The 57,671-nt window shown below is 59.7% G+C and carries 51 protein-coding genes (2 of these 51 only partly in view); 26 read left to right on the top strand and 25 right to left on the bottom strand.

Annotation, left to right across the window (positions count from 1 at the left end; genetic code table 11):
* Together ACWJ62_RS17810 and ACWJ62_RS17805 are read right to left on the bottom strand one after the other, a co-directional pair.
* Positions 1–671, bottom strand: partial view of an SMP-30/gluconolactonase/LRE family protein gene (locus tag ACWJ62_RS17810; protein WP_449287401.1) — the 5' portion only. Its footprint begins 415 nt before the window's first position; 671 of the gene's 1,086 nt are visible here — the first part of the coding sequence; its start codon is at positions 669–671; its stop codon lies off the left edge, out of view.
* A gap of 100 nt (positions 672–771) precedes the next feature.
* Entirely contained in the window at positions 772–1,569 is a 798-nt protein-coding gene (locus ACWJ62_RS17805; RefSeq protein ID WP_449287400.1) for an alpha/beta fold hydrolase, read from the bottom strand.
* A 389-nt stretch (positions 1,570–1,958) separates the two neighbouring features.
* On the opposite strand from ACWJ62_RS17805, the gene ACWJ62_RS17800 reads away from it, so the two are divergent.
* From ACWJ62_RS17800 to ACWJ62_RS17790, 3 genes are all read left to right on the top strand, one after another.
* Positions 1,959–3,035, top strand: a complete 1,077-nt coding sequence (locus tag ACWJ62_RS17800) for an AraC family transcriptional regulator (RefSeq protein ID WP_449287399.1) — start codon at positions 1,959–1,961, stop codon at positions 3,033–3,035.
* Positions 3,035–4,465 carry a cardiolipin synthase gene (cls, locus tag ACWJ62_RS17795; protein WP_449287398.1) on the top strand — a complete coding sequence of 477 codons (1,431 nt, stop codon included), beginning with the start codon at positions 3,035–3,037 and terminating at the stop codon, positions 4,463–4,465. The genes ACWJ62_RS17800 and cls overlap by 1 nt, the downstream gene beginning before the upstream one ends.
* Before the next feature lie 83 nt (positions 4,466–4,548).
* Entirely contained in the window at positions 4,549–5,226 is a 678-nt protein-coding gene (locus ACWJ62_RS17790; protein WP_449287397.1) for a GntR family transcriptional regulator, read from the top strand.
* Between the two features lie 6 nt (positions 5,227–5,232).
* Here ACWJ62_RS17790 and ACWJ62_RS17785 read toward each other — a convergent pair whose 3' ends face one another.
* Together ACWJ62_RS17785 and ACWJ62_RS17780 are read right to left on the bottom strand one after the other, a co-directional pair.
* Positions 5,233–7,449 (bottom strand): patatin-like phospholipase family protein, encoded by a 2,217-nt coding sequence (locus tag ACWJ62_RS17785; RefSeq protein WP_449287396.1) that lies wholly within the window; start codon positions 7,447–7,449, stop codon positions 5,233–5,235.
* 7 nt (positions 7,450–7,456) lie between these two features.
* Entirely contained in the window at positions 7,457–8,062 is a 606-nt protein-coding gene (locus ACWJ62_RS17780; RefSeq protein ID WP_449287395.1) for a hypothetical protein, read from the bottom strand.
* 218 nt (positions 8,063–8,280) lie between these two features.
* Here ACWJ62_RS17780 and ACWJ62_RS17775 point away from each other — a divergent pair, with 218 nt between their 5' ends.
* Entirely contained in the window at positions 8,281–8,646 is a 366-nt protein-coding gene (locus ACWJ62_RS17775) for a hypothetical protein (protein ID WP_449287394.1), read from the top strand.
* A 12-nt stretch (positions 8,647–8,658) separates the two neighbouring features.
* Here the strand turns inward: ACWJ62_RS17775 and ACWJ62_RS17770 are convergent, their stop codons facing one another.
* Entirely contained in the window at positions 8,659–11,460 is a 2,802-nt protein-coding gene (locus ACWJ62_RS17770) for an ATP-binding protein (RefSeq protein WP_449287393.1), read from the bottom strand.
* 96 nt (positions 11,461–11,556) lie between these two features.
* Here ACWJ62_RS17770 and ACWJ62_RS17765 point away from each other — a divergent pair, with 96 nt between their 5' ends.
* Entirely contained in the window at positions 11,557–11,790 is a 234-nt protein-coding gene (locus ACWJ62_RS17765; protein ID WP_069184830.1) for a DUF2789 domain-containing protein, read from the top strand.
* On the opposite strand, the gene ACWJ62_RS17760 is transcribed toward ACWJ62_RS17765, so the two are convergent.
* The 7 genes from ACWJ62_RS17760 to ACWJ62_RS17730 all read right to left on the bottom strand — a co-directional run bounded on the left by ACWJ62_RS17760 (position 11,784) and on the right by ACWJ62_RS17730 (position 20,383).
* Positions 11,784–13,283 (bottom strand): diguanylate cyclase, encoded by a 1,500-nt coding sequence (locus ACWJ62_RS17760; protein ID WP_449287392.1) that lies wholly within the window; start codon positions 13,281–13,283, stop codon positions 11,784–11,786. The two genes, ACWJ62_RS17765 and ACWJ62_RS17760, sit on opposite strands and share 7 nt — an antisense overlap.
* Before the next feature lie 68 nt (positions 13,284–13,351).
* Complete coding sequence (gene xerC, locus ACWJ62_RS17755) at positions 13,352–14,284, bottom strand: tyrosine recombinase XerC (protein ID WP_449287476.1); 933 nt, start codon at positions 14,282–14,284, stop codon at positions 13,352–13,354.
* Between the two features lie 28 nt (positions 14,285–14,312).
* Positions 14,313–15,059: a DUF484 family protein gene (locus ACWJ62_RS17750; protein ID WP_449287391.1), complete on the bottom strand. Its 747-nt coding sequence runs from the start codon at positions 15,057–15,059 to the stop codon at positions 14,313–14,315.
* Between the two features lie 16 nt (positions 15,060–15,075).
* Entirely contained in the window at positions 15,076–15,990 is a 915-nt protein-coding gene (gene dapF / locus ACWJ62_RS17745) for a diaminopimelate epimerase (protein ID WP_449287390.1), read from the bottom strand.
* Positions 15,991–16,004: 14 nt separating this feature from the next.
* Entirely contained in the window at positions 16,005–17,255 is a 1,251-nt protein-coding gene (lysA, locus tag ACWJ62_RS17740; RefSeq protein ID WP_449287389.1) for a diaminopimelate decarboxylase, read from the bottom strand.
* A 41-nt stretch (positions 17,256–17,296) separates the two neighbouring features.
* Positions 17,297–17,458, bottom strand: a complete 162-nt coding sequence (gene lptM / locus ACWJ62_RS17735) for an LPS translocon maturation chaperone LptM (RefSeq protein WP_449287388.1) — start codon at positions 17,456–17,458, stop codon at positions 17,297–17,299.
* Positions 17,459–17,524: 66 nt separating this feature from the next.
* On the bottom strand, positions 17,525–20,383 hold the full coding sequence (locus tag ACWJ62_RS17730) for a class I adenylate cyclase (protein ID WP_449287387.1): 2,859 nt from the start codon (positions 20,381–20,383) through the stop codon (positions 17,525–17,527).
* Positions 20,384–20,492: 109 nt separating this feature from the next.
* On the opposite strand from ACWJ62_RS17730, the gene ACWJ62_RS17725 reads away from it, so the two are divergent.
* Positions 20,493–22,937, top strand: coding sequence for an EAL domain-containing protein (locus ACWJ62_RS17725; protein ID WP_449287386.1), 2,445 nt, complete (start codon positions 20,493–20,495; stop codon positions 22,935–22,937).
* Positions 22,938–22,964: 27 nt separating this feature from the next.
* Here ACWJ62_RS17725 and argH read toward each other — a convergent pair whose 3' ends face one another.
* Entirely contained in the window at positions 22,965–24,374 is a 1,410-nt protein-coding gene (argH, locus tag ACWJ62_RS17720) for an argininosuccinate lyase (RefSeq protein WP_449287385.1), read from the bottom strand.
* A 119-nt stretch (positions 24,375–24,493) separates the two neighbouring features.
* Between argH and ACWJ62_RS17715 the strand changes: the two genes are divergently transcribed.
* The 6 genes from ACWJ62_RS17715 to ACWJ62_RS17690 all read left to right on the top strand — a co-directional run bounded on the left by ACWJ62_RS17715 (position 24,494) and on the right by ACWJ62_RS17690 (position 30,508).
* A complete protein-coding gene (locus ACWJ62_RS17715) occupies positions 24,494–25,534 on the top strand; it encodes a sensor histidine kinase (protein ID WP_449287384.1) in 1,041 nt (346 codons plus the stop codon).
* A 29-nt stretch (positions 25,535–25,563) separates the two neighbouring features.
* Positions 25,564–26,313: a LytR/AlgR family response regulator transcription factor gene (locus tag ACWJ62_RS17710; RefSeq protein ID WP_449287383.1), complete on the top strand. Its 750-nt coding sequence runs from the start codon at positions 25,564–25,566 to the stop codon at positions 26,311–26,313.
* Positions 26,314–26,405: 92 nt separating this feature from the next.
* A complete protein-coding gene (gene hemC / locus ACWJ62_RS17705) occupies positions 26,406–27,347 on the top strand; it encodes a hydroxymethylbilane synthase (RefSeq protein WP_449287382.1) in 942 nt (313 codons plus the stop codon).
* Entirely contained in the window at positions 27,328–28,137 is an 810-nt protein-coding gene (locus ACWJ62_RS17700; protein ID WP_449287381.1) for a uroporphyrinogen-III synthase, read from the top strand. The genes hemC and ACWJ62_RS17700 overlap by 20 nt, the downstream gene beginning before the upstream one ends.
* A gap of 8 nt (positions 28,138–28,145) precedes the next feature.
* Positions 28,146–29,270, top strand: a complete 1,125-nt coding sequence (locus tag ACWJ62_RS17695; RefSeq protein WP_449287380.1) for a uroporphyrinogen-III C-methyltransferase — start codon at positions 28,146–28,148, stop codon at positions 29,268–29,270.
* Positions 29,267–30,508, top strand: a complete 1,242-nt coding sequence (locus tag ACWJ62_RS17690; RefSeq protein WP_449287379.1) for a heme biosynthesis HemY N-terminal domain-containing protein — start codon at positions 29,267–29,269, stop codon at positions 30,506–30,508. Before ACWJ62_RS17695 ends, ACWJ62_RS17690 begins: the two co-directional genes overlap by 4 nt.
* A 73-nt stretch (positions 30,509–30,581) precedes the next feature.
* Here the strand turns inward: ACWJ62_RS17690 and ACWJ62_RS17685 are convergent, their stop codons facing one another.
* From ACWJ62_RS17685 to rho, 3 genes are all read right to left on the bottom strand, one after another.
* Positions 30,582–31,586 carry a 2Fe-2S iron-sulfur cluster-binding protein gene (locus ACWJ62_RS17685; RefSeq protein WP_449287378.1) on the bottom strand — a complete coding sequence of 335 codons (1,005 nt, stop codon included), beginning with the start codon at positions 31,584–31,586 and terminating at the stop codon, positions 30,582–30,584.
* A gap of 1 nt (position 31,587) precedes the next feature.
* A complete protein-coding gene (gene ubiD / locus ACWJ62_RS17680; protein ID WP_449287377.1) occupies positions 31,588–33,075 on the bottom strand; it encodes a 4-hydroxy-3-polyprenylbenzoate decarboxylase in 1,488 nt (495 codons plus the stop codon).
* Positions 33,076–33,321: 246 nt separating this feature from the next.
* Positions 33,322–34,584 carry a transcription termination factor Rho gene (rho, locus tag ACWJ62_RS17675; protein WP_008169890.1) on the bottom strand — a complete coding sequence of 421 codons (1,263 nt, stop codon included), beginning with the start codon at positions 34,582–34,584 and terminating at the stop codon, positions 33,322–33,324.
* A 363-nt stretch (positions 34,585–34,947) separates the two neighbouring features.
* On the opposite strand from rho, the gene moaB reads away from it, so the two are divergent.
* Genes moaB through ACWJ62_RS17655 form a run of 4 tightly spaced genes read left to right on the top strand, consistent with a single transcriptional unit; the run spans position 34,948 to position 37,479 of the window.
* Complete coding sequence (moaB, locus tag ACWJ62_RS17670; protein WP_449287376.1) at positions 34,948–35,520, top strand: molybdenum cofactor biosynthesis protein B; 573 nt, start codon at positions 34,948–34,950, stop codon at positions 35,518–35,520.
* A gap of 33 nt (positions 35,521–35,553) precedes the next feature.
* The gene (locus tag ACWJ62_RS17665) at positions 35,554–36,768 is read left to right on the top strand and encodes a molybdopterin molybdotransferase MoeA (protein WP_449287375.1); all 1,215 of its coding nucleotides are present in this window, start codon (positions 35,554–35,556) and stop codon (positions 36,766–36,768) included.
* A gap of 2 nt (positions 36,769–36,770) precedes the next feature.
* Positions 36,771–37,031 carry a MoaD/ThiS family protein gene (locus ACWJ62_RS17660; RefSeq protein WP_449287374.1) on the top strand — a complete coding sequence of 87 codons (261 nt, stop codon included), beginning with the start codon at positions 36,771–36,773 and terminating at the stop codon, positions 37,029–37,031.
* 1 nt (position 37,032) lies between these two features.
* On the top strand, positions 37,033–37,479 hold the full coding sequence (locus ACWJ62_RS17655; RefSeq protein ID WP_449287373.1) for a molybdenum cofactor biosynthesis protein MoaE: 447 nt from the start codon (positions 37,033–37,035) through the stop codon (positions 37,477–37,479).
* 64 nt (positions 37,480–37,543) lie between these two features.
* On the opposite strand, the gene trxA is transcribed toward ACWJ62_RS17655, so the two are convergent.
* Positions 37,544–37,870: a thioredoxin TrxA gene (gene trxA, locus ACWJ62_RS17650; protein WP_008169901.1), complete on the bottom strand. Its 327-nt coding sequence runs from the start codon at positions 37,868–37,870 to the stop codon at positions 37,544–37,546.
* Positions 37,871–38,163: 293 nt separating this feature from the next.
* On the opposite strand from trxA, the gene ppx reads away from it, so the two are divergent.
* A complete protein-coding gene (gene ppx, locus ACWJ62_RS17645) occupies positions 38,164–39,690 on the top strand; it encodes an exopolyphosphatase (RefSeq protein WP_449287372.1) in 1,527 nt (508 codons plus the stop codon).
* Between the two features lie 6 nt (positions 39,691–39,696).
* On the opposite strand, the gene ACWJ62_RS17640 is transcribed toward ppx, so the two are convergent.
* Positions 39,697–41,640, bottom strand: coding sequence for an ATP-binding cassette domain-containing protein (locus ACWJ62_RS17640; protein WP_449287371.1), 1,944 nt, complete (start codon positions 41,638–41,640; stop codon positions 39,697–39,699).
* 46 nt (positions 41,641–41,686) lie between these two features.
* Between ACWJ62_RS17640 and ACWJ62_RS17635 the strand changes: the two genes are divergently transcribed.
* The 3 genes from ACWJ62_RS17635 to ACWJ62_RS17625 all read left to right on the top strand — a co-directional run bounded on the left by ACWJ62_RS17635 (position 41,687) and on the right by ACWJ62_RS17625 (position 43,468).
* On the top strand, positions 41,687–42,244 hold the full coding sequence (locus ACWJ62_RS17635; RefSeq protein WP_449287370.1) for a TIGR02444 family protein: 558 nt from the start codon (positions 41,687–41,689) through the stop codon (positions 42,242–42,244).
* Positions 42,241–42,627 (top strand): DUF4124 domain-containing protein, encoded by a 387-nt coding sequence (locus ACWJ62_RS17630; RefSeq protein ID WP_449287369.1) that lies wholly within the window; start codon positions 42,241–42,243, stop codon positions 42,625–42,627. Before ACWJ62_RS17635 ends, ACWJ62_RS17630 begins: the two co-directional genes overlap by 4 nt.
* A 124-nt stretch (positions 42,628–42,751) precedes the next feature.
* Positions 42,752–43,468 carry an FKBP-type peptidyl-prolyl cis-trans isomerase gene (locus tag ACWJ62_RS17625; protein ID WP_449287368.1) on the top strand — a complete coding sequence of 239 codons (717 nt, stop codon included), beginning with the start codon at positions 42,752–42,754 and terminating at the stop codon, positions 43,466–43,468.
* 91 nt (positions 43,469–43,559) lie between these two features.
* On the opposite strand, the gene rsd is transcribed toward ACWJ62_RS17625, so the two are convergent.
* The gene (gene rsd / locus ACWJ62_RS17620; RefSeq protein WP_449287367.1) at positions 43,560–44,039 is read right to left on the bottom strand and encodes a sigma D regulator; all 480 of its coding nucleotides are present in this window, start codon (positions 44,037–44,039) and stop codon (positions 43,560–43,562) included.
* Between the two features lie 100 nt (positions 44,040–44,139).
* Positions 44,140–44,646, bottom strand: a complete 507-nt coding sequence (locus ACWJ62_RS17615; RefSeq protein WP_449287366.1) for a disulfide bond formation protein B — start codon at positions 44,644–44,646, stop codon at positions 44,140–44,142.
* 93 nt (positions 44,647–44,739) lie between these two features.
* Between ACWJ62_RS17615 and ACWJ62_RS17610 the strand changes: the two genes are divergently transcribed.
* Entirely contained in the window at positions 44,740–45,189 is a 450-nt protein-coding gene (locus tag ACWJ62_RS17610; RefSeq protein ID WP_449287365.1) for a flagellar basal body-associated FliL family protein, read from the top strand.
* A gap of 20 nt (positions 45,190–45,209) precedes the next feature.
* Here the strand turns inward: ACWJ62_RS17610 and rmf are convergent, their stop codons facing one another.
* The 4 genes from rmf to ACWJ62_RS17590 all read right to left on the bottom strand — a co-directional run bounded on the left by rmf (position 45,210) and on the right by ACWJ62_RS17590 (position 51,293).
* Complete coding sequence (gene rmf, locus ACWJ62_RS17605) at positions 45,210–45,425, bottom strand: ribosome modulation factor (RefSeq protein ID WP_449287364.1); 216 nt, start codon at positions 45,423–45,425, stop codon at positions 45,210–45,212.
* Between the two features lie 122 nt (positions 45,426–45,547).
* Positions 45,548–47,101, bottom strand: a complete 1,554-nt coding sequence (gene gshA / locus ACWJ62_RS17600) for a glutamate--cysteine ligase (protein ID WP_449287363.1) — start codon at positions 47,099–47,101, stop codon at positions 45,548–45,550.
* Between the two features lie 66 nt (positions 47,102–47,167).
* Entirely contained in the window at positions 47,168–49,507 is a 2,340-nt protein-coding gene (locus tag ACWJ62_RS17595; RefSeq protein ID WP_449287362.1) for a Tex family protein, read from the bottom strand.
* A 49-nt stretch (positions 49,508–49,556) separates the two neighbouring features.
* Complete coding sequence (locus ACWJ62_RS17590) at positions 49,557–51,293, bottom strand: EAL domain-containing protein (protein WP_449287361.1); 1,737 nt, start codon at positions 51,291–51,293, stop codon at positions 49,557–49,559.
* 143 nt (positions 51,294–51,436) lie between these two features.
* On the opposite strand from ACWJ62_RS17590, the gene rep reads away from it, so the two are divergent.
* The 3 genes from rep (at position 51,437) to ACWJ62_RS17575 (ending at position 56,380) form a co-directional block, all read left to right on the top strand.
* Complete coding sequence (rep, locus tag ACWJ62_RS17585) at positions 51,437–53,455, top strand: DNA helicase Rep (RefSeq protein WP_449287360.1); 2,019 nt, start codon at positions 51,437–51,439, stop codon at positions 53,453–53,455.
* A 105-nt stretch (positions 53,456–53,560) separates the two neighbouring features.
* Complete coding sequence (locus ACWJ62_RS17580; RefSeq protein WP_449287359.1) at positions 53,561–55,813, top strand: galactose oxidase-like domain-containing protein; 2,253 nt, start codon at positions 53,561–53,563, stop codon at positions 55,811–55,813.
* Positions 55,814–55,834: 21 nt separating this feature from the next.
* On the top strand, positions 55,835–56,380 hold the full coding sequence (locus ACWJ62_RS17575; RefSeq protein WP_449287358.1) for a hypothetical protein: 546 nt from the start codon (positions 55,835–55,837) through the stop codon (positions 56,378–56,380).
* A gap of 79 nt (positions 56,381–56,459) precedes the next feature.
* Here ACWJ62_RS17575 and ACWJ62_RS17570 read toward each other — a convergent pair whose 3' ends face one another.
* Positions 56,460–56,873 carry a c-type cytochrome gene (locus ACWJ62_RS17570; RefSeq protein WP_449287357.1) on the bottom strand — a complete coding sequence of 138 codons (414 nt, stop codon included), beginning with the start codon at positions 56,871–56,873 and terminating at the stop codon, positions 56,460–56,462.
* Positions 56,874–57,075: 202 nt separating this feature from the next.
* Between ACWJ62_RS17570 and ACWJ62_RS17565 the strand changes: the two genes are divergently transcribed.
* Positions 57,076–57,414, top strand: a complete 339-nt coding sequence (locus ACWJ62_RS17565) for a hypothetical protein (RefSeq protein ID WP_014575826.1) — start codon at positions 57,076–57,078, stop codon at positions 57,412–57,414.
* Between the two features lie 11 nt (positions 57,415–57,425).
* Positions 57,426–57,671 carry the start of a phospholipase A gene (locus ACWJ62_RS17560; RefSeq protein ID WP_449287356.1) on the top strand. Its footprint extends 882 nt past the window's final position, so the window shows 246 of its 1,128 coding nt (coding positions 1–246); its start codon is at positions 57,426–57,428; its stop codon lies beyond the right edge, outside the window.

Raw genomic sequence — 57,671 nt, 5'->3', positions numbered from 1 at the left:
CGGTATTTCCACGTTTCGTTAACCAGCACATAGTTGCCCTCCGGAGATACCGCAACGCCATTGGCAAAATGCAGGTTGGCCAGGAGAACTTCGGCCTTGCCGGTTTTTGGAGAGTAGCGGAGCAAGCGGCCGTGGGGACGCATTTCCAGAAGATCCAGCATGTATTCCGGCTGGTGGAACTTGGAACTGGCGTCGGTGAAATAAATGCGCCCGTCATCAGCAATGTCGACATCATCGGTGAAGCGGAACAGCGTACCCTCCGCCTCGCGGGCCAATACGGTAATCTCTCCCTCGGGACTGATAGACAGCAATCCCCGCCAGGAATCTGCAACGATCAGATTACCCTGTTTGTCAAACACCATGCCCAGGGGCCGACCATCGGTGGACAACCAGTTTTCAACCCGGCCATCCGGGAACACCCGCACGATATAGCCATCCTGGGTGCCGGTATAAAGCACACCGTCCTCGCTCACGGCTGTGTCCTCGGGGCCGTACACCTGCCCGCGAGCAATCAGGTCCGCAAGTCTCAAACGCTCATTCGGGGCAACCTGCCCGGTCAGCGGGGGTGGCGACGGCGGGTTCCAGGCTTTGCTGTCGACGGGCGAGGGAGTCAGCAGGAAACTGCCAAGCAGCAGGAATACAACCAGCAAACCCACCATCAGCCATTTCATACACTCTGCCCGCCTGTTGTTGTGTCCATTCCGTATGTCAGCGATTGACTTACCTTAGCAGACGGGCCGGTGAGCAGGAAAATGCCCTACACGGTCCCCGTCATTCATCGGCGCTGAGGAAACGGCGGCACAGGGCAGCAAAGGAGTCGGCTTTTTCAGCGTGCAGCCAGTGGCCGGTACCCTCGATGATGCGCAGCTGTGCCTGTGGGAACAGCCGCTGGATATCATCCCGGTGTTTTTCCTGGATGTAGGCCGAATCCGCGCCCTTCAGAAACAGCACAGGACCATCAAACGGTCCATCGCCCTCCGGCGCCCTGGCCAGATGTTCATAGCAGGCATCGATAACCGGCAAATTAAGCCGCCAGCGAAACATTGGCCCGCCCTCGTGCTGGTCTTCGCGGGGAATCCGTTCCAGGTTTTTCAGCAGGAACTGGCGAACACCTGGCTCTTCGACAAAATCTGCCATCAACTTGTCTGCGTCCTGACGGGAACGCACACCGGTCAGATCCATGCTGGTCAACCCTTCCAGAATAGCATCGTGCCGGGGTTTGTAGTTTACCGGGGCAATGTCGGCCACGATCAGTTTTTCCACACGCTCCGGCGCCTGCAGCGCAACCTGCATCGCCACCTTGCCACCCATGGAATGACCCAGCAGGCTCACCTTGTCCAGGGCATGGGCGTCCATGTAGGCAATGACGTCCGCAGCCATGGCCGGATAATCCATGGTATCCGTGTGGGGCGAGCTGCCATGGTTGCGCTCATCCAGTGCGTGAATCTGCCACTGGTCTTCCAGACGGCGGGCGATACCTCCCAGGTTATCGAGGGAGCCGAACAGCCCGTGCAGCAGTATCAGGGGCGGGCCTTCGCCGGTAATGCGGTGGTTCAGCGCAACAGTCATGGGCAGTCAGTCTCCGGATTGGTCTGTGTTCTCAGACCGGATACATTACCACTGCCAGTCTTGCGAGCAAGTGCCGGTATTAGCGGTCATTTTCCGTGGACGAAAAAAAGCCGGGCAAAGCCCGGCTGGAAGGTCATAGACGTGACATCTGAAGGATCAGCAGTAGTAGATGCTGTTCAGATACTCAGCAAGCTCAATCACGTTTTTACGCTCAAGCTCGGTATGAGGTACGAAGATTTCCTGTTCCATAAAACACCTCCTGATTGCTTTTCCATTGCTTCAACCTGATATCTTGATGCTATCGTTAAAGCCACGGGTAACCCTTGACAGGCGGTTGCACACACTTGACATTTTGTATCAGTCATCATGACAGGTCGTTAACTATCAACGTGACATCTGCCCAATCAGACTCCACCAGCGCTCCCCTGGTCGCTGCCTCCAGCACGCTGGCGCTGGTTCACTATCTGGAACGCCAGGGCGTTCTCAATGCGCCACGGGTAGAACAGCTGACCGGGCTTGCCATGTCGGAACTCACCGACCCTGACCGGCGCGTGCCCGCCGATGCCCATTACCGGCTGTGGGAACACGCCGAGCTGGTAACGGGCGATCCGGCTGTCGGGCTGCACGCCGGAAAAGTGGTGGATCCCGAGCGGATGGGACTGGTCGGGCATGTGTTTTTCAACTGTGACACCCTGGGTGAAGCCGTTACCCAGTATGTGCGCCTGCATCGGCTGATCAACGAGTCGGTATTCCTGAGCTTCGAGCAGACCGCCGACCAGACCATTCTCTGCTGGCAACCGGACATGGCCGAACATTACTGCCGGCAGGATATGGACCGGACCCTCGCTGCTGCCATCACCCGCACCCGCCACTTCATACACCCGGGCATCCGGGCGGAATGGGTGGAGATCGCCCATCCGGCGCCGGTTTACGCCGACGAGTACGAAAAGCTTCTCGGTGGTCCGGTGCGGTTTGACTGCGGTATCACCCGGCTGGCGTTCAATAGCCGGCATCTGGGGCACCCGATACCGCGCCGCAATCCCTACGTGTATTCGGCAGTACTGAAGCAGGTCAATACGCTGCTGGCGAGGCTTCAGAGCCGCCGCTCGTTCGGCCGCAAGATTCGCCGGCTGATCTCGAAGCAGATGGCGACTGAGAGAATCGATGCCGACAGTCTGGCCCGGCAATGCCATATGAGCCGCCAGACGCTCTACCGCAAGCTCAAGAAGGAAGGCCTGAGCTTCCACGGCCTGGTTGAGCAGGTTCGCCAGGACAAGGCGCTCAGATATGTTGCTGCCGACCAGTACGCTCTGGGTGAGATTGCTTTCCTGCTGGGATTTTCAGAACTCAGCGCCTTCAGCCGAGCGTTCAAGCGCTGGACCGGAACCTCACCGGCAGAGTACCGGGCAAGGCATCTGGCCGCATCGGGGCCCTACCGCCACCGGGCAGACGAGGGAGCTCAATAATGGACGAGCTGTCTCTCGTTGCACTGGTGGTCGGGGCCGTTTACCTGGGCGCATTTGCCTGTATTTACCGTATCCTTCTGACCTACCGGACGACACAGGGCGCCATTGCCTGGGTCATTGCCCTGATCGGCCTGCCGTACCTGGCCGTGCCCATGTTTGTGCTGTTCGGGCGGCATCGGTTTGGCGGCTACGTGAAAGCCCGACGGCTTGGCGACGAATCCCTGACCAATCTGCTGAACCGGTTCGAACAGCAAACAACCTCCATACCCATCCCCGCCAGCGACCGGTTTACCGACGAACTTCAGGTACTCTGCCGACTGGGCCGGCAACCGTTCACCGATGGCAACCGATGCACCCTGCTCAGGGACGGTGAGGCCACGTTCGAGGCCCTGTTCGAAGCCATGGAAGACGCCGAGCACTATATCCTGCTGGAATTCTATATCGTGCGATCAGACCGGGTGGGCCGCCGGATCAAATCGATTCTCGAGCGCAAACTGGCCCAGGGTGTGGAAGTCTGGTTTCTGTATGACGACATTGGCAGCGTCTGGCTGCCACGCAAGTACCTGAACCAGCTTGCGGCCGCCGGCGCCCGCGTGGCCTCGTTTGGCAAGGGCAACATCCGCCGGAGGCGGTTCCAGATCAATTTCCGGAACCACCGGAAGCTACTGGTCTGCGACGGTAAAATCGGCTTTGTGGGTGGCATCAATCTCGGGGACGAATACCTGGGCACCGCCATGGACCAGGAACCCTGGCGCGATACCCACTGCCGGATTGAGGGTCCGGCAGTCACCGGCCTGCAGCTGGCCTGGCTGGAAGACTGGAACTGGGCCAGCAATGACTTCCCCAGTCTCGACTGGGAGCCGTCCGAAAACCAGCCCGGGAACGACGAGGTGCTGATGCTGCCAACAGGGCCCGCGGACACTTGGGAAACCTGCACCCTGTTTTTCCTGAACTGCATCAATAACGCCCGCACCCGACTCTGGATCGCCTCGCCCTATTTCGTCCCGGATTTCCAGATCATGAACTCCCTGCAGCTGGCCGCGCTTCGGGGCGTGGACGTACGCATCCTGATTCCGGAGAAATCGGACAGCCGCCTGATCGGTCTGGCCGCCTACTCTTACCTGGTCCAGGCCTGCAAGACCGGCATCGGGATCTATCGCTACCAGCCTGGCTTCATGCATCAGAAAGTGATTCTGGTGGATGATCGTTACGCCGCGGTGGGAACCGCCAACATGGACAACCGCTCGATGCGACTGAATTTCGAGATCACCGCCATAACCACCGCAAGGCATTTCATCCGGAGCGTGGAATCCATGCTGGAACACGATCTGGACAATTCCCGCCTGATGATCGAGAGCGATTACAAGGATCGGTCGATCCTGTTTCGCCTGTGTTGCCGGGCCGTCCGCCTGCTGGCCCCACTGCTGTAGGCCATTCGTCCACTGGCTCCGGAATAGCCGATGTGCGACTATGCCGGGACGATTCAGCCAGTATGCAGTAGCGACAGATCACCATGAATGCCTTCAAGCCCAGAGAAACACTGACCGAACAGGTCGCACGCCACATCGAAAACCTGATTGCCTTTGGCCAGCTGCGCTCCGGTGAACGGATCTACGAGGGCGCCATGGCAAAACAGATGGACGTCAGTCATGGATCCATACGGGAAGGCTTGCTGCTGCTGGAGAAGCGGCATCTGGTCCGCAACGTGCCCCGCAAAGGCGCGTTCGTGACTCCGCTGGACGAATACTTCGTTCGCAGTCTGTACGAGACCCTGGAGCTCTACCTCACGCACACCGGTCGCAAGCTCGTGCGCCACTGGCAGACCGAGGATATGGCGCGGCTGGAGAGCCTGTATGAGCAGATGCAGGCCTGCTACAGGAAAAACGACCTGATGGCGTTTCTGGAGCTGGGCATTGAGTACACCAAGGCATCGCTGGCCTATGCCGACAACTACTTCATTGTCTCTGCCATTGATGACCTCTGGCCTTCGGCAAAGCGCTGTGCCTTCGTCGCCTTCCAGGAAGGGGGCAATCGTGTACTTGAGGACAACCTGTCCCACATGGAGCAGTCAATCAGTGCCATCAAGGATCGGGACGAGGACCGCCTCGCAGACATCCTGCATCGCTATGCCCTGCAACAATGCCAGCAGGTTCTCACAGCCATTGAGAAGACCGGCAGCAGAACGGCCTGACGGCACTCAGTAAAAGAGCTGGGTGAACGAGAAACCAATGTTCAGGTAGGCCGTCCAATTGTCTTCGTTGTTGTAAGCGGCGGCCAGCTGAACGGGGCCGAGGAAGGTGTCCACGCCTGCGAATACGCTGGACGATTTCACCGAGCTGTCCCAGCTCGCAGCATCCAGAGAGGGCCAGGCATTACCCGCCTCGAACCCGGCGCCCACAAACCAGGGCAGCAGGGGGCCGCCAAAGGACTGGCTGGCATAGGCTGAGACCATTAACGCGTTGTCGCCGGTGATCTCACCCGGCGCGTATGCCGATAGCCGGCGGAATCCTCCCAGGCGAACAGCATTTTCAATTCCGGGGGTGCCCCGGGTTACCGCATGGCCGAAGACCAGCCCGGTCAGGGTCAGGCCTTTCCAGCTTCCGGTTCCCAGCGCCAGGCCGGTTATCGAATCGAACTCCCGGTCGGATCCCAGGCCCTCGCGCTCAAAGCGTCCACGTAGGCCGGCAAAACCACCGTCGCGAGGATAGAAAGTATCGTCCAGCGAGTCATGGACCAGCTGCACCGCCAGACCTCCCTGGTGCACCGACCCCTCGGGCGCTACCGGTTGGCCGATCTGCTCGTCAACCGTGGCATAGCCCCGCGCATATATCAGACGAACTTCGGCATTGCCGCCGATCTCCATACCCAGCGCCAGATCCGCTTTCCGGAAGGTCACATCCACCTCCGTAACACGGGTGCCGGCGGCATCAAACAGGCTGAGGGTATCCCGGGAGTACTCGCCACCGAGCACCAGAAACCGCTCATAGCCGTAATCCAGTGGCTGGTACCACTGGCTGCGAACCCAGGGCTCGGTGCCCAGCTGGACACCGGTCTGCCACTCCCCCCCCAGTGCATTGAGCTCGGTCATTCGAAGAGAAGAGGCAAGATTGAACCGGGTTTCCCCGTCAAAGTTGTCCTCATAACTCAGACCGAAAGACAGGTAGTTCGGCCCCCAGCTCTTCTCCTGAACGCGGATGGTCAGAACGGTGCCGTCGGGCGACGACGCCGTCGAATACGACACAATTTCGTAGTAGCCGAGGCCATAAATTCGTTTAAGATCGGCCTCCAGCTGCTCGGTATTCAGAGGTTCGCCGGTTCTCTGTCGGATTCGCTCTTTGAGGAAGTCGCGGGCCAACCGACGACTGTCTTCTATCTCGATGCGTGACACGATGCGCGCACCCGCGTCCCGCGCTGAAACGTTGTCCCGCCACTCGGCCCAGGCCTTGCGGGATAACGCCAGCGGACGCAGTTCGACGCCGTGTTCCCGGGCCGAGCTGGCGCCCAGCTCAAACAGCACCGGCGCATCGTAAAAGTCAGCTGAGGTGTAGCCTTCCAGGTCGGGGCGGATCAGGACATCGTCATCGGCGAGCAGATCCAGCTGCTGGTCGGTGTTTCTCCGGGTCATGATGGTTGTGAGTTGACCGACAACGGAAAACGCGCCCCGGAGCTCGTCGGTTTCCATCAGACTGTCGGTAATATCCACTGCAATGATGATGTCGGCGCCCAACTCCCTGGCAACGCTGATGGGCAGGTTGTTGGCGACGCCCCCATCTACCAGCAACTGGCCATCACGTTCCACCGGCGCGTAAACCCCGGGAATACTCATGCTGGCACGAATCGCCTCGGAAAGATTACCGTCACCGATGACTACCTGCTCACCGGTCTCAAGATCGGTGGCAACAGCCCGGAACGGGATGGGGAGCCGGTCGAAGTCTTCAACCAGGGCGGCGTTGCGGGTCAGCTCGTTGAGGATAAAACCAAGATTCTGCCCGGCAATCAGCCCACCACCGACACGCAGACCATCGGCGCGAACACCGATGCCCGGGACCACCGGAAACCGCCAGTCGTCCTGCTTGCGCCTAACCGGCTTGTAGACCCGGCCGGGGTCGTCACGAAAACTGGAAAGCCAGTCCATCTCGATAAAGCGCTGCTCGATGTCACTGACCGGCATACCGCTGGCGTAAAGGGCACCGACCGCGGAACCCGCGCTGGTGCCCACCACCAGGTCAACGGGAACCCGCATTTCCTCCAGAACCCGCAGCACGCCAACATGGGCCATACCCTTGGCGCCGCCGCCACTGAGAACCAGCCCTACCTTGGGACGCTCCTCAGCGGAAGCCAGTGGTGCCAGGAGAATCATGATGACGGCGATCAGTCGAGGGGCATTCCGGTCCCAGGGGTTCCACTGGCTCACAACTGGGTCATTTCCGCTCCGAGGAGTCGTCGTCCGCCAGTGACAGGTGGGATACGTCAGGTACCATCGGCGGCGGCAGGTCACGTTCGACACCCAGATCACTGCCAGCCGGAGCCAGGCTCCACTCGTCCAGATGCTGAAACATCGGTGGCTCCACTTCGGTCTTCTCTGTCAGGCTGACTCCGACCGGATCCAGACTCAGACCGGAGCCGGAAAGTATCGTGTCCACCTTATCGCCCGCCACCGGCAGACGATCGCCAGGCTCGGTTTCAGGAACCCCACTGCGCTTCTCTTCCGCCGGCAGGGCAGAGGACGCCGGCTGCGGACGGGGCTGACTTGCGGGGGCCGACGGTGCTGGTTGTGGTGCCGCACCTGCGGCAGGCCGGTCGTCAGCCATCGGCTGAACATAAGCCACCATGCCGTGTTTTTTCAGCACCGCCCGGTATTTTTCAGCCTGAACCTCTTCCAGCTTGTTGCGAATAACCACCGGCTGGCCACTGAACATGCGGTCAACCTGACCAAGAGAAGCCTTGAACAGGGTTCTGGCATTGTTGCGCGCCGTTTCCAGATCCGTTCCGGGAACGCATTCCCCTTTAAAGACAAGCTGAAACATGCGTTTTCCTCTCTAAGTCCGTCTTACCCACATCATAGTTGATCGTGCAGCGGACCGGGAGCCCGAAAGCCCGGTCGTCACTGTATCGAGACTGCAAACAATTGAAAAATTAATGTCAGATATCGCGCAAAATGCGACAGACTCTGCAATAATCAACCGTAACCAAACTTTACAATTGGTTACAGACCAACCGGAATGTCACCAGGGAGTGGCCTCCAATGACTATCACACGCTCACTTCGCCTCGCTGTCGCAGCCCTTTTTCTGTCGGCACCGCTTGTCCATGCCGAAAATCTTGACGTACTCATGAGCCAGGTATTTCCGGAAGCCCAGGCGACCTATATCGGGTACGAGAGCGTTGAGCGACAGGATATTCCCGCCAGCGCGGCGGTCGAGCGAAAATACCTGATCGTGGATTTCCGCCTGGCTTCTAACGACATGGCATCTGAACAGCTTCAGGCCAGTGTGCACAAGGTCTGCATGACTCTGCTGAAAGACCGCGACCTTATCCGACAACTCTCGGATTCCGGTTACGACATGGTCTCGGTCGCTTTCGACCGTCGCTCCCAGTTCGATTGCCTGTAACCCACCCGATTCTTACTCTTCGCGGCCGAGCAGTTTCGGGAAGGCCTCAAGAGCACTGTTGACCGCATCCAGGTTGAATGCCTCGACATCAGCAAGCAGCTTCTCCCCGTAACGGGTAACTGAGCGTGACCGGAATCGCTGGCCCCAGGCCAGTACCCGACGGGCAAAGTCTTTCATCTGTTCCGGATCGCCGCTCTCTCTCACAGCTTCCCACTCATCACCAAAATCCGCCGCGAGCTGTTCCCGGAGCCAGCCCCGTTCCTGCATGCTGAGAGTCTGGGCCAGCAGCCGGTCGGATTCCTTGGGAACACCCTCGTCTTCCGCCTGCTCCACCGTCGCCTCAACCCGCGGCAAGGTCACCGTAAAGACCGAACCGGCACCTGGCTCACTCTCAACTTCCAGCTCTCCGCCCATCATACGGGCCAGCTTCCGGCTGATGGCCAGCCCGAGACCGGTTCCACCATAGCGCCGCGTGTTCTGCCCCTCCTGCTGCTCAAAGGCATCGAAAATCCGCTCCACCTGGTCCGGCGGGATGCCGATACCGCTATCGCTGACCGTGACGATCAACTTGTAATACTGGCGCTCCGGCGCTTCCGGGTTCTGTTCTGCTTCTGCCGACCGCTTCTTGAGCGGCTTCGCGGTTGCCCGAACCGTCACACCACCGTCGTGGGTAAACTTGATGGCGTTGCCGACCAGATTGAACAAAACCTGCCGGAGGCGGGTTTCATCCAGCATCATCGCGCCGGGCATTCGCGAGTCGACACTCACTTCCAGGGTGATGCCCTGCTCCCGGGCACGCAGATCAAAAATGTGGCGAACATCGTCCAGGAGACGACGGACCGATACCGCGGAATAGTCCAGCCGCATTTTTCCCGCCTCGATGCGGGACAGGTCCAGAATGTCGTTGATCAACATCAGCAGACTCCGGCTTCCCGCCCGGATGGCGTCCAGATAATTTCGCTGCTGCGGATCGGTAACGCTGTTGCTGAGCAGATCGCTGTAACCGATCACAGCGTTCATCGGCGTTCGTATTTCGTGGGACATATTGGCGAGGAACTCACTCTTGGCAAGGCTGGCGGTCTCCGCCTCCCGGGCCAACCTCTCGGCTTCGAGTTTGGCAGCCCGCAACTCGTCCTCGCTCCGGCGCAGGGCATTCTCTGACCGGATGCGCTCATCCACCTCCCGCGACAGTTTGCGGTTCCAATACAGGAAAATCAGCACCACCAGGATGGCGATCAGCACTACTCGCCGCACCACGGTATAATCGGTCTCCTGCTCGATATCCAGGTGAATCCAGCGGTTGTAGATGGATTCTGTCTCGCTGGCTTCGAGGCTGCCCAGCGCCTTGTTCAGCACCCGATGCAGCTCAGGGCTGTCCTTGCGCACGGCCAGTCGCAGATCGTATTGGTAGGGGGTGATGCTGGTGATCCTGAGGTTTGAAAGCCCCAGCCGGGCCACCGTGTAACTGACCGCCGGAATATGGGTAACCATGACATCCAGATCGCCATTGGACAGTGCCAGAAGCCCCTCCTCCACGGTGTCCATGGGGTAAAGGTCCAGGTTCGGATGGTTGATCAGGAGGTAATCGTGGGCCGCATGCCGGTTCACCACACCCACCCGTTCAGAGCGGAGTTCCCGGAGATCGCCAATAAAGCGACCGTCGTCCCGGATGGCGAGGGCAATCGGTACGGTCAGATAGGCCCGGGTAAATAGAAATGCTTCTTCGGTACGCGGCGTCCGGGACAACCCGGGAAGAATATCCACCTCGCCCGAACGCAGTTTCTCTTCAGCATCCATGCGGCTTCCAGCCACAGAGCGCGTAAAACGCACGTTCAGCTCGGTTTCCAGCCGGGTCAGCAAATCCGGAACCAGGCCGGTGGGCCGGCCATCCTGGGTGTATTCAAACGGTGGCCAGTCCGAGCGAAACGCGACCTTCAGATCCGGATGCTGCTTGAGCCACTCCATATCCGACCCGGACAGTTCCAGGCCACTTCGTTCCAGGGACGGCTGATCGGCCTGAAGCCACGACTGGCGGATGGTACGGTGCTCGTTGTGGCCGATTGCGGCAATAGCCTTGTTCAGCACCTGGTAAAGAAGGTCCCGATCGGTATCCACCCGCAACACCACATCTACCGGGCTGTTATCGAGCAGTACCGACAGGCCGATACCATTCACCATCGCCGACTGGAGGTAATCGGAAACCACTGGCACCGGCGCCAGAAACGCATCGGCCTGCCCAGAAAGAATCTGGCCGACGGCTTCGCTGACGTTGCTGACCGGCACCGGCGTAAACTCCTCGACTGGGTCCAGCATTGGATACTGGTTGGGGTCACCGGCAATAACCGCAATCCGGCTGCCCTCAAGATCGGCAAGGGTCCGGATGGCCGCGTCGCCGGCGCTGACGAACACGCCATAGGTAAGAGACATCAGGGGGTCGGTGAAACGCTTGCCGGGCACCACCGGCATCCCCGGCATTCGAGTGGTCAGCACCGCATCGGTTGCCAGTTCACTCCTGACCGGACCGCTATCCTGCCCGGCTTCCAGGACGATTGGCTCCATGGCGACGCCCAGCTTGTCCGAGAGCCGGGCAAGGTAGTCAATGTAGGTGCCGGCAAGCACACCGTTGCCGGTATCGAAAACCAGCGGCACCTGATCACTGCGAAGACCAATGCGAAACCGGTCCTGCCCTTCCAGCCAGGTCAGCTCCTCTTTGCCAAGCACGGGGGCCGGCGATGCTTGTGGCGGTTCCGCCCGCAGGGGGGATTGAAACAGCGCCAACAGGCAGCATAGTAGAAAGGCAAGGGTAACCTTCACTGGATATCCTTAAGGGTTCCGCTACATTTCAGGGAACAATACCTGCAAACGCCATTGATTTCATTCAGGCAAACGGCCAACGGGAGACGAATATCCATGGACACCAGCAAACACACCCTCAGTACTCTGTTCGAGCAACTAGGCCTGGCGTCCGACGCCAAAAGCATTGAGGATTTTGTCGCCAAGTACTCGCCCCTGCCAAGCGAGGTTGCCATCCAGGATGCTCCCATCTGGTCCGAAAGCCAGTCTCACTTCCTGGAAGAAGGCCTGGAGGAAGACAGCGACTGGGCGGAGGTGATCGACGAGCTGGACGCAATGATGCGTCACTGAACGTCGGCACTGTCGCTGATCATCACCTGATCCCGGCCGGCGTCCTTGGCCTGATAGAGGGCCCGGTCGGCGCGGTCAAACACCGACTCCTCGGTGTCGCCGGCAATGAATCCCGCCAGGCCGGCTGAGAAGGTCACGGTGACCGGCTCGCCGCGGAAGTGGAACGGCAGCTTGCCGACATGCTCCCGCAACTTGTCCACCACTGCTCGCGCGCCTGAAGGCTCGGTTTCCGGGAACAAAACCACGAATTCCTCGCCGCCAAAACGAGCCACAAAGTCCGTGGTGCGCAAGCGATCCCTGAATTCCCTCGCAACCAGCTGCAGCACCCTGTCGCCGGCCTTGTGACCATAGGAGTCGTTGATCCGTTTGAAAAGATCGATATCCAGTACACCGATGGTCAACGGATGGCTGTAGCGTTGCCACCGGTTGTACTCGAATGACAGTCGCTCCTGCCAGGCTTCACGATTGGGCAACTCGGTAAGCAGGTCGGTCATGGCCCGGAGCCGCTCCTTACGGACCTGTTCCTGCATCTGCTCGGAATGGGCCTCCATGGCCGCCACTTTCTCCTGCATGGCCTCAAGCTGCTCGGAGAGCGCACGCTCCCGCTCGGATTCCTGGGTACGGAAACGGCCTACCGCCTGACCAATGGACTCAAGATGACGACTGACCGACTGTTTGAGATCCTGAAGGTCATCGCTCTCCTGCAAACGCTGCCCGACCCGCTCAATCTCCTCACGGATCTCCCGATCAAGGTGCTCTGAGGCATCCAGTCGGCCGGACTGGGCCGAGGACTGGGCCGAGAAGTGCTCCCTCAACAGCTCCAGACGTTCATCGAGACGCTTGAGAAAGGCTTCGAACTCGCGCTTGCTCCGGGTAACCGCAGCGATTACCAGCTCAGCCACGTGGTTCAGGCCTTCGCGCAATTCGTCCCAGTCGTTACTGGCCAGCAGGGATTGCTGCAGTGCCCGGGCCCGGGCTTCGGCTGCGGGTTCAAGAGAAACCTGGGTAAGCATCTGGCCCAGCAGCTGGCCCACACGGCGGGCAATGCGCAACCGCTGGACGTTGTCCTCGATATCCTGTGCATTATCCGGCAGAGACTCCGGCTGCTCGCTGCTTTCTGATAAAGGTTCCGGGCTGGCCTGTTGCTGCTGTTGCTGGGGCTGGGGCTCTTGCTCTGGCTCTCGCGCCAGACGAGAGAAAAAGGAAGGCTTCCTGTCGTTGGCAGACTGACGTTCATCGAGCAGGGCGACCTGACGATCAATCTGATCCTGCAACTCTTTCCAGGCGTCGACATCGACCCGGTTCTTCCGCAGATCCTTGCGGATACGAGCCAGCAAACGATCCAGCTCCGGGGTCTGGCCTTCGGAGGCGAGACTGGTGCGCACCAGCATGCGTTCAAGGGTATTCCGTTCCGCCTTCCACTGCTTTTCCCGGTTATCTGCAGACTCGAGTTCCTGAAGGTATTTTTCCTTCCAGGACTGATCCGATGCCATGGAGCGCTCCCGCCTATCCTTGCTGTACTGTTGATGTTTGAAAAACCCCTAAACGACCCTTGCTGGTCTCAGGAACTCTCGCCACTGGTTTTACCATGATACCGATCGCGTCGTGCTCTGGGATGACTCTGGTCATAAACCCGGGCCAAATGTTGGAAATCAAGATGAGTATAGACCTGGGTCGTGGCAATGTCGGCATGCCCCAACAGTTCCTGTACGGCACGCAGGTCACCACTGGATTCAAGCATGTGGCTGGCAAACGAGTGTCGCAGCAGGTGTGGATGGAGTTTCTGGTCGGCACCGCGGCTGATTCCCCAGCGGCTGAGGCGGGCCTGGATACTTCGGTGGCTGAGTCTTTCGCCCCGCTGACTGACAAACAGTGCAGCCTCACCGACATTGGCCAGCGCCTCTCTGTACGTTAGCCAGGCCTCGATGGCTGCAATGGCTTTTCGTCCGACCGGTAGCAGGCGCTCCTTGCCACCCTTACCCACCACGCGGACTTCACCACTGCGCAGATCGACGGTATCCAGATCCAGGCTTGCCAGCTCCGCCAGCCGCAACCCGGAAGAATACATCAGCTCGAACATGCACAGATCCCGCACTTCCAGGGGATCGTCCGGCTGTCCGTCCAGGAGATGGTTCAGTTGATCCACGTCTGCAACGCGGGGCAGACGGCGGCCACTCTTGGGGGCCCGGATATCCAGCGCCGGATTATCCGACGCCAGTTTCTCCCTGAGCAGGAACTGATAGAAACGGCGGGTCGCCGAGAGATGTCTGGCAATGCTCCGGCCTGACAGCCCCTCCCGGCTGAGCGTCGCCACGTAGCGGCGCAGATCGTGGTTGGTCACCCGTTGCCAGGCAACGAACCCACTGCGGCCCAGCCACTCCGCCAGACGCAGCAGATCGCGCTGGTAGCTGTCGCAGGTTCTTGGCGAATGGCGTTTTTCAGAAGCCAGGTGCCGGATAAACTCCGTCAGCGGCCCGGTCAGCTCGTTGGGCACTGCCGGACGCTCCGGGACCTCTGACACGTTAGCGGGACTCCGTCGCCATGTCGGTGACCGGAGCAGCCGCGGTGTGGCGCTGCACCATGGGCGGCAGCAGGCGGCTGAGTGTGTCGCTGATGTAGCTCAGGAACAGGGAACCCATGCTCTGGTCAAAATAGCCCGGCTGGCAGCTACCGACCGCAAACACGCCCACCAGTTCGTCATGCCTCAGCGGCACCAGAGCTACCGAGGCAATGGGTTCTTCACGGTCCGGGAACAGGAACTCCCGTTCGCTCTCACGGAACTGACCACACACAGCCCGTTCTCCTTCCAGCAAGCTGCCAAGACGCTCACGGGCCGCAGAGGGACTTACCACATGCAAGGCGCCCTGGGAGGCCTCAGGCAACTCAGCATCGGTAAACAACAACACCGAGGCGGCGTCGAGACCGAAATCACCACGGATACTGTCATCAATGGCAGCAGCCATATCGTTCAGCGTCCGGGCTTCAATCACCTGCATCAACAGACGCTTGCTCTTTTCGAACAACCGGTCGTTGTGGCGAGCGATGGACACAAGCTCTACCAACTCCCTGCGCAGGGTGTCCCGCTGCTCCCGGAACAGATGCACCTGGCGTTCGACCAACGAAATGGCCCGGCCACTGTCGTGGGGCAGGGTCAGGCTGCGCAGCAGCTCGTCCTGATCGATGAAGAAATCGGGGTTGGCGCGCAGGTAGTCCGCCACCTCTTCCCGGGTGAGCTCTCCGGCCTTCTGGCGGGCCGTTTGTTCTGTCATGGAGTACTCCTGGCTGTCAGGATCGTTGTTTATGGGGGCGAGCGCTCCTGCGTCGACGACCGCCAGAATCACCCGGCAGCCTCAACTGGCCCTCAAATACGCTGGCTGCAGGCCCCTCCATCATAACAGGGGTCCCTTCACCCTGCCATTCAATGACCAGAGGGCCACCCCGCAATTCCACTTCCACGCGGGCATCCAGCAGGCCTCGCAGGCAGCCGGCCACCACGGCGGCACAGGCACCACTACCGCAGGCCAGGGTCTCGCCCGAGCCACGCTCAAACACCCGCAGGCGGATATGGGTACGATCCAGAATCTGAAGAAACCCGATGTTCGCCCGTGCCGGGAAGCGGGGGTGCCGCTCAAGCTTGGGCCCCAGTGTTTCTACCGGCGCCTGGTCAACATCCTCAACCAGCAGCACTCCATGGGGGTTGCCCATGGACAAGGCGCTCAGCTCCACTGTCTGGCCGTCCACATCTACGGTGTAGACATCCTTTCGACGGTCGGCGGCGAACGGAATAGCCGGCGGATTGAACTCGGGGACGCCCATATTGACCATCACCATGCCTTCCCGGCCGATACGGAGCTCGATCACGCCCTTGGCGGTCTGAACGCGGATGACCTTTTTGTTGGTCAGTCGCTGGTCCCGGACAAACCGGGCGAAGCAGCGCGCACCATTGCCGCACTGCTCCACCTCGGAGCCGTCCGCATTGAAAATTCGGTAGCGGAAATCGACATCCGGCAGCCCGGGCGGCTCCACCACCAGCAACTGATCGAAGCCAATTCCGAAATTCCGGTTGGCCAGTTCGCGGATCATCTCGGGGCGCAGGCGAAAAGGCTGGCTGATAGCATCCACCACCATAAAGTCGTTACCCAGCCCGTGCATCTTGGTAAATCGAAGCATGGGGCCCTGGGTCCGGCGTTGCTGTGTCATCTCCTCGCTCCCGCTCATTCCGAAAGGCAGCTCTCGGGTGCGAGCTGGTCTTCGAGAGTTTCACGGCGACGAACCACATGCACCTGGTCACCGTCGACCATGAGTTCCGGCGGCCGGTTCCGCGTGTTGTAGTTTGAGCTCATGACAAAGCCATAGGCTCCGGCGGAGCGAACCGCCAGCAGATCCCCGGCCTGCAGGCGCAGGTGCCGGTCCTTGCCCAGGAAATCGCCGGTTTCACAGACCGGACCGACCAGGTCCCAGGCTTTTTCCTCACCATCCTGATGCGGCTTGACCGGGATAATCGCCTGCCAGGCGCTGTAAAGGGCCGGCCGGATCAGATCATTCATGGCGGCATCAATGATGGCAAAGTTCCGGTGCTCGGTACACTTCAGGAATTCGACTCTGGTCACCAGGATGCCAGCGTTGGCGGCAATGGATCGACCGGGCTCCAGAATCAGCTCCAGTTTGCGGTCACCCAGGCGTTCGGCCAGCGCCTTCACATAATCCGACGGCTGTGGTGGCTGTTCCTGGTTGTAGGTGACACCCAGACCACCGCCCATATCCAGGTGGTGAATGTGGATGCCCTGCTCCGCCAGGGAATCAATCAGGGCCAGCACCCGGTCCAGTGCGTCGAGGAACGGGGACACGCTCGTCAGCTGTGAGCCGATGTGACAATCCACACCCTTCACGTCGAGGTTCGGCATACCTGCCGCACGGGCATAGACCTGCGGCGCTTCGGCAATATCAATCCCGAACTTGTTCTCTTTCAGACCGGTGGAAATATAGGGATGGGTACCGGCATCAACATCCGGGTTCACCCGCAGAGAGATCGGTGCCTTTACGCCGAGTTCTCCCGCCACAGCATTGAGCCTGTCCAGTTCGGTATCGGATTCGACGTTGAAGCAGCGCACACCCACTTCGAGGGCTCGCTTCATTTCCCACTCCTGCTTGCCAACGCCGGAGAATACCACCCGCGACGGATCACCACCGGCCCGCAGTACCCGCTCCAGCTCACCGGCCGACACGATATCAAAGCCGGCACCAAGCCGTGCAAGAACGTTCAGCACCGCCAGATTGCTGTTGGCTTTAACGGCGTAGCACACCAGATGCGGGTAATCCCGAAGGGCATCATCATAGGCCCGGTAATGACGCTCAAGCGTGGCGCGCGAATACACGTAGGCCGGTGTACCAAAACGATCGGCAATGGCAGATACAGGGATATCCTCGGCGTACAGCTCGCCGTCGCGGTAGTTGAAATGATCCATGAGCTTCCTGATTCGTTTAACGGGGCCGGGAGGCCATAGCGCTAGTCGCTGGTTTCTTTGCGATCGGGCTGTTCCTGGGCCGAATCCGGCCCGGACGTTATCGAAGCGGCCGGACTGTCACGGTACAACGGACCTTTCTGACCGCAACCGCTCACAACCAGAGCCAGCATCAACGTCATGATCGACAGAGTCCACGCTCGCATATCGGCTACCTACCCCTGAGTTCACTATGGGCGCAGTATACCTGACACCCGCCCCGGGCCGCGAGGTCAGCGAGCCCTCGCGAGATGGCGGTTCAGGGAATCTTCCAGCACAGACCGGTAATACAGGTATTGGCTGGTTTGGATATCCTGCTGATACACCCGGGGGTCGAGGTCGTGGGGCAGGTGGACATCGGTCAGGTACACCGGGTAGACCTCTTCGCTATGTCGGAGGGAGCGAATGTAGTGGGCCACCGCCGGAATCAGCTGGTCGCCATATTCCTGGACGCTGAATTCCTGGTCACCACAGAAGATGTCAAAGCGCAGGCGACTGTCGCCCTCGTGGATGCCCACGGCCTGCACCTCAAACCCGGGGAGTGGCAAGCCCGAATCCGACTCCGGCCGGTACTCGGCCCGCCAGGCCCCGTCCCGCCGGACAATCTCGTAGCACTGGACACCTGCCACAACGCCAGCGGAATCGGTATGGCGCAGCAATCGCCGCTCAATCAGGTTATCCAGGAAACGCAGTACCGGCACCAACAAGTGCCGTCGACTGGTCACCGCCTGTTCCCAGCTGAACACCGAACCCAGCTCGTCAACGACCCAGAGCCGGGCCTGATCGCCGAGAATACGATAAAACACCTGGATGTTGTCCGGTTCGCTGGCCAGGCAAACCGCCCGCAAGGCTGGCTCCTCCTGCAACGCGTAGCGATCGAACACCACCGGCAGGTAGCGCTCCTGGGGAAGCGCCAGATGCTCCATCAGCGCCTCAAAGCTGTCGAATGCCACAAACCCCGGTTCCAGGCCGTTGAACTGGAGCAGGAAGTAGCGACGATCCATTTCAATCACATAACGCAGCGGATGCGGGCCGGTACCTCCGGCAAAAAAGGGCCGGAGCACATCGGCAAACAGCTCCTGAACCCGGCGGGCAATGGCAGAGCCATGGCCACGGTTGTGGCAGTGCACCTGAACGGCCGGCAATTCGTCGGGATTGGCTGCCACCGAGGCGAGAACATTCTTCAGGCACTGGATCAGTGTATCGCCCGCTGCGTAATGCTGGAGACTGACTTCATGCCAGCTGTTGAAGGTAATCTGGTCGATACTGATTACCAGATTCTCCCGCCCGCCGCTAAAGCCCAGAGAATCGTGCCGGGAACTGAGCTTGTGAAGCCCTTTTTCCGTGAGGTGGGCCTGAGGGTCAATGCCGACGTTCACCAACAGCAGATTCCTCAATGGCCGGACACCCCGGGACAACGCTTCCCGTTCCGCCGGTGCAATCGGAAATGGCAGGAACGCGGACAGGGCATCGAGCATTTCACGCAACTCGCTGACGGAGGCAATACTGGTGCCCGACCGCACATTCAGTCGCGTCGAGCGGGTCAGCAGACCGTTGCAGTAGCACCAGACCATCAGTTCTGCCAGATTGCCGGAGCGACGGATAACCGGCTGCCAGAAAGCGTCTGCCGGGTCTTCGAGGTCCCGGTACAGCAGCCAGCCGTCGGCGTCGCCGCCCTGCTCCGACTGATGATGAAATGCCAGGTTTTCCTCCGCCAGCGACGGAGCCAGTCCCGGATTGATCTGCTCGATCTTGCCCGCCTTGCGCTGAAACGCTGCATAAAGCTTGCGGCCCAGCAGGTTGATATCGTTCGCGCTGATGGCGGCGCGTTGGCCATGCTCCCTGGCCATTTTCGACAGCAGGCGGTAACCGTGGGTCAATTCGTTGACGATGGTGCGGCGCAGGGTGGTGACATCCTCTGCCCGCCAGCGTTGACGATCATCCAGCTCCGCCAGCGTGGTTTCGCTCCAGCCCCAACCTGTCACCAACTGGCGCAGCAGGCGGGCACGCCACTGCTCACCGGAGACCTCGGACCGCGTCAGTGGCAAACCGGCTTTCAGATACAGGCTCCGACGAATCAGGTCCAGCCTCGACGCCACTTCCGGCCCGGCCAGCCAGCCCTCCAGCCGATTGTAGAGCATCACGTAAGGGTCTAGACGGTCGGCATCGGTTTCGCCGCGGAAAACGGCTCGCTTGAACTGGCTGGACAACAGAGCCTCACCGGTGGTCCGCGCATAACATTCGATCAGAAGCAGTTTCAGAATCGACTTCCAGGGCGCATCAATCCCCTTGTACAACTGCCAGACTCCCGCACCAAGGAATTCTTCCTCGGGAATCGCCGGCACCGGACCAAAGTCGATATAGTCCTCGGCGCGCACAAACCGGTAATCCACCAGCTTGCGCATGCAGTCATCGTAGGTCTCTTCTCGCTCCGCAGGAATCAGCCACCACATGGGCCAGGCACCGGCAAGGTGGATGCTGGTCCGGTAGAACTCGTCCAGCAGCAGGAAATGCTGGGCACTGCCACAGTTCTCGCCGGTCACCTCCACCCGCTGCCGACCGGCACGCCAGTCCGAGGCACAGAAGACGAATACGTGCAGTTCGACACCGAAGGATTCCGCCCAGCGGGCCAGCTTCGCGGCCTTGCGCTCGAGACAGCGGATGCCCCGTTCCGGCAGGTCACTGCGGTGGCAAAGCCAGACGTCGAGGTCACTGGCCACGGAATGACCAAGGGTTCCCGGGCTGCCCATCAGGAACATGGCGTCCAGATCCGGTTTGCGCTTGCCTTCATCCTTCAGCGAAAAGGTCCTTGCCAGGCGACGAGCCGCATTGATTGTGGCCGGTGACGGCTGGTAATTGCTCAGGCCATAGGGGCAATCGCTGTCCAGGTAGCCAGGCAGGGCCGGATGGTTGAGATGAAAAACCAGAGGCAGAATCTCCAGCACCATTTGCTGGCGATAGGACAGGGCCGAATGGGCACGATTCCAGCGCTGCTGATTGACCAGCAGAAACCGGTCCCTCAGACGATGGAGGGTCTTGCGATCTATTCCCTCCTCAAAGTCGAGGGAAATCGGGGCAACGTGGGCGGTCAAGGCGGCTCCGCAGAGAGGTTCTTTTCAGGATCAGTATGAGTATGATGTCGGCATCGTGGCAAAACCTTTAAAAAAATAAAAGCTGCAGGACACGCGAGGCTCACCCGCTGTGAAAGAATTCATCATTCGCCGCTACCGTTCGGACCAGTCCCCGACCTCCGAGCGACAGACCGTTTTACGCATCGACGATGAAGGAAAAGTACTGTTCGCTGATCACTGGGCCGAGGCTGTACTTGGCTATGAGAGCAGTGAACTGGAAGGCCAGCCAGTGCACCGGATCCTGGCATCACGCCAGGACGACCCCTTTGCACCGGCAAACCGCCACCGGATCGAGCGTGGTCAGAATGTTCTGGTGACCTTCCGGCACAAGGAAGGTTTCTTCTACACCGCCTGCCTGAGCCTGAGACTCGACGTACGGGATTCCGACAAGGCAGCGACTGCCACGATAGCCCTGTGCGACAGCTCAAGCAGGGATCCTCGTCTGTTGCGAGCAGCCGAGAGCAGTGCCGGTTTCGGGATCTGGGAACTGGACACCCGCACGAATGAAATGACCTGGACCGAGGGTATGTTCCAGCTTCTCGAGCTGCGACCGGGCGCCGAAATCACTCCCGAACAGGCGCTTTTCTACTGCCAGACCGGCCAGGCCAGAGTCCGGGCCATGTTCCGGCGCTGCCTCCGAACCGGAGAAGCGCTTTCCATCAATCTCGACATTGTCACTTCGCAACAGAATCAACAGCGGGTGACGCTAAGTTGTCGGGCCCTGAAACAGGGCGGCCGGATTACGGGGCTCGGCGGCACCCTGGTGGACCGGACCGCCGATATGAAACTCGACAGGGCTCGCCAGCACGCAAACACCATGCTCGCAGCGATCAGCAGCGCCACCTCCGATCTGATTGTGGCGGTGGATCTCTCGTTCAACCTGCTCCACTTCAATGACGCCTGGGCGAGACAGTTTGCCGAAACCTTTGGCGGGCGCCCGGAGGCCGGCGACAATCTGAGCGACCTGCTTCAGGAGTTCCCGAACGAACGCAGGCTGATGGAACGGCTCTGGCACCGGGCCTTCGAACGTGACAACTTCGTGGTCGAGATGCCCATGGCCCAGCAGTCGCGCCAGTTACCGGTGCATGAGTTCCATTACCAGCGCCTGACCAACGACCAGGGCGAAATCACCGGTGCGGTGCACGTGGCCCGTCGCATTGAGCCCAGGTTGAACCACGCCTCCAGCGAGGAATACCGGATACGTCACGATCCGGTTACCGGCCTGATGAATCGCAAGGCATTCATCGCCCGGGTACTCAGGACCCTGGAGCAGAAAACCCATAGGGAATTCTGTGACAGCCTGCTCTACCTGGATCTTGATGAATTCGAACGCTTTAACGATCTTGCCGGTAGCGGCACCTGCGACCGCTTTCTCCGGGAACTGGCCGGCAACCTCGGCGTGCGCGTCCGGCAGCGTGACGCCCTCGCCCGCCTGGCTGGCGACACCTTCGCCCTGCTGATCGAGAACTGCCCGGAAGCGCGGGCCCGCAAGATTGCCCAGGAAACCCTTGATCTGATCGGCGACTTTATCTTCGACTGGCAGGGCCATAGCCTCCAGACCACCGCATCGGGCGGCCTGTTGATCCTGGACAACGACGTCCCCGCAGATCCGGAGCAGCTTCTGGGCCAGGCAGCGGACCTGTGCCACACCGCCAAAACCTCAGGACGCAACCGGGTTCACGCGGCCAGGGCCATTGCCAACCCGACCGACGATTCGATCGCCAGCAAACGGGTCGAGCAGATCCGAGAAGCGCTGGACAAACAATCGCTGATTCTCGAATACCAGGCCATGAGACCGGTGGCCAGCCCCACCTGGGGCGATCACATCGAAATCCTCTGCCGGATCCCAACAACATCGGATGATGAGGCGACACTCCTGCCCGACGATTTCCTGCCCATTGCGGAACGGTTTGACCTGGCAAAACGTCTGGATCGGCAGGTGATCCGGCAAACTCTGGACTGGTTGGGCAACCAGCCCTTGCTGGAACCGCGATTGAAGTACTGTGGATTTAACCTCTCGCTGGCAACTGTGCTGGATGACACCTTCGCCGACTTCATGGCCGATGCCCTGAACCAATCCCCATTTGCTCCCGACTGTTTCTGCCTGGAAATCCGCGAGGCCCATGCCACCCAGTATCCCGACGACGTGGCCGTACTCTGCGATGCCCTGCATCAAGCAGGCTTCCGCATTGCCCTGGACGGTGCCGGCGCATCGGTGGAAAGCTACAGCCTGGCGGCGAGGTTACCAGTGGATATCATCAAACTGGACCGGAGAATGGTTCAGCAGCTGGAGGAGGACCCAGTGCAGCAGGTGATGCTGGAGGCGCTGCACCGGATTGCTGAGGCCGCCGGCAAAGTGACGGTGGCCACGTTTATCGAAAGCGATGATGCTCTTCGCAAGGTCCGGACTCTGGGCATTCACTACGGACAGGGCTACCGGCTATGCCGACCTGAGCCACTGGACGAACTCACGCCGGCGGCGGTGGACCTGGCTACGGGGCGAATTGGCGGTTAACCGTTTCGCCCCGCTGAGTGCTCCGGGTCAGCCCAGCTGGTTGCGGGCCCGACCGACCGCCGCACGCACCTGATCCGGCGCTGTGCCACCGAGATGATCACGCGCCTGGACCGAACCTTCCAGGGTCAGCACATCAAAGACATCGGCACCGATATGATCGGAGAACTGCTGCAGCTCTTCGAGGGTCATATCAGACAGATCACGACCTTCAGCCACACCGAACGCCACGGACTTGCCCACGATCTCGTGGGCGTCCCGGAACGGCACGCCTTTCTTGACCAGGTAATCCGCCAGATCGGTGGCGGTCGAGAAACCGCGCTTGGCTGCCACTCTCATGTTATCGGCCTTGGCTCGAATGGCCGGAATCATATCGGCATAGGCCTTCAGGCAGCCCTTGATGGTATCAACCGTGTCGAACAGTGGTTCCTTGTCTTCCTGATTGTCCTTGTTGTAGGCCAGCGGCTGGCTCTTCATCAGGGTCAGCAGGCTGATCAGGTGGCCGTTAACACGCCCGGTCTTGCCCCGAACCAGCTCCGGCACATCCGGATTCTTTTTCTGGGGCATGATGGACGAGCCGGTGCAAAAGCGGTCGGGCAGATCAATGAAATCGAACTGGGCGGACGTCCAGAGCACCAGCTCCTCGCTGAACCGTGACAGATGCGTCATCAGCAGCGCACCAAAGCTGCAGAACTCGATGGCAAAGTCCCGGTCGCTGACGGAATCCAGACTGTTCTCGCTGGGCCGGTCAAAACCCAGCAGCCTGGCGGTCATTGCCCGATCGATGGGATAGGTGGTACCGGCCAGTGCCGCCGCACCCAGGGGCATCACGTTGACCCGCTTGCGGCAATCCTGCAGACGCTCGGCGTCCCGCACCAGCATCTCATACCAGGCCAGCAGGTGGTGCCCGAAGGTTACCGGCTGGGCGGTTTGCAGGTGGGTGAAGCCAGGCATAATGGTATCCGCTTCACGCTCGGCCAGGTCCAACAGGCCGGCTTGCAGGCGCTTCAGTTCCTCGGCAATGACGTCGATCTCGTCCCGCAGGTACAAACGGATATCGGTGGCCACCTGGTCGTTGCGGCTACGGCCTGTGTGCAGTTTCTTGCCGGTGATGCCGATACGGTCGGTCAGACGCGCCTCGATGTTCATGTGCACATCTTCAAGACTGACGGACCACTGGAACTTGCCGGCCTCAATGTCCGCCTTGACCCCTTTCAGGCCTTCGATGATCTGATCCCGCTCCTCAGTGGTGAGTACACCAACTTCGGCCAGCATGGTGGCATGGGCGATGGAACCGGTGATGTCGTGATGGTACAGGCGCTGGTCAAATCCCACAGATGCGGTAAATTTCTCAACAAAAGCATCGGTAGGTTCACTGAAGCGTCCGCCCCAGGGTTTTTCAGAGCTTGTGGTCTGGTCAGACTTTTTCTGATCCGTCATGGTCTATCTTTCCTGCTGACAGCCCGGCATCATCTGGCGGGAACTGGGTACATTGAACGTGGCGGGAGTATACCATTCTGACCCGGGTAAAGGAGACACCCCGTAACGGGGACAAAGGTGTGACAGCGAGCGAGTTCTTCGTTCCGGACCTGTGCCGGGTAAGAGCCGTATTCCTGTTGCTGGTAACCAGTGAACTGCTGGTTCTCGTGCTGGCTATCGTGCAGGCGGATCGAGGCTGGATCGACTGGAATTACTTCGGACTGCTGTCGCTGTTCGTGCAGTGGACCACCCTCACCAGTGCTGCCCTAATCTGTCTCCTCCGGTCCAGGCTCAGCCGGATGTCAGTCTCCGGCGCCACAACCGCCATTGTGGCCATTGTGCTGCTGGATGTGCTGGCGTTCAGCCTGTTTGCCGACAGCGTACTGCACCCCCAGGCTGGCGTGGCAGTCTGGCAGGGCGTGGCCAAGAAAATGCTGCTGGCCTTGCTGATCGTGCTCATGGTGCTGCGCTATTTTTACCTGCAACATCAGTGGCAACAGCAGCGGGAGGCGGAAATGCAGGCGCATCTGGCATCGCTTCAGGCTCGCATACAGCCCCACTTCCTGTTCAACAGCATGAACACCATTGCCAGCCTGATTGCGGTCAACCCGGAACGGGCGGAAGAGGCGGTGCTGGACCTGTCGGAACTGTTTCGCGCCAGCCTTCGCACCGGCGATCAGTTGATCCCGCTGTCCAGGGAACTGGAATTGTGCCAGCGCTACCTGGCCATCGAAGCACTGCGTCTCGGCGACCGCCTGAAGCTGGAATGGCAGATTGAGGACGGCCTCGAGCAACAGGCAATTCCCCCGCTCACTCTGCAGCCACTGGTAGAAAACGCCATCTACCACGGCATTCAGCCCCGCCCGGACGGGGGCACCGTGCGAATTGAGGCCCAGGCCAAAGGCAACTTTGTCTACCTGCTGGTGCAGAACCCGAAGCCGGACCAGAATAATCAGCAACACGACGGCAACCGTATGGCGCTGGCCAACATACAGGCGCGGCTCCAGGCGCTCTTCGGCGAACCGGCGGTCTTGAAACACAGCCACCAGAACGATGTGTATACCGTTACCCTCAGGCTGCCCCGGCAAAAGGCCAGCGAACACAAAGCCCGCAAGGCATGAATCCATGAGCAAGCGAATTGAGGCCAGTCATGACTGATACCCGCAGTGTCCTGATCGCCGACGACGAACCCCTGGCCCGGGAGCGCATCCGCCGGCTGGTGGAAGCGCTCCCGGGCTATAGGGTCTGTGGCGACGCTGCAGACGGCGACAGCTCTCTGAAACAGGTCGCGGAACTTGAGCCGGACATTTTGCTGCTGGACATCCGCATGCCGGGCATGGATGGCATGGAGGCCGCCAGCCGCCTGAGTCAGCTCGCAAATCCACCCGCCCTGATTTTCTGCACCGCGTACGACCATTACGCCATCCAGGCGTTCGACGTTCAGGCCATCGCCTACCTGCTCAAACCGGTTCGCAAGGAGGCCTTGGCGGATGCCCTTGCGAGGGCCGGCAGGGTCAACCGGGTGCAGCTGCAGACTCTGAGCGGACAGACGGGCCAGAGCCAGGAGCAGCTGGCGGTGCGCACCCACCGGGGCACCGAGCTGATTGATCTGTCGGAAATCCTCTACTGCGAGGCAGATCAGAAATACGTCACCATTCATCATGCTCGGGGTGAGACCGTGTGTGACTATACCCTGAAGGAGCTGGAAAACAGTTACCCGAGCACTCTGCTAAGAATCCATCGGAACACTCTGGTGGGCGCGCGCTTTATCCAGGGGCTGAAACGGACGCCGGATGGCCACAACCTGGTCGTGCTAAAGGATGGTGAGGGTGAGCTTCCGGTCAGCCGCCGTCACGCCAGCAGCGTTCGCCAGCGGCTACAGGAGCACCAGCCAGGCTGACTCCGCAGCACTCCCAAAGGTGGTAGCCACGGGACTTTTATGCCGCCACAAGGTAACCTTGGCGGACATTTTTCGAACCGACAGTGAGTGTCATGTCCAAACGTACCCTTCGCATTGCAACCCGCAGCAGCGCACTGGCGCTGTGGCAGGCGGAATTCATCAAGGCCGAGCTGGAAAGGCTGCACGACAACATCACCGTGGAACTGGTCAAGATCAAGACCCAGGGTGACAAGATCCTGGACGTGCCACTGGCCAAAATTGGCGGCAAGGGCCTGTTCGTCAAGGAACTGGAAGAAGCCATGCTGGACGGTCGGGCCGATCTGGCGGTCCACTCCATGAAGGACGTGCCCATGGAATTTCCGGAAGGGCTTGGGCTGGTCGCTATCTGCGAGCGGGAAGACCCGACCGACGCCTTCGTCAGCAATCGTTACGACAACGTTGACGCCCTGCCCCATGGTGCCGTAGTCGGCACCGCGAGCCTGCGCCGGGAGGCTCAGCTTCGGGCCTACCGGCCGGACCTGGAGATTCGCGTGCTGCGCGGCAACGTCAACACCCGGCTGGCCAAGCTTGATGCCGGCGAATACGAAGCCATTGTGCTGGCCAGCTCCGGGCTTAAGCGCCTGGGCTTTCACGAGCGCATCCGCTACTGCCTGCCCGACACGGTGTCGCTGCCGGCGGTCGGCCAGGGCGCCCTGGGCATTGAATGCCGGGTCGATGACGAGGATCTGCTAGCCATGCTTGAACCCCTGAAACATAAAGACACCTGGGATCGCGTCACCGCCGAAAGAGCTCTGAACCGTCGGCTGGAGGGCGGTTGTCAGGTGCCAATCGCGGCGTACGCGCTTCTTGAGGACGACGATACAATCTGGCTGCGGGGCCTGGTAGGCGCGGTTGATGGCACCCAGATTTTCCGGGTCGAAGGCCGCGCGCCAAGGGCGGAAGGCGAACGTCTGGGCCGCGAACTGGCCGAGGACCTGCTCGCTCTCGGGGCCGACAAGGTGCTGGCTGAAATCTATGGCCATACACCAACCTGAGCCTGATCTGGTTGGTCGGCGGATCCTGATCTGCCGACCCGAACCCGAGGCCTCCCGGCTGGCCAGCCGGTTTCGTTCAGCCGGTGCCGATGTACATATCCTGCCGCTGATTAACCGGGAACCTCTGCCGGAAACGCCCGAGCGCCGCACACTCATCCTCAGCCTGGATGAATTTTCCCATGTGATCGCGGTCAGCCCGTTTGCCGCCCGACTGCTGCTGGAAGAGGTGGACACCTGGTGGCCCCAGGTGCCTATGGGCATCCGCTGGTATGGCGTTGGTGCCGGCACCGCAGCCGTGCTTGCGGAACACGGTCTCAGCCCGCGGCGGCCGCCCGAGGGCTGGACCAGCGAGGCGCTGCTGGCACTGCCGTCACTACAAAACCTCCAGGATGAGCGGGTTCTGCTCGCTCGCGGGGAAACCGGACGCGAACTGATCCGCGAAACCCTTGAAGCCCGGGGCGCCCGCGTTACTCTGCTGCCCCTGTATCGTCGCTTTCGCCCTGAACACGCGCCGGAGCGGATCCGGGCCACCCTCGATACCTTTGCTCCGGAGGCCATCGTCGCCCTGTCGGGCGAAACCTTGAACAATCTCATCGCACTATGTGCGAATAGCGGCCATAATCTATACGATAGGTTATTGATTGTTCCCGCAGATCGGGTTGCCGAACAGGCCCGGGCAGCGGGATTCCGAAATCCGTGTATACCAGGAAGCCTTGCCGATAACGACATCGTGGCCACGGTTGCAGCGCAACTTGCCGGCCGGGACGGTGGCTCCGGAAAAGCCAAGTAAGGACGCCCGTGACAGAGACAACGAATCAACTGCCCGCAACCGTTTCCAAGGAACCGCCTGCTCGCCAGAAACTCTGGCCGGTATGGCTGGTTGCCATTCTCGCCCTGATCATCGCAATCGCCCTGGCGCTCTGGAGCTGGCAGCAGTGGAACAACCACCAGGCTGTCATGCAGACACTCCAGGGCCTGGAGCAAGACACCGCCCAGCTTGAAGATCTCTATGGCGACCGTGGCAGCCAGCAAAGCCAGCGCCTGCAGTCCCTGGAAGAGAAACTGGCAAGCCAGCGGGAACTGATTGCCACCCAGCAGCGCCAGATCGACCACAATGCCCGCGAACTGCTGGAAGCCGGAAACCGCACACGCACGGACTGGCTGCTGGCCGAGGCGGAATACCTTCTGCGCATTGCCAATCAGCGGTTGATGATCGAAAAAGACATCCGCGGAGCCATGTCGGCCCTGGAAGCGGCCGACGAAGTGCTGACTGAATCCGACGACATCGGTGTCTACCCGGTTCGCCAGCAACTGGCCCGGGAAATCCTCGCACTCAAGGGCCTGGCCGGCGTTGACCGCACCGGCCTCTACCTGAAACTGGAAGCGGCCATCGACAGCATTCACCAGCTTACCGACCAGGCCCTGATTAGCGAGAACGCGCCCGGCTTTGTCGTCAACGCTGCACAGGGAGAAAGCGCTGGAACCGGCGAAGAACCCGGCGCCGTGGCACAGGCCTGGAACAAGGTGAAAGCAACACTGATGCAGGTGGTGGTTGTGCGCCGCATGGACGAGCCGGTCAAGCCGCTACTCTCTCCCGACCAGAGCGCCTATGCCCGACTCAACCTCCAGCTGATGCTGGAAGAGGCGGAGATGGCGGTATTGCGGGGCAACCAGCCGCTGTATGAGCGCGCCCTTACCAAGGCCCTAACCACCATTGACGACTGGTACAACGCAAGCAATCCCCGGGTCACCGCCCTGAGTGAAACCCTGGCTGAGCTGGCTGGCAAGAACGTGGACCCGGAACTGCCGGATATCAGTCAGTCCCTCGACCTGCTCAAGGAGCGACTGGCCGGACGCCTCAATGCCAACAACGGTAATGGCGAGGATAACGCCGACGGCGGTAATGGAGGCGATGATTCATGATTCGCCTGTTACTGATCGTTCTGCTGGCGCTGCTGATTGGCACCGGCCTGTCCCTCGGACTGCAATATGATCTGGGCTACATCCGGATCAGCCTTGGCCATTACCTGATCGAAACCAACTTCTGGGTGGGACTGGGCCTGATTGTGGCCCTGATCGTGCTGACCGTCCTGACCATCAACCTTATCCGCCGACTCAGAACCAGCACCGGCCTGGTGGCGGGCTGGATTGCCCGGGGCAATGAACGCCGGGCCCGGCGCCGGACTACCCAGGGTTTGCTGGCGCTGGCCGAGGGCAACTGGCCCAGGGCCCGCAAACTGCTGACATCCTCCGCCAGCCATGCAGACACGCCCCTGATCAATTATCTTGCCGCCGCTCAGGCATCGTTCGAGACCGGTGATCACGAGGCCGTGGATGAACTGCTGCGCAAGGCCTTCGACAGCACCCCCGGTTCTGACATGGCCGTCGGTATTACCCAGGCCCAGCTGCAACTGGCAGGCAACCGCCTTGAACAGGCCCTGGCCACGCTGGTTCGCCTTCGCAAACAGTCGCCCCATCATCCCTTTGTGCTGAAACTGCTCAAAAACACCTATTTGCGCCTGGAAGACTGGCGCGAGCTGTCCAGGTTATTGCCTGAACTTCGCAAACGCAGCGTGCTTTCGGAAGCGGAACTCAATGATCTGGAACGCCAGGTCTGGCATAACCTGCTGGAGCGTGCCGCGGAGGATTGCCGGCGCCAGCAGAAACAGGATCCCGAGGCATCCCTGGAACCGCTGACCAGGCTCTGGGACGAACTGCCGGGCTTCCTGCGTCGCGACGAATACACCATAAGGGACTACGCCCGCCTGCTTGCCAGCCTTGGCGACGAGGTACAGACCGAAACCCTGTTGCGCAAGGTGCTGCGCAACCACTGGAGCGATGAGCTGATCAATCTGTACGGGCGGGTGAAGGGCCAGAAACCGGATGAACAGTTGTTACTGGCCGAACAATGGCTGAAAGACCGGCCCAACAACCCCGAGCTTCTGCTGGCCCTGGGCCGGCTGAGCCTTCGCAACGAACTCTGGGGCAAGGCCCGTGAATATTTCGAGACCAGCCTGCGGCTGAAGCGGAGCCGGGAGGCACTTGCGGAGCTGAGCCGCCTGAATGCCCATATGGGCGAGGAAGAAGCCAGCGTCAAACTGCTGATGCAGGGGCTGGCCAAGGATAACGGGCTGCCGGAGCTGCCAATGCCAAGGGCTTAGCGCCAGGGTGTAATGAGAAAGGGCCAGATGAAAGTCTCATCTGGCCCTTTTTTATCCGACTACACAGGCTGCTTCACGAACGGGGGGCGTACTCCAGCACGTCTGAAAAGAACGCCTCTTCGGGCAGGCCCGCATCTACCAGAGCATCCATCAGTGTGTACACCATGGTGGGCGAACCGCTGGCATGGACTTCCACATTCTTCCAGTCCATACCGGACGCAAGAACCGCGCGAACCAGCTGGTCGTGATGGCCGGCCCAGTCATTATCCTCGTCATCCCCCACCACCGGCAGGAACGTGAATCGGGGCCACTCGTCCTGCCACTGCTGTGCCAGGGCGCGAAGATACATGTCCTCGTGCCGACGAACTCCCCAGTACAGTTTGACCGATTGGTCGTAGGACGTTTCGCGTAGGTAATCCACCAGGCTTTTCATCTGGGCAAAGCCAGTGCCGGCAGCCACCAGCAACAGCGGTCTGGTCGGCACTGACGCCAGGCAGGCCTTGCCATGGGGCAACTCCACAGTCACCTCGCCGCCGGACGTCAGGGCATCAATAACCTTCTGCGCTGACACCCACTCGGGGGTCGCCTGGATATGCAACTCGATATTCTGGTCCGATGGGCTGCTGGCGATGGAAAAGTAACAGGGGTCCGCATCAGGCAGATTGACCGACAGATATTGCCCGGCATGAAACGACAGCTCCCGACGCCGCGGAAGCTGCAGCTCAACGCGATAGACATCGTGACTGATGGACCTCACGTCCACGACCTTTGCCTGAAACTTGCCAGGCTGATTGTTTCCAGCTGCCATAACGGCGGATATCTCCAGTTCCAGATCCGTGAGCGCGATGCTTCGGCACATCATCAAGCGCTCGCCGATCTTTATAGTCTGTTGGTTTCGGGTATTAAGCACGGCGCCCTTCAGTAACCGGGCCTCGCAGATTTCACATACCCCGTTGCGGCAGGCTGCCGGCACGGCTATGCCAGCCCGCGCGGCAGCGCCTAGCAAGTCTGCCTGCGACGCCGCAGTGAAGGCGATACCAGAGGGCCAAAGCCGCACCGCCCGGTGTTCACTGCCCATATCAGTCGGGGCGGGATGCCGGACTTTCAATGCCCAGGGTATCCCACATCTCGTCGACGCGTTTTTTCACGTCTTCGGTCATGGCGATCGGCTCACCCCATTCCCGGGTGGTCTCACCCGGCCACTTATTGGTGGCATCCATCCCCATCTTGGAACCCAGGCCGGAAACCGGCGAGGCGAAGTCCAGGTAATCGATGGGCGTATTCTCCACCAGCGTGGTATCCCGGGTCGGATCCATCCGGGTAGTGATCGCCCAGATCACGTCTTCCCAGTTACGGGCATTCACGTCGTCATCCGTGACAATCACAAATTTGGTGTACATGAACTGCCGAAGGAACGACCATACCCCCATCATCACCCGTTTGGCATGGCCGGGGTACTGTTTCTTCATGGTCACCACTGCAAGGCGATAGGAACAGCCTTCCGGTGGCAGGTAAAAGTCCACGATCTCCGGGAACTGCTTCTGCAGAATCGGAATAAAGACCTCGTTCAGGGCCACCCCGAGAATCGCCGGCTCATCAGGCGGGCGACCGGTATAGGTGCTGTGATAGATCGGATCCCGGCGGTGAGTGACCCGTTCTACGGTGAATACCGGGAAGTGGTCCACTTCGTTGTAATAGCCAGTGTGATCACCGAACGGCCCTTCCGGCGCCATGTCATCCGGGTAGATGAAGCCTTCCAGCACGATCTCGGCGCTCGCCGGCACCTGCAGATCGCTCAACCCCGCCTTGACCAGCTCGGTCCGGCTGCCGCGAAGCAGCCCGGCAAAGGCGTATTCCGACAGCGTATCCGGCACCGGCGTAACCGCCCCCAGAATGGTCGCAGGATCGGCACCAAGAGCCACAGCCACCGGATAGGGTTGGCCAGGATTGCTCTTCTGGAACTCCTGAAAATCCAGGGCACCACCGCGATGACTCAGCCAGCGCATGATCAGACGGTTGCGGCCGATGACCTGCTGCCGGTAGATACCCAGGTTCTGGCGTTCTTTATGGGGCCCACGGGTAATCACGAGAGGCCAGGTTACCAATGGCCCGGCATCGCCCGGCCAGCAGTGCTGCACCGGAATCTGGTACAGATCCACCTGATCCTTTTCAATCACCACATCCTGGCAGGGCGCGGAACGCAGTACCTTGGGACTCATCCGCATCACCTGCCGGAATAACGGCAGTTTCTCGATGGCATCGCGGAAACCCTTGGGGGGATCCGGTTCCTTGAGAAACGCGAGGAGCTTACCGATGTCCCGAAGCGCCGTGACGTTATCCTGCCCCATGCCCAACGCAACCCGCTTCGGTGTCCCGAACAGGTTGGCCAGCACCGGCATGTCATAGCCCTTGGGGTTTTCAAACAACAACGCAGGACCACCTGCCCGCAATGTACGGTCGCAGATTTCGGTCATTTCCAGATGAGGGTCGACTTCAACGCTGATGCGTTTCAGCTCACCCAGCTTTTCCAGCTGGTCAATGAAGTCTCGCAGGTCGTTGTATTTCATCGGTTACTCCGTTCAGATATGCCAGTACTACGGAGATCGGTGGTCGCTGGACTGCTTTAAAGCAGTTGGAACAAGCTGCGCGCACGTTGCATGAACGGCGGAGCCGGGGAGAACCTCCCCGGACCGTGCATTGCCAGGGATGGCAATGCCGAGCCCCCAGGGATGGGTTCACGGCGTGTCCGGGGAGGTTCTCCCCGGCTCTGCCCGCCCCCAAAACCAGAGGCGCTAGTCCTAGCTAGGAAGAGATCAACGACGCTTCATGGACTGGAAGAACTCGTCGTTGGTCTTGGTGTCCTTGAGCTTGTCCAGCAGGAACTCGATGGCGGCGGTGTCGTCGTCCATGGAATGCAGGAGCTTGCGCAGGATCCAGACCCGCTGGATGTCGGCTTCACTCATCAGCAGATCCTCACGACGGGTGCCGGAGCTGCGGATGTTGATCGCCGGATAGGTCCGCTTCTCGGCAATCTTGCGATCCAGATGGATCTCCATGTTGCCGGTGCCCTTGAACTCCTCGTAGATAACCTCGTCCATCTTGGAACCGGTGTTGACCAGCGCCGTGGCAAGGATAGTCAGGCTTCCGCCTTCTTCCACGTTACGGGCGGCACCGAAGAAGCGCTTGGGTTTTTCCAGGGCGTGGGCGTCAACACCACCGGTCAGGACTTTGCCGGAGGACGGAATCACCGTGTTATAGGCACGAGCCAGACGCGTGATGGAATCCAGCAGGATAACCACGTCCTTCTTGTGCTCGACCAGACGCTTGGCCTTTTCGATTACCATTTCAGCAACCTGCACGTGACGGGCCGGCGGCTCGTCAAACGTGGAGGCGATGACTTCGCCGCGCACGGTGCGCTGCATCTCGGTCACTTCCTCTGGCCGCTCGTCAATCAGCAGTACCATGACATGGCACTCCGGATTGTTGCGGGTGATGGACTGGGCGATGCTCTGCATCAGCAGCGTCTTACCCGCCTTGGGCGGGGAAACGATAAGCCCGCGCTGGCCTTTGCCGATGGGCGCCACCAGGTCCAGGACCCGGGACGAGAGATCCTCGGTGCTGCCGTTACCGGCCTCGAGCATCAGGCGCTCGTCCGGGAACAGCGGAGTGAGGTTCTCGAAGAGAATCTTGTTTCGGGCGTTATCCGGCTTGTCGAAATTGATCTCGCTGACCTTCAACAAGGCAAAGTAGCGCTCGCCGTCTTTGGGCGGGCGAATCTTGCCGGCCACCGTGTCGCCCGTGCGCAGGTTAAAACGGCGGATCTGACTCGGAGAGACGTAGATGTCGTCAGGTCCTGCCAGGTAGGAGGCATCAGCGGAACGGAGGAAGCCGAAGCCGTCCTGCAGAATTTCCAGTACGCCGTCGCCGTAGATGTCTTCGCCGCTTTTTGCGTGCTTCTTCAGGATTGTGAAGATCACATCCTGTTTGCGCGAACGAGCCAGGTTATCGAGGCCCATCTCTTGCGCAATATCGAGCAATTCGGGCACGGATTTCTGCTTGAGTTCAGTAAGATTCATAGTTTGTTGGATTTTCAGGAATGGAAGTAAACGAGTATTGGGATGACAGGGGTGCCCCTGAACGTATTGATCGTAAAAAACGCTGAACTTGGTGCTGGCCAGTTGGAGCAACCGGTGTAGATGGAGTCCGGAATTAAGGTACTGAAGCCAGAGAGTGGGAACAACCGTTCGCCGGGCAAGAGGGATCATCGGCCACCTGACTGGCGAATGTCAAGTGCGCTGCACAAATTAACAGCAATTTCACGCCAAACCGGCCACAACCGGCCTTTGGCGCCTCCCCCTGATGGGTTACTCCCTTCCATTGGAAGCCCGTGATGGCGATACTGGCGTATAACAACTTTTCTACGATTCTGGAGCCCATCCATGAGCAGTGTACCCAGTACCGAAATGAAAGCCCTGAACGTTGCCCTGCTGACCGTCTCCGATACCCGTGGGCCTGAACAGGACACGTCCGGGCAGTTTCTGGAGGACAGCGTGGTCGAAGCTGGCCACAACCTGGTCGCCCGCCGGATCCTGCCGGACGACGTCTATCTGGTGCGGGCATTGTTGTCCAGCTGGATCGCCGATTCACAGGTGCATGCCGTGATCATTACCGGTGGCACCGGCCTGCTTGAACGAGATAGCACACCGGAGGCGGTAAGGCCTTTGCTCGACAAAACCATCGAAGGCTTTGGTGAGGAATTCCGTCGCCTGTCAGCCGCCGAAATCGGATCTTCAACCGTGCAGTCACGGGCGATGGCGGGAATGGCAAACCACACGGTGATTTTCTGCCTGCCTGGCTCGACCGGTGCCTGCCGCACCGGCTGGCAAGGCATTCTCCTCAGTCAGCTCGACAGCCGTCACACACCGTGCAATTTCTCGGGGCTGGTCTTGCGCAAACCCGAGAAGCCAATGTCGCGACTCAACGAAGTCATTGGACAGCGCGCCAAGCGCTGAGGCAGAAGACATCCCGATCGGAGTTAAGATTTGATGGCCAAGCCAAACCTCACGCCCCTGGAAGATGCCCTGGACCACGTGTTGTCGGAAGCACCGGTGGTTACGCAGATTGAAACCGTCGCCCTGGCCGACTCCCTGGGCCGGGTACTTGCCGAAAACCACTATGTACCGGCCGACGTGCCGCCGGCCGACAACAGTGCGGTGGACGGATACGCCCTGCGCAAACAGGATCTGCAAGGAGACCAGCCCATACCGGTCTCGGCCCGGATTCCGGCCGGTGAAGCGCCGAAGCCACTGGAACCCGGCACCGCTGCGCGCATTTTTACCGGCTCCGAGATTCCCGAGGGTGCCGACTCGGTGGTCATGCAGGAGCGGATTGAGATGACGGACTCCGGCATTCTTGTTCAGGCGGAGGTAGACGAAGGGCAGAATATTCGCCGCCGGGGGCAGGATCTGACCCGGGGCGATCTTGCTCTGGCAAAAGGTACACAGGTGCGTCCTAACGAGATGGGACTGCTGGCCTCCATGGGCGTTGCCCGTGTCGCCGTCCTGGCGCGGCTGAAAGTCGCGATCCTGTCAACGGGAGATGAGCTGGTGGACCCTGGCTTGCCGCTCGGGCCGGGCCAGATCTACAACAGCAACCGCTTCACCCTGATGGGGCTGCTCACCGAGGCAGGCTGCGAGGTGGTGCTTTGCGAGACGCTGAGAGACAGGCGTGAGGCGACGCGCGAAACGCTGCTGTGTGCCGCGGAGTCCGCCAATCTCATTATCACCAGCGGTGGTGTATCCGTGGGTGAAGAAGACCACGTGCGCGCGGTGCTGGAGGAGTCCGGCAGCCTGTCGCTCTGGAAAATGGCTATCAAGCCCGGCAAACCCGTGGCTTTTGGCGCCATCGGAGGGACGCCGGTGCTGGGACTGCCCGGGAATCCGGGGTCTGTGCTGGTCACTTTCCTGATGGTGGGCATGCCCTATATCCGGAAACGCCAGGGACGCAACCTGAAACCTCTCTCGGGCGAGCGGATACCGGCAGACTTCACCATTACCTCGCCGTCGGTACGCCGGGAGTTTGTCCGGGCCCGCAAGGAACCCCGGGGATCCGGGCCGGTGGTGGCCGCATACCCCAACCAGAGCTCCGGCATCCTGAGCTCTACCTGTTGGGCCGACGGTCTGGCTGTGGTGCCTGAAAACAGCACGGTCAGCCCCGGCGACCTGCTAACCTACTACTCGTTTGCGGAACTGTTGAGCTGACCATGAGTGATAACACGATTACGGTGCGCTTCTTCGCCCGTCTGCGCGAAGACCTGAAAACCGACCAGCTGGCTATCGACGCCAGGCCTGGCCTGACAGCGGGCGATGTAATTGCAGAGCTGGCCAGCCAGGGCGGCCCCTGGGTTCAGTTGCAGGGCGACCAGCCGGTTATGATTGCGATCAACCAGGCCATGGCAAAACCGGGCACTGAGGTGAAAGCCGGCGATGAGCTCGCCTTCTTCCCGCCGGTCACCGGAGGTTGAGATGATTTCGGTCCAGTCTGAAGACTTTGATGTTGCCGCTGAATACGCGGCCCTGCGTGACAGTGGCGCCGGCACCGGCGCCATAGCAACCTTTACCGGTCTGGTGCGGGACAGCGGCGACTTGCAGGGTGTTACGGGACTTTACCTTGAACACTACCCCGGAATGACCGAACAGGTGATTCAGGGGCTCATTGATGACGCCTCGAAACGCTGGGATGTGCGCAAGGCCCGGGTGATTCATCGGGTGGGGCGGCTGGCGTTGTGCGACCAGATTGTCTTCGTGGGGGTGTGCAGCGCTCACCGTGGGGACGCGTTCGCGGCCTGCGAGTTCATCATGGACGCCCTGAAGACATCGGCGCCGTTCTGGAAGAAGGAAATCACCTCAGACGGAGAACACTGGGTGGAACAGAAAGAGTCTGATCTGGCGCGCTCCGACGACTGGAAGTAACTGGCCATAAAAAAACCGCCCGTGAGCCTCGACTCAGGGGCGGTTTCTGGTGACCTGACTGCAATCAGAGATTGCTGTCCAGGAAGGCCGCCAGCTGGGATTTGGAGAGTGCGCCGACTTTCGTGGCGTCCACATTGCCGTTCTTGAACAGCATCAGGGTGGGGATACCGCGGATGTTGAACTTCGGCGGGGTCTGCTCGTTCTCGTCAATGTTGAGCTTGCAGACTTTCAGTTTGCCGTCGTATTCGTCGGCAATTTCTTCAAGCACCGGGGCAATCATCTTGCAGGGGCCGCACCACTCTGCCCAGTAGTCCACCAGTACGGGGACGTCGGACTGCAGTACATCCTGCTCAAAAGAAGCGTCGGTTACATTTACGATATTTCCGCTCATTACCTTTTCCTGATTCATGCACTACTGCTGCACATCGGCATATCCCTTTCAGGGAATACCCTGCCGGGCACAGGTGCTGTTGACTGTCGCTGAAGGCTGTCCGGGCTATACAGACAACCTTTCACCCAAATCACGGTAAGACATACTTTACGCGATTGATCAGCCGGATGTGAAGCGGTAAGAACCGATCCATGCCTGCCCCCCGGCAAATGCCCGGTTTTCCGGCTACTGACAGGCCTGAGGGATTTCGCTTATAGTACCCCGCACGTTCATCTCAAAAGGATTCCGACCACGTGACGGCCGCATCCACCGCCGAAAACGCTGCCGCCTCATCCGAGGTACTCGCAGCCATCGACATGGGCTCGAACAGCTTCCACATGGTGGTTGCCCGACTAGTGCATGGGGAAATCCGGACCCTCGAGAAGATGGGAGAAAAGGTCCAGCTCGGGGCCGGGCTGGACCAATACAACCGGCTCACCGAAGACGCCCAGGAGCGGGCCCTGGCCTGCCTGGGACGCTTCGCCCAACGGCTCAAGGGAATGCCGCCAGAGGCGGTGCAGATTGTCGGTACCAACGCGCTTCGCGTGGCCCGCAATGCCCATCAGTTCATGGCCCGGGCTGAAGAAGTGCTGGGCTATCCGGTAGAGATTATTGCCGGCCGCGAGGAAGCACGCCTGATCTATCTGGGGGTTTCCCATACCCTGTCCGACGACATCGGGCGTCGACTGGTTATTGATATTGGCGGTGGCAGCACCGAATTCATCATCGGCCAGCGGTTTGAACCCCAGGAGCTTGAAAGCCTGCACATGGGCTGCGTGTCGTTCCGCAACCGGTATTTCCCCGACGGCAAGATAACCAGGCGGCAGATGGACAAGGCAGTGACCCACGCCGAACAGGAACTGCTCAACATCCGTCAGCATTACCGCTCCGTGGGGTGGCAAAGTGCGGTGGGCTCATCCGGCTCGATCAAAGCCATTGCCAGCGTATTGGCGACCCTGAAGATCACCGACGGCACCATTACGCTCGCCGCCATGCAGGAACTTCGCAAGCGGCTCGTAGACATGGGTAAAACAGAAAAACTGGGAGATCTGGGCGTACGCTCGGACCGCCAGAGCATCTTCCCGGCCGGATTTGCCATCCTGTTGGGGGCATTCCAGTCCCTCGGCATCAAGGACATGGCATTCGCCGATGGTGCTCTGCGGGAAGGTTTGCTTTACGACATTGTCGGGCGAATCCAGCACGAGGATGTCCGTGAGCGAACCATTTCCGCACTTCAGGAGCGTTACCACGTTGACCAGGAACATGGCACTGCCGTTGAGGAGACTGCCGTGGCGGCCTGGCAGCAGGTTGCCGACGCCTGGGCCCTGAACACTCCGGCAGATGAAGAAGTGCTGCGCTGGGCCTGCCGACTGCATGAGATCGGCCTGACCATTTCCCATAGCCAGTACCATAAACACGGCGCCTACCTGTTGCGCTACTCGGATCTGCCCGGCTTCACCCAACAGTTCCAGCGCGACCTGGCCACCCTGGTGCGCGGCCACCGGCGAAAATTCGCTTCGGCAATCTTCGAGGGCCTGGACTCGGAAGACATTGCCAGGCTGCGTTACCTCTGCGTGCTGGTGCGCCTGGCGGTTCTGATTCAGCACCCACGCAACATGGAACCACCTCCGGCATTCACCCTGACCGCACACAAAGACAAGCTGGTGCTGGAGTTTCCGTCAGGCTGGCTGGATGACAGGCCACTGACCCTGGCCGACCTGGAAAACGAGCGGGACTATCTCGCCAAACAGGACTTTGTTCTGGAACTGAACGGCGGCTGAGCGCGCTCAGCCAGTTAACTCTGCCTCCAGGGACTCCACCTCTTCGCTAACCTCAAGCCACTGCGCCTCCACCTCTTCCAGGCGGGCGGTTGCGGTGGCCTGCTCACCCAACAACTCTTTCAGACGGGTCTTGCCGCTGTCGTCGTACAGGTTAGGGTCGGATAGCTGCTCCTCCAGAGCTGACAGCTTCTGCTGAAGCTGGTCCATTTCCTTTTCCAGAGCACTCTGTTTTTTACGATAGGGACTGAGTTTCTGGCGAAGAGCTGCCTCGGCCCGTTTGCGCGCCTTCCGGTCCTCGGCACTCTCGCCCACCGCCTCGGAAGTCTCTTCGGCAGCATACTGCCCGACTGGTATTCGTTTTGGTGCTTCCGTGTCGTCTTTCCGACGGTCCGCCAGCCAGCGCTCGTAATCCTCCAGATCGCCCTGGTACTCCGTTACCTGGCCATCATTGACCAGCCAGAACTCGTCCACGGTATTCCTGAGCAAGTGCCGGTCGTGAGAAACCACCACAATAGCGCCATCAAAGTTCTGCAGCGCCATGGTCAGAGCCTGGCGCATTTCCAGGTCCAGATGGTTGGTGGGCTCGTCCAGCAGCAGCAGGTTGGGTCTCTGCCACGCGATCACGGCCAGCGCCACGCGGGCCTTTTCGCCGCCGGAAAACGACCGGATAGCACTCAGGGCTTCATCGCCATGAAAATCAAAGCCACCAAGGAAGTTCCGGATACTCTGTTCTGACGCCTTCGGGGAAAGTCGCTGAAGATGCAGGAAAGGGCTGGCATCCAGATCCAGGGATTCCAGCTGATGCTGGGCAAAATAGCCGATGGCCAGATGCTCGCCACAGGTGCGATCGCCAGACATCAAGGTGCCCTCACCCCGAAGTGCATCCATCAGGGTGGACTTGCCCGCGCCATTGGGACCCAGCAGACCGACCCTGCTGCCCGGTAACAAGGTCAGGTTAATGCCATCCAGGATCGCGGTACTGCCGTGCCCGGCCTTGCCATTGCGTATCGACAACAGCGGATTAGAAACCTTCTCGGCCACGGGAAACTCGAAGCTGAACGGCGAATCAATATGGGCCGGGGCAATGCGCTCCATCCGCTCCAGCGCCTTGACCCGGCTCTGGGCCTGGCGGGCCTTGGTGGCCTTGGCCTTGAACCGGTCGATGAACCGCTGGATTTCGGCGATTCTGGCCTGCTGGCGTTCAAAACCGGCCTGCTGCTGGGCCAGACGCTCACTGCGCTGACCCTCAAATGCTGAGTAATTACCCGTATACAGCTCCAGGTTACGACGGTCGAAATGCACCACATGGGTAGCGACCCGATCCATGAAATCGCGGTCGTGGGAGATGAACAGCAGGGTCCCGGGATAGCGACGCAGCCAGTTCTCGAGCCACAGACAGGCATCCAGATCCAGGTGGTTGGTGGGCTCGTCAAGAAGCAGCAGATCGGACGGTCGCATCAGGGCCTGCGCCAGGTTCAGGCGGATTCGCCAACCACCGGAAAACGCTGATACCGGCCGGTCAGCGTCCTCGTCCGAGAATCCCAGCCCGCGAAGCAAGGCCTCGGCCCGGCGGCCGGCGGACCACGCCTCGTGCACATCCAGCTCGCCGTGTATGCGGGCAATGGCATGATCGTCACCTGCTGCCTCGGCCCTGGCAAGTTCACCTTCCAGGCGGCGCAAATCCAGATCGCCATCAAGAACAAAATCCCGGGCGCTGCGCTCGGTGGCCTCCACCTCCTGCGCCATATGAGCAATGCGGCAACCGCCAGGCAGAGAGACCGCGCCTTGCTCCGGCGCCAACTGGCCCAGCAAGAGCTGGAAAAGACTGGATTTACCGGCACCATTGGCACCGACGATCGCGACACGCTGGCCTGGTTGCACCGTCAGGCTGACGGATTCTAGCAACCAGACGCCGCCCCGTTGTAAACTGAGATCGGTTATCGTTAACATGCTTTCATTTTATCAACGTAAAGTGTTCAGGGAAGGCACAGCGCCTATGTCGGTCGGCTCGGCTACCATCCCGGATTTTTCGACACCGCCGCTGGAACTTCCGGCAGATCTGGAACCGGACAACCCGCTCTGGCGTTTTGCCTTGGCGTTCTGGAAACGTCCGGATGTCCAGAACAGCTGCCTGGCGCTTCAGAATCAGGGCTGGAGCGTAACGCGGATTCTCAGTGCGGCCTGGCTTGCACTCTCTGGCAGGGTCTTCGCCGGGGTCGAGGACGCTACGGTAACAGAGTGGCGCGACCGTGTAACCGTTGCCCTCCGCAGCGCGCGAAAATCGCTGCCCGGTAGCGCCGACAACTGTCAGAAGCTTCGCACCGGCATCGCCGGCCTGGAGCTTGAAGCCGAACAGATTGAACTCGCCCTGAGCTGGCGAACGCTAATGACCATTAACCCGGAACACGCAGACATGCAGGGACGCGACGCACTGATCATCAACAATCTGTTTGCGGCAGCACCGACCTTACCCATTGAGGACGATGCAAGGCCCTTGCTGAATACACTGGCCGATACTCTGGCCCACTTTCCCAAGGGAGACCATCAGCCATGATGATGAAATGGCTCATACGGCTCTCGTTCCCGGCTCTCGGGTTGTTGCTGTTGCTGATTTTCTTCGGTCTGAACGACCCGGAGCAGGTCTCCGAACCTGTGGCAGAACACGAGCAGCCCGAGATTCCCGCGTTTGAAGGACTGGTGCCGTCCCCGATTCCTACCGAGGGCCCCGAGATCGTGTTCAAGTGGCAGGATACCGACGGCAACTGGCACTACGCTGACCAGCCGCCTGAGCAAGGCCGCTGGAACACCCTCGCTATCGAGCGACGCGACAAGGCCTTTCCCCGGATTCAGCCGCAGGAGCCTGAAACAGACTGGAAATCGCCCTACAGCGCACCTTTCTCTCTGGGCCCTTCCGCTGCCGGCACCAACGGCAGCTGAGCTGACACGTCCGGTTTCTTAACACATGTTCAGTGGCATCTGATGCCGGAACCCGTTACCTTCTGCGTTCTGACAAACACAACGCGGGGCCCTGCCCCGAGCACCGACGTTAAAGGATAATGCAATGAAGAAAACGCTCCTTGCACTGGCAGTGACCGGCCTCGTGGCTGGCTGTTCCACACCACCCGAAGCCCCGGAACAACCAAAACTGGATTCCACCGACCAAAAGGTTAGCTATGGCATGGGCCTGGTTCTCGGTGAGCGCATGGGCAACGACCTGCCAAATCTGCAGATGGACCAGTTCCTCCAGGGCATCCAGCACGGCCACGCCGGCGATGAAGAAGAAAAGCGCATGAGCCGCGAGGAAATCCAGCAGGCTCTGATGACCTACCAGCAGCAGCTGCAGGAAGAGCAGGGCAAGCAGATGGAAGAACTGGCACAGAAGAACCTGGATGCCGGCGAAGCCTTCCTTGCCGAGAACGCAGAGCGTGAAGGTGTAGAAACCACCGAGTCCGGCCTGCAGTATGAAGTGCTTGAGCAGGGTGACGGCGAAAAGCCGGCAGCAACAGACACCGTTCAGGTGCATTACTCCGGTGAACTGCTGTCCGGTGAAGTGTTTGACAGCTCCCGCGAGCGCGGCGAGCCGGTAACCTTCGCCCTGAACCAGGTGATTCCCGGCTGGACCGAGGGCCTGCAGCTGATGAGCGAGGGTGCCCGTTACAAGCTCTACATTCCGTCCGATCTGGCCTACGGCCCGGGCGGCAACAGGGCGATCGGACCGAACGAGACCCTCGTGTTTGATGTCGAGCTGCTCGAGATCAACCCTGGCTCCGGAGACTGAGCGCCAGGACAGGCAGCGGTCAGTTCTGACGCTGCTACAAAAAAGCCCCATCCGGTGATCACCGGGTGGGGCTTTTTTATTCGGGGACTTCTCAGGCAGAGGCTACTTTGCCGGCATGGGCATTGTGCAGATGCTCGATCAGGAAATCCTCCATCTCGAACCGGGTCTCAAGGGTTTCACCCAGCTTCGACAATTCACCGAACAGTTCTTTGACATCCTCTTCGGACAAATCCCGGCCATCCAGACGGTCATTGAAGTTGAGGGCAACCTCGGTGGTCTGCTCAATCCGGGGGTAAACCTTGGCAGCCAGTTCCAGCCCGCCATCATTGAATTCCCGGGCCTCTCGCACCAACTGCTCGTAGATCTCGAAATGACCGGTAGACACGTAATCCACCAGAACTTCACACAGGCGTACGAACTTTTCTCTCAATGCCTCGGTCTGCGAGAAGTCGCCTTCTCCGGACAGGTCGCAGTAATGCACCAGAAGCTCCTGACGCTCCTTGAGCCAGCGATCAATCAGCTCGCTGACGCCACCCCAGCGCTCCCTGGCATTTCGGCAATTTTCTAACATGACGCCTGTTCTCCGCTTGTCTTAGCTACTTCTGTTTCGGTTTTGATTTTTATTAGGTTTGGATCAAGTTACCCCATGGCTGCTGTTCCCCGCAACCGTTTCAGCCTCGAATCCATTCCCGGGGTTTTTGCCGGCGAAACATCAAAACCAGACCGGTGATGACCAGCAGCGAGAAAAATACAGCGGTCCAGCCGGGAATGCTCAAACCCAGGAACCGCCACACCACTTCAGCGCAGTCCCCGGTGCCCTGGAGCGCGGTAGAAAGGACCTCAAACCACGGCAAGACGTCCAGCATGTAGTCCACCGAAGGCCCGCATGCCGGCACCTGGTCCGCCGGCAGGCTCTGCAGCCACAACTGCCGCCCGGCGACACCCAGTCCTGCTCCGGCGGTCAGCACCAGCAGGAAACCGTAGATCCGAACGCCGAATCCGGTGGGGCCCTGGAGAAAAGCCAGGAAACTGACCAGCCCGGCGCCCATGAAGCCGAAACGTTGTAACCAGCAAAGCGGGCAGGGCTCGAGCCCCATTACATGCTCCATATAAAAAGCCACACCAAGGAGTGCGGCACATACAAGGAAAATAAGCCCGAAAACCCATCTGCTGGTCAAAAGAACACCTCGAATCGTGAATTGAAACTGCAAGCGGCCACTGGGCCTGCTATTCTCGTCACTTAACCCTAAACCACGATCAACTTCAAGCCTATGACACGCCAGCCAAAATCTGTTCTGACGCTTCTTTTTCTGTTGTTCGCAACGATCTCTTTGCCGGCCGTTTCCCAGGATGAGGAAAATACCGAAGAGGACGTGGCTGAAGAAGAAAGCAGCTTTACCGACTACATCAGCATGGATCCACCGTTCGTGACCCACGTGGGCACGCCCGGCAACAAGCCAACCTATCTCAAAGCCGCGGTCAGTCTGCGGGCCAACAGCGCGAGCGCAAGGCCTGCCGTGGATGCTCACATGCCCCGATTGCGACACGAACTGGTCATGCTGTTTGGAGAGCAAACCGATACGGATCGCCTCACCTCAATGGAAGGCCAGGAGGCGCTGCGCGAAGAAGCCAAACAGCGAATCAATGCGATACTGGAGGAGCAGCAGACCGGCGAAAGCATAGCCGGCGTGCTGTTTACGGAGTTTGTGGTACAGAAGTGAGGCTGGAACCGGCCAGTAGTTCAGGCAATCCGCGAGAACAGATCGTCTGACTGGTCGCGGTCATCACGGGCCACCTGATCGGCATCATCCCAACCGGCTTCCCAGGCCGCAATAACGACTTCACCACGATAGGGGCAGCGGGATTTGTCCATGCCCATGTTGGCAGCCATATAGCCCTGACGGTAAGCCTTGTTCAGGGCTTCCACGTCCCAGCCGAGTTTAATATCCCTTGCCATAGCAATCCCCTCCCGATCCTGATGTTACAAAAATTAACAGCCGGACCGGAGGGAGACAAATCTTTGTTCGGTTTCTGTGCGTCAGGTCCGCAGACTCCTGCGACGACTCCCAAACTCACCACTCAAGAGCGCAGGTACTGCTCCAGAAACTCGCTGAACGACAGGGTATCGGCTTGTTCCATTTCGGCCTGCTCGGTCAGCGATTCTGACGTCATGGCCTCAAACGCCCGGCGTACATCGGCACCAAGACCTTCCTGCTTCAGGCTCTGCTGATGCTGCCGCGCCATTTCCATGCCCCACTCCCGGTGACTCAGGCCAGAGGAACGCATGGCATCGAGAACCCGGGCAGACGGCACGGTCCACTCACCGGTCAACACTTCGCGCTGGGTGGCCAGGGCGTTGCGGTAGGTGTCATCACCCCGCCAGCTGTCGAGCAGTTCCGCCAGGGGCTCCAGCTGCGACAGAATGTCGTTCGCAGCCTCTGACACCGGAGTACGATGCCCGCCGCGGCAAAGCGCCAATTCGCGATAACGCCCATTGGCGACCACATCCTTGTAGTTGTCATCCAGGCGCTCACATTCGGCATCGCCAATTCGGGGGGAATCTGATAACAGGCAGTCGAGCAGGAACAGATCCAGGAAGTCAATCTGGGCCTCGTTCACACCAACCGGCGAGAAGGGATCAAGGTCCAGACATCGCACCTCAATGTACTCCACACCCCGGGATTCAAGGGCCTGGATGGGCTTTTCTTCCCGCTGCGTCGTGCGTTTGGGGCGCACCGCGCTGTAATACTCGTTCTCGATCTGCAGTACGCTGGTGTTGATCTGGATGAACTGGTCGCCCCGGCGGATGCCAATTGACTCATACGCCGGCCAGGTGGTGTGAATGGCCCGATCCAGAGTCTGGGTGTAGGTGCTCAGCTCGTTGAAACAGATATTCAGGGAGGCCTGCGCGTTGTTGTGGTACCCCAGATCGCCCATCCGCAAAGAGGTTGCATACTCACCGAACCAGGTGCGCTCATCAAATCGCGAGAGATCATGGTTCACGCCGGCAACAAAGCTGGCATCCAGCGCTGGCGAGGCACCGAAGAGCAACATCAGCAGCCAGCTACGGCGGCGGAAATTGCGAATCAGCCAGAAATACTGGTCCGACTTGAAGTCTTTCAGGCTTTGTTCGTTGCCCAGCAATTCCTGCCACTTCTGCCAGAAACTGTCAGGCAGGGACAGATTGTAGTGGGCGCCGGCGATGCTCTGCATCATGCGGCCGTAGCGCACGGCCAGCCCCTGCCGGTAGACGTGCTTGAGCTGGCCAATATTGGAACTGCCATACTCGGCGATGGGGATACTCGGGTCGCCATCCAGCTCACAGGGCATGCTTGTTGCCCAGAACACTTCGTCACCCAGGTTCTGCTGCACAAAGGTGTGGGTATCCCGCAGCGATTTCAGCATGCCTGCCGTGCTGTCGAACACCGGCGTGATCAGCTCCAGCAAGGCCTCTGAATAGTCGGTGGTGATCCTCGGATGGGTCAGCGCCGACCCCAGGGCTTCGGGGTGCGGGGTCTGGGCGATGAAGCCGTTGCGATCCACCCGCAGCCCTTCTTTTTCGACACCCTTGAGAAAACCATCCCAGTCGCTGGCAGCGAACTGACGAAATACGGAATGGCGGGATTCAGCCATGGTCGACTCCTGCTGCGGCCGGTTTGCTAGTTTGCACAACCGGCCGGTGAAAAGATTGTAAACCCGTCAGTTGTCCTTGCGCGCCGAGGCAAGTGCCTGGGCCAGCGCACCAGCCATGGCGCCCTGCGGGGATTTCTGACTGGAACCCCCATTACCGGCATTCCGGTTTCCGCCCTTGCGGCTGGCTCCGGAGCGGTTGGCAGCCATAGGCTTGCCTTCATTTTTCTCGCCGGGCTGATCATCCATACGCATAGTCAGGGCAATTCGCTTGCGCGGGATATCCACATCCATCACCTTGACCTTGACGATATCCCCGGCCTTGACCACCTCACGGGGATCTTTGACAAACGTGTGGGACAGCGCAGAAATATGCACGAGGCCGTCCTGATGCACGCCAATATCTACGAACGCGCCGAAATTGGTGACGTTGGTCACCGAGCCTTCCAGCACCATCCCGGGCTTGAGATCATTGAGGGTCTCAACGCCCTCCTCGAAGCTGGCAAACTTGAACTCCGGGCGCGGATCCCGGCCCGGTTTCTCCAGTTCCGAGATGATGTCCTTGATAGTCGGCAAACCGAACTGTTCTGTTACGTAATCCTGGGGATTCAGACCACGCAGGAAAGAAGAATCGCCGACGATATCGCCCACTTCGCGATTATTTTTCCTGGCGATGGCCTCGACCACGCCATAAGCTTCCGGGTGCACAGATGACCGGTCCAGGGGATTCTCGCCGCCGGCGATGCGCAGAAAGCCCGCCGCCTGTTCAAACGTGCGGTCACCGAGCCGGGTGACCTTGAGCAGCTGTTTCCGGTTGCGGAACATGCCGTTCTGGTTGCGGAACTCAATGATGTTCTGGGCAATGGTGTGGTTCAGGCCGGAAACCCTGGCCAGCAATGGCGCTGAGGCCGTGTTCAGATCCACGCCCACGCCATTCACACAGTCTTCCACCACGGCATCCAGGCTTCGGGACAGCTGCACCTGCGACACATCGTGCTGGTACTGCCCTACCCCGATGGATTTCGGTTCGATTTTTACCAGCTCCGCCAGCGGATCCTGCAGCCGGCGGGCGATGGATACCGCGCCACGGATGGTGACATCCAGATCGGGCAGTTCTTTGGAGGCAAACTCGGATGCTGAATAGATCGAGGCGCCGGACTCACTGACCACGATCCGGGCCAGCTTCAGTTCGGGGTAACGCTTGCTAAGGTCGCCGACCAGCTTCTCCGTCTCCCGGGAAGCGGTGCCATTACCAATGGCCACCAGTTCGATCCTGTATTCCCGACACCAGGCCGCCAGTTGCTCAATGGAACGGTCCCACTGGTTCTGCGGCGCGTGGGGAAAGATGGCGCCATGGCCGGCCACCTGGCCAGTGCCATCGATAACAGCCACTTTCACACCGGTGCGTAGCCCTGGATCCAGGCCCAGGGTCGGACGTGGACCGGCCGGCGCAAGCAGCAGAAGATCCTTGAGGTTGGCGGCGAACACGTTGATGGCTTCGGTTTCCGCCGCTTCGCGGACCTGTGCCATGAGATCGGTTTCAATCTGGGTGGAGAGTTTCACCCGCCAGGTCCAGCGAACCACGTCCGAGAGCCATTTGTCGGCGGCACGACCATTGTCCCGGATATTCCAGCGAGCGGCGATGCGCTGCTCGGCCGGGTGGGGCGCACGGCGATCATCCTCGGCATCACCGACAACAATCGTGTAGCCAAGAACGCCCTCGTTCCTGCCGCGCAGGATGGCCAGGGCACGATGGGACGGAACTTTCTTCAGGGGCTCAACGTGGTCGAAATAATCACGGAACTTGGCCCCCTCATTCTCCTTGCCTTCCACCACGGTAACTTTCAGCTGGCCTTCCTGCCAGATGAAGTCACGCAGACTGCCCAGCAGCTCGGCATCCTCGGCAAAGCGCTCCATCAGAATGTAGCGGGCGCCATCCAGGGCAGCCTTGGTATCGTCCACGCCTGCTTCTTTGTTCAGGTAGCCCTGGGCCGTAGTTTCAGGGTCCAGAGTCGGATCGTCATAGAGCGCATCAGCCAGCGGTTCCAGACCCGCTTCCCGGGCAATCTGGGCCTTGGTCCGGCGCTTGGGTTTGTAAGGCAGGTAAAGATCTTCCAGGCGGTTCTTGGCATCCGCCTCGTTGATGCTGGCCTTGAGTTCATCGGTCAGCTTGCCCTGCTCCTCAATGCTTTTGAGGATGGTGGCACGACGGTCTTCCAGTTCCCGCAGATAGCGCAGACGCTCTTCCAGGTTCCTCAGCTGGCTGTCGTCCAGTGAGCCTGTGATCTCTTTCCGGTAGCGGGCGATAAACGGAACGGTCGCGCCTTCGTCGAGCAGTTCGACGGTGGCATTAACCTGTTGCTCGCGGACACCGAGTTCCTCGGCGATACGCCTGGAGATACTGTTCATGCAACCTCTGTCTGATGCTTTGCCAATAAACCAGCAAAGGTACAGCGGCTTACTGCTGCAGGCAAGCGGCCTGGCCCCGCTTGTTCAGGAATTGCACAAGATCCGCCCAGGGCATGGGCCGGGCGTAGTAATAGCCCTGGATTTCATCGCAGTGCTGCTGGCGCAGAAACTCCAGTTGCCCCTCGGTTTCCACGCCCTCGGCGACCACGCTGATCTGCAAGCTGTGGGCCAGACTGATAATGGCCCGGATAATGTGTTCGGCGTCTGCAGAATTACCCAACTCCTGCACAAACGACTTGTCGATCTTCACCAGCGAGATAGGCAGATGTTGGAGATTGCTCAACGATGAAAAGCCGGTGCCAAAATCGTCCAGGGCAAAACTGATACCCAGCTGGTTCAATTCCCGCAGGCAGCGCTGGGCATACTCCGGGTCATGCATCATGGCGCTCTCGGTCAGCTCCAGCTCCAGCAGACTGGTATCCACGTTGGCGTTGAAGATGATGCGAAAAATGGTTTCGGTCATCTTGCGATCGTGAAACTGGCGGAATGACAGGTTGACGGCGAACACCAGACCGGGAAAGCCAAGTTCGGCGGATTCCTGCAAGCGTTTGCAGGCCTGTTCGATCACCCAGTAGCCAATGGGCACGATCAACCCGCTGCGCTCGGCCACCGGGATGAATTCGTCCGGCCCCACCAGCCCACGCTCCGGATGATTCCAGCGTAGCAGGCATTCCACGCCCCGGACTTCTTCGGTAGCCAGATCAATCCGGGGCTGATAGTAAAGTTCCAGTTCCTTGCCCCGCAGGGCGTTGCGGAGGTCCGCCTCCAGGCGAAGCTGGTAACCGGCGGAAATGTGCAACTGGCGGTCGTAAAAACGGTAGCTGGTGCCCGGGTCACGTTTTGCTTCAAACATGGCACGGTTGGCCCGGCGCAACAGATTTTCGGCGCTGTCTCCGGCTTCCGGGTAGGTTGCGACGCCAAGGCTGGCACTGACAACGACCGTCTGGCCATCAATCGTAACCGGCTCATCTAGGGCGTTAACCACCTTGCGGATAATCTGGGTAATATCGAGGGAGTCCTCGACCTTTTCGACAATAATAGCCAGCTCGTCACCCCCGATACGCATCAGCGAATCGACGCGCCTGAGAGAATGACGAAGCCGTTCTGCCAGCTTCATCATCAACTGGTCGCTTTTCTGGTAGCCAAACGATTCGTTAATGCTGCGGAAGTCATCGATGTTGAGATGCAACAAGGCCAGCCGGTGGCCTGCACGCTCGGCCCGCAGCAAGGCCTGCTGGAGACGATCGAAGAAAAGGTCCCGGTTGATAAAACCGGTGGCGACTTCGCGGCCCAGTTGGCCATGGGCAGACTCGGACAACTGATCCCGGTACCACAGGCACTTCACGGCCCGACGGAAATTCCAGTGGTCCAGAGTTTGACGAGAGAGATAATCGGCGGCGCCGGCTGCCAGCAGCTCTGGCGCGCGTTCCATCGGCAGCTCGGCACTCAGGGCCAATACGGGCTTTTCATTGCTGGCAACCGCCAGATACTGAAGGAAAGACGCCTCTGAGCCACCGTGGAACACGCAATCCCAGACGATGACATCGAAACTGGCGTTGCGAATCAGATCATCACAATCAACCAGGTCCGGGCACCAGGTTGCGTCCGCACTGATGTCGACGTCACCCGCCAGAAGAGCATTCAGCCAGAGAAAATCAGCGTAATCTGGTGTCAGGACCAACAGGCGCAATTGTCCGGGCCTCATGGTTTCCAGTGGCAGTGTCATCAAGCAGGATCCATTTATGCGTGAACAACCGAGTCCGTTCTATTAATCATAGTCGATAGATCCCCAAGGTACAGTAACTCTGTCTGGTGTAGAATAAGTCCACGTCCGTCATCCCCATTTCGTTCCATTCTGGCCATTTATTTGTGAACAAGCTCAACCCGAGACAAAGCGAAGCAGTCCGCTATGCCGATGGCCCGATGCTGGTACTCGCCGGCGCAGGCAGCGGCAAGACCAGCGTGATTACCCGCAAGATTGCCTACCTGATCGAGCAACTCGGAATCCCGGGGCGTCATATTGCTGCAGTCACCTTCACCAACAAGGCCGCCCGGGAAATGAAGGAGCGGGTTGGCCGAATCGTCGACAGAAAGCTGACCCGGGGCCTGATTGTATCCACTTTTCATAATCTTGGCCTCAATATGATCCGGGAAGAGCACACGCATCTCGGTTACCACCCCGGTTTTTCCATCTTCGATGCCGAGGATGCCAAGGCCCTGTTACAGGATCTGATGCTCCGGGAAGCCAGCGCCGAGGCCGGGGACGAGCTCAACGACATCCAGATGACCATCTCGTCCTGGAAAAACGCCATGCGGGGGCCGGCCGAGGCCTTGAGCAAGGCGGCGGATGAGCGGGAACAGCGCATCGCCATCATCTACAAGAAATACAACGAATACCTGAAGGCCTACAACGCGGTCGATTTTGATGATCTGATCCTGCTTCCCGTGATGCTGTTCCGCTCAAATCCGGACGTGCTCGCGAAATGGCGGCGGAAGATTCGCTACATGCTGGTGGATGAATACCAGGACACCAACGTGTGCCAGTATGAACTGGTCAAGCAGTTGGTGGCCGAACGGGCCGCGTTTACCGTGGTTGGAGACGACGACCAGTCCATCTACGCCTGGCGCGGTGCCCGGCCCGAAAACCTTGCCCAGCTCAAGGAAGACTTCCCGAGCCTGAAAATCGTCAAGCTTGAGCAGAATTACCGGTCCACTGCCCGGATCCTGCGTAGTGCCAACACAGTGATTGCCAATAATCCCCACGTGTTCGAGAAGGCGCTATGGAGTGATCACACCATCGGCGAGGAAATCCGGATTGTCCGTTGCCGCAACGAAGACGCGGAAACCGACCGGGTGGCCACCGAGATCCTCGACCAGAAGCTGAAGAAAGGCCTCGATTTCCGGGACTTTGCCGTGCTTTATCGGGGTAACCACCAGGCACGACTGCTGGAAATGAAGCTGCAGGCCTACCAGATCCCCTACCGCATCTCCGGCGGCCAGTCGTTTTTCTCGAAGAACGAGATCAAGGACGCCATGTCCTACCTGCGCCTGCTGATCAATCCCGACGACAACGCTGCCTTCCTTCGAGTGGTGAACGTGCCGCGCCGGGAAATCGGCCCGCGCACCCTTGAACAGCTCAGCCACTATTCACGCTCTCGAAATATCAGCCTGTTCAAGGCCCTGGGTGACATGGGCGCAGAGACCCACGTGACCGAGAAGGGCCTGGACCGTCTCCGGCGCTTTGCCCACTGGGTAGATGCCACCTGCGAGCGATTGCACAGCGAGAATCCGATACCGGTGATCAAGCAACTGTTCACGGACATCGAATACGAGGAGTGGCTGCACCAGCACTCCGGCACCCCAAAGCAGGCCGAGCGAAGGATGGAGAACATCTGGTATCTGGTGGAGTCCATCCAGCGCATGCTTGATGACGGCAAGGGCACGGCCGATGAGCTCGGTATCGAAGATGCCATCACCAAACTGATCCTTCGGGACATGATGGAACAGCGGGAAGAGGACGACGACAGCGACAAGGTTCAGCTGCTCACCCTGCACGCTTCCAAGGGCCTGGAATTCCCCCATGTATTCATCATGGGGCTTGAGGAGGAAATCCTGCCCCACCGAAGCAGCATCGAGGAAGGCAACATCGAGGAAGAGCGGCGACTGATGTACGTGGGCATTACCCGCGCCCGGGAAACGCTGACGCTGACCTATGCGGCTACCCGGAAACAGTATGGGGAAAAACTGGAAACCATCCCGAGCCGGTTTCTTGATGAGCTGCCCGAAGAAGATCTCAAGTGGGAAGGTACCGGCGACCTGGATGTGGAAGCCAATCAGAAAAAGGGAAAAGCGACTCTCAGTGCCCTTCTGGGCGACCTCGGCCTGTAGATTTCAATTTTTTTTACAATCACTGCAACTTTTGACGCTCCTGATCCGTTTCTGCAAACGGGATACCACATCCCGTTTCGACAACAACAAGATCAGGAGGGCTTCATGTCCCGATATTCCAATCGCCTGTGTCAGTTTACCGGCTCCCTCATTCTCATCACGGCCTGGGCCACGCCAGCCAGCGCCGGTCTGCTTGGCGGCCTGCTTGGATCGCCTACCGATGAATCAACCGTGCAGACAAATGAAGAACGAGATCCGGCAAAAGGCTACTTCAGCGAACCTTTTGCGGAACCAACCATCATCGTCGACGGTGAGGCTGTTGAAACCGACGAAAAATGCATAACCCGCGCCGATGGCATGGATGAATGCAAGCCGGCCGCTGGGACCATGGCGCTGCTGAAAGATGGTCGCCTGCTCTACCTGAACGCGCTGGAGGGAACGGAAAACGTCGAACTTTCCATCATCGCGGAATTCGGCGAAGTCTCGGTCAACGATCAGACGCGGGTACTGTCTCTGGATGAAAACGACAACCCGTCCTGGCTGAAACCATCGCCTCTGGATGCGGGTGCCAACCCAAACGGTAATGACAGCGAAACCCTGCTCAACGGCACCGGACTCGACGGCGTGATTGATACCGCAGACAACACTAGCAAGAACGACGGCGCCCTGTTCTGCTCGGACGTTATCGGCCTCGCCAACGGCGATGTCATGGCCGTCGGCGGCACAGACTATTACTCGGAGCCCGGCATAGATGGACTGCCGCTGGGTGTTGCCGAGCTGGAAGGTATCAAGAATTCCCGGATATTCGATGAGGCCACCAACACCTGGCGGCAAAGTGGCGACATGGCCTATGGCCGCTGGTACCCGTCGCTTGTCACACTGGGCAATGGCGACATCTTTGTGGCCAGCGGTGTCACCAAGCTCCTGAAGCCCGTCTACCCGGATGAGCCTCTGAATAGCGGCCGCAACGTGGTCCAAACGGAAACCTACGACCCGTGCGAAGGTGTCTGGAGGGAGAATCCTTCGACCGCCGACAGATCATTGCCGCTCTATCCCCGCATGCACCTCCTGCCGAACGGCCACGTGTTTTATAACGCAGGCGGTCAGGCGTTCAATCCCTTCGGCCAGGGGTATGACCAGGCCTTGTGGAACATCGTCGCGAGCTACAATCCCCGCACACAGCGCTGGAACGATATCGGGTATGCCGGACTGCCCCTGAGACTCGACGAGATCGGTCTTGGCCAGCTTAGCAGTACACTGAACATCACCAATCTTTCCCTGGACCAAGTCGGTTCGCTTCTGGGCGACGTGCTGGAAGCTCCGTCCGATCTGTTGGAAAGCGGCGCAGAGCTGGGCGTTTCAGAGGACAACCTTCGTATGGCCATTGCCGGTGGCATGCGCGGCTCCACATCCTCAACAATGCTACCCCTGAAGCCAAACGCCAACGGTGAATACACCGACGTCGAGCTTCTGACTGCCGGAGGCGTGCCGAGCTACGCTCTGCTGACCAATCCCGGCGGCTACCTGCCCACGGACCAGAGCCGGATCGACCGCATCACCACCAACGGCGATGATATTGGCTACGAGTCACGCCTCACGGGTTCGCTTAACCAGCCCCGGTGGTATGGCACCAATGTTCTCATGCCCGATGGCAGCGTCATGGCATTCAGCGGCGGCAACCGCGATGGCGTCGTGGCACCCGGTCTTGAGGGCCCGATCCGCACGGCCGAGCGGTTTGATCCCGAAACGGGAACCTGGACTGAAATGGCCACAGGCCACCGGGCACGGACCTACCACAATACGGCTGTACTGATGGAGGACGGGCGCGTGATGATTGCCGGTCATTCGCCAATCAACACTGCGTATCTGACTTTCGTGGACCTGCAGGATTTCGGCCTGGCACCCTATGACGGTCGCGACCCGAGCTTCGAAATCTACACTCCGCCCTACGCCATGCGTGATGACCGCCCGAAGATCCAGAGCGCGCCTCGCAACTTGACCGCGGGTGATCGCTTTAACATCAAGGTCGATCAGGCAGATCAGATCGACAAGGCGCTGCTGGTTCGCCGAACGGTGATGACTCATGTGATTGATGGCGACCAGCGCGCCATCGAACTGATCATGGAACGAGGCAATGGCAACAAGCTGACCCTGACAATGCCGGACAACCACAATGTCGTCCCCGCCGGCGAATACATGCTGTTTGTGAGCAAAGAGACCAGTGAAGGGCGGGTGCCTTCTGTGTCGGCTCCGATCACCGTGGTCAATGAAAACCTCGAATGCATGGCGCCAACACAGGTGGCGGGTGACACCACGACTGCCGACGGAATTATCGAATCAACACTTGAGATTCTTTAACCAGACAACGGGAGTCACCTTATGAAAAACGGAGGAATCAGCACTGGCGGGTTGCCACTGGTTTTGTTCGGCCTGCTGCCCCTGATGACCCCTGCGCCAGCAGGGGCGCACGGGGCACCTGACACAGAGGGCGCTCCCTCTGAAATCGTACAGGCCCGCATTACCGTGCAGCCGAATATTCAGGGCTTGAACGCCATGATTCTGGATGCCCCACGCCCGGGCATCCTGTTGAGCTATCGGGGCGACACTCCGCTTACAGTACTTGGAACCCAAGACGAGGCTTTTCTCAGGTTTACTGGCAAGACCGTTATGGTCAATACCGACAGCTCGAGCTGGCGTTCCCTGCCAAACGCCCCTACGCTCTCGGGAACGCCCGAAGAGGAGAGTGACAGTTGGGCAATACTGTCACAAAGTGCCAGTTTTGGCTGGCTGGACCCACGCCTGGAAGCAACGGAAAGCATGCACCATCAGGGAAAAGAGCTTCAGGGCTGGTCGATCACCCTTCAAACCGCAACGGGCGAGACCGCAACGATTGACGGCGAGCTGAGGCGTAAACCGCTGCCCTGACCCCTAAAACCGGAAGGCCGAACGGCCATAAGAAAAAAGCCCCCGAACGTCGGGGGCTTTTCTTTTACTCAAAATTGCCTTACTCGCTTTCTGCCACCAGGTGCTCGACAGCCGCCTGGATTTCCTCATCCGGACAGCTTGCACAACCGCCCTTGGCCGGCATGGCATTAAAGCCATTGATCGCGTGACTGACCAGGGTGTCCAGCCCCTTATCGATGCGAGGAGCCCAGGCATCGGCATCACCAATTACAGGTGCGCCAGCAGCGCCAGTGGTATGACAGGCCATGCACACAGCGTCGTATACTTCGCTGCCTGAACGAGGGCCGGAGCTGGCGGTCTCGGTCGGAGCAGCGGCACTGCCACATTCGTCACCCTGCAGGCACACTTCGCCAACCGGCTGGATACGTGCACGGATTTCATCTTCGACGCTTGCCATTACGGCGCCAGCTGTCAGGCCTGCAACGACCAATACAGCAGCCAGGACTCTCTTCATCTTCACAATGCACCTCGCATTTGAGCGTTATAATCTTCGGTCGCCGCATTATAGCGACTGAAACACGGCAAAAAAACCAAACAGCAAAATCATAAATTGATTTCAACCATTTTAATTGCGATTTCGTAAGTCAGAGGGTGTTTCGCGAACAATCCGGTTACCATGGTGTTCGCCGACGTTTCATCATTCAGGACCTGTTTCAATGACCAATTCGGAACCGACTTCACCCCACCCGTTGCGCAAACCGCTACTGATTGCTGAATTTACGGCGCTTGCTGTTTTGCTGGCTTCCATGGGGTGGTTTTCCAGCCAGACCAGCGACGGCCAAACCATCAGCGCCGGCTGGCTGCTGATTCCAGCCTTCGCCAGCCTCGGGGTCTTCATCAGTTTCATCGGGCTAATGTACCTGCGCTGGGTAGCCTCGGCAGAAAGTGGCAACCGGTTCAAGCACAAGGTTATTTTCTCACTTCTGGCCGTCACGTTGATCGGCGTCTGGATCTATGGCATTGCCAACACCTGGTTCAGTCTGACCGCCAGCTAGGAGAGCACCCGATGACATCCCCACACCTGTTGGCGCCGCCCAAGGCCATCACTACGCTCTCGTTGATGCTGTCGGTGCCTGTAAACGTGGCGGCACAGACTGAGGAAGCGCCCTCCATTGATTCGCCCGAACAATGCGCACTGATTGACGATGGCATCAAGCGACTGGCCTGTTTTGACAGTCTCTACCAACCTACAGAGAGCCAGGCCCAGGCATCGGAAAGCGCCAAAGAACAGGCCGAGAAGAGCGCGGAGCAA

This window comes from Marinobacter sp. PE14 (genome assembly GCF_053566155.1).
The sequence above is the reverse complement of the archived record's forward strand: the minus strand, read 5'-3'. Positions and strand labels throughout refer to the sequence as shown.

What these genes read in the sequence shown, in the direction of transcription:
- rho (WP_008169890.1), bottom strand. Translation starts at nt 34,584, where the DNA reads ATGAATCTTACTGAACTCAAGCAGAAATCCGTGCCCGAATTGCTCGAT.
- lysA (WP_449287389.1), bottom strand. Translation starts at nt 17,255, where the DNA reads ATGGATCATTTCAACTACCGCGACGGCGAGCTGTACGCCGAGGATATC.
- ACWJ62_RS17570 (WP_449287357.1), bottom strand. Translation starts at nt 56,873, where the DNA reads ATGAAGAGAGTCCTGGCTGCTGTATTGGTCGTTGCAGGCCTGACAGCT.
- ACWJ62_RS17685 (WP_449287378.1), bottom strand. Translation starts at nt 31,586, where the DNA reads ATGGGCAGTGAACACCGGGCGGTGCGGCTTTGGCCCTCTGGTATCGCC.
- ACWJ62_RS17590 (WP_449287361.1), bottom strand. Translation starts at nt 51,293, where the DNA reads ATGACACTGCCACTGGAAACCATGAGGCCCGGACAATTGCGCCTGTTG.
- ACWJ62_RS17805 (WP_449287400.1), bottom strand. Translation starts at nt 1,569, where the DNA reads ATGACTGTTGCGCTGAACCACCGCATTACCGGCGAAGGCCCGCCCCTG.
- ACWJ62_RS17575 (WP_449287358.1), top strand. Translation starts at nt 55,835, where the DNA reads ATGAAAAACGGAGGAATCAGCACTGGCGGGTTGCCACTGGTTTTGTTC.
- ACWJ62_RS17625 (WP_449287368.1), top strand. Translation starts at nt 42,752, where the DNA reads ATGAAGAAAACGCTCCTTGCACTGGCAGTGACCGGCCTCGTGGCTGGC.
- ACWJ62_RS17665 (WP_449287375.1), top strand. Translation starts at nt 35,554, where the DNA reads ATGGCCAAGCCAAACCTCACGCCCCTGGAAGATGCCCTGGACCACGTG.
- ACWJ62_RS17610 (WP_449287365.1), top strand. Translation starts at nt 44,740, where the DNA reads ATGACACGCCAGCCAAAATCTGTTCTGACGCTTCTTTTTCTGTTGTTC.
- ACWJ62_RS17580 (WP_449287359.1), top strand. Translation starts at nt 53,561, where the DNA reads ATGTCCCGATATTCCAATCGCCTGTGTCAGTTTACCGGCTCCCTCATT.
- ACWJ62_RS17780 (WP_449287395.1), bottom strand. Translation starts at nt 8,062, where the DNA reads ATGTTTCAGCTTGTCTTTAAAGGGGAATGCGTTCCCGGAACGGATCTG.
- rsd (WP_449287367.1), bottom strand. Translation starts at nt 44,039, where the DNA reads ATGTTAGAAAATTGCCGAAATGCCAGGGAGCGCTGGGGTGGCGTCAGC.
- ACWJ62_RS17690 (WP_449287379.1), top strand. Translation starts at nt 29,267, where the DNA reads ATGATTCGCCTGTTACTGATCGTTCTGCTGGCGCTGCTGATTGGCACC.
- lptM (WP_449287388.1), bottom strand. Translation starts at nt 17,458, where the DNA reads ATGCGAGCGTGGACTCTGTCGATCATGACGTTGATGCTGGCTCTGGTT.
- ACWJ62_RS17635 (WP_449287370.1), top strand. Translation starts at nt 41,687, where the DNA reads ATGTCGGTCGGCTCGGCTACCATCCCGGATTTTTCGACACCGCCGCTG.
- ACWJ62_RS17595 (WP_449287362.1), bottom strand. Translation starts at nt 49,507, where the DNA reads ATGAACAGTATCTCCAGGCGTATCGCCGAGGAACTCGGTGTCCGCGAG.
- ACWJ62_RS17700 (WP_449287381.1), top strand. Translation starts at nt 27,328, where the DNA reads ATGGCCATACACCAACCTGAGCCTGATCTGGTTGGTCGGCGGATCCTG.
- trxA (WP_008169901.1), bottom strand. Translation starts at nt 37,870, where the DNA reads ATGAGCGGAAATATCGTAAATGTAACCGACGCTTCTTTTGAGCAGGAT.
- hemC (WP_449287382.1), top strand. Translation starts at nt 26,406, where the DNA reads ATGTCCAAACGTACCCTTCGCATTGCAACCCGCAGCAGCGCACTGGCG.
- ACWJ62_RS17790 (WP_449287397.1), top strand. Translation starts at nt 4,549, where the DNA reads ATGAATGCCTTCAAGCCCAGAGAAACACTGACCGAACAGGTCGCACGC.
- rmf (WP_449287364.1), bottom strand. Translation starts at nt 45,425, where the DNA reads ATGGCAAGGGATATTAAACTCGGCTGGGACGTGGAAGCCCTGAACAAG.
- ubiD (WP_449287377.1), bottom strand. Translation starts at nt 33,075, where the DNA reads ATGAAATACAACGACCTGCGAGACTTCATTGACCAGCTGGAAAAGCTG.
- gshA (WP_449287363.1), bottom strand. Translation starts at nt 47,101, where the DNA reads ATGGCTGAATCCCGCCATTCCGTATTTCGTCAGTTCGCTGCCAGCGAC.
- ACWJ62_RS17660 (WP_449287374.1), top strand. Translation starts at nt 36,771, where the DNA reads ATGAGTGATAACACGATTACGGTGCGCTTCTTCGCCCGTCTGCGCGAA.
- ACWJ62_RS17710 (WP_449287383.1), top strand. Translation starts at nt 25,564, where the DNA reads ATGACTGATACCCGCAGTGTCCTGATCGCCGACGACGAACCCCTGGCC.
- ACWJ62_RS17640 (WP_449287371.1), bottom strand. Translation starts at nt 41,640, where the DNA reads ATGTTAACGATAACCGATCTCAGTTTACAACGGGGCGGCGTCTGGTTG.
- ACWJ62_RS17655 (WP_449287373.1), top strand. Translation starts at nt 37,033, where the DNA reads ATGATTTCGGTCCAGTCTGAAGACTTTGATGTTGCCGCTGAATACGCG.
- ACWJ62_RS17775 (WP_449287394.1), top strand. Translation starts at nt 8,281, where the DNA reads ATGACTATCACACGCTCACTTCGCCTCGCTGTCGCAGCCCTTTTTCTG.
- ACWJ62_RS17750 (WP_449287391.1), bottom strand. Translation starts at nt 15,059, where the DNA reads ATGACAGAACAAACGGCCCGCCAGAAGGCCGGAGAGCTCACCCGGGAA.
- ACWJ62_RS17565 (WP_014575826.1), top strand. Translation starts at nt 57,076, where the DNA reads ATGACCAATTCGGAACCGACTTCACCCCACCCGTTGCGCAAACCGCTA.
- moaB (WP_449287376.1), top strand. Translation starts at nt 34,948, where the DNA reads ATGAGCAGTGTACCCAGTACCGAAATGAAAGCCCTGAACGTTGCCCTG.
- argH (WP_449287385.1), bottom strand. Translation starts at nt 24,374, where the DNA reads ATGACGGATCAGAAAAAGTCTGACCAGACCACAAGCTCTGAAAAACCC.
- ACWJ62_RS17760 (WP_449287392.1), bottom strand. Translation starts at nt 13,283, where the DNA reads ATGGCATCGGATCAGTCCTGGAAGGAAAAATACCTTCAGGAACTCGAG.
- cls (WP_449287398.1), top strand. Translation starts at nt 3,035, where the DNA reads ATGGACGAGCTGTCTCTCGTTGCACTGGTGGTCGGGGCCGTTTACCTG.
- ACWJ62_RS17630 (WP_449287369.1), top strand. Translation starts at nt 42,241, where the DNA reads ATGATGATGAAATGGCTCATACGGCTCTCGTTCCCGGCTCTCGGGTTG.
- dapF (WP_449287390.1), bottom strand. Translation starts at nt 15,990, where the DNA reads ATGACACAGCAACGCCGGACCCAGGGCCCCATGCTTCGATTTACCAAG.
- ACWJ62_RS17765 (WP_069184830.1), top strand. Translation starts at nt 11,557, where the DNA reads ATGGACACCAGCAAACACACCCTCAGTACTCTGTTCGAGCAACTAGGC.